Origin of the sequence: Serratia sp. CY43202, assembly GCF_052168755.1 — a bacterium.
GTDB classification, from domain to species: Bacteria; Pseudomonadota; Gammaproteobacteria; order Enterobacterales; family Enterobacteriaceae; genus Serratia; species Serratia bockelmannii.
Genome location: NZ_JBJNMB010000011.1, coordinates 168,211 through 222,789, shown reverse-complemented (window position 1 = coordinate 222,789; position 54,579 = coordinate 168,211). Strand labels below are relative to the sequence as shown.

The 54,579-nt window shown below is 60.6% G+C and carries 58 protein-coding genes and 1 tRNA gene (1 of these 59 only partly in view); 37 read left to right on the top strand and 22 right to left on the bottom strand.

The window, feature by feature from the left end; translation table 11 throughout:
• Nucleotides 1-135: the final stretch of a siderophore-interacting protein gene (locus ACJ8J5_RS22175; protein WP_043135506.1), read on the top strand. 744 nt of this gene lie to the left of the window's left edge; only the last 135 of its 879 coding nucleotides appear in the window; the start codon falls outside the window, past its left edge; its stop codon occupies nt 133-135.
• Nucleotides 136-223: 88 nt separating this feature from the next.
• Here ACJ8J5_RS22175 and ACJ8J5_RS22170 read toward each other — a convergent pair whose 3' ends face one another.
• Complete coding sequence (locus ACJ8J5_RS22170; RefSeq protein WP_164068119.1) at nt 224-997, bottom strand: amidohydrolase; 774 nt, start codon at nt 995-997, stop codon at nt 224-226.
• Complete coding sequence (locus ACJ8J5_RS22165) at nt 985-2,145, bottom strand: pyridoxal phosphate-dependent aminotransferase (protein ID WP_334274217.1); 1,161 nt, start codon at nt 2,143-2,145, stop codon at nt 985-987. Before ACJ8J5_RS22165 ends, ACJ8J5_RS22170 begins: the two co-directional genes overlap by 13 nt.
• A gap of 164 nt (nt 2,146-2,309) precedes the next feature.
• Here ACJ8J5_RS22165 and ACJ8J5_RS22160 point away from each other — a divergent pair, with 164 nt between their 5' ends.
• From ACJ8J5_RS22160 to ACJ8J5_RS22150, 3 genes are read left to right on the top strand one after another with little or no spacing between them, the layout of a single operon-like run.
• Entirely contained in the window at nt 2,310-2,924 is a 615-nt protein-coding gene (locus ACJ8J5_RS22160) for a methylthioribulose 1-phosphate dehydratase (RefSeq protein WP_025301659.1), read from the top strand.
• Complete coding sequence (gene mtnC / locus ACJ8J5_RS22155; RefSeq protein WP_197758386.1) at nt 2,921-3,610, top strand: acireductone synthase; 690 nt, start codon at nt 2,921-2,923, stop codon at nt 3,608-3,610. Before ACJ8J5_RS22160 ends, mtnC begins: the two co-directional genes overlap by 4 nt.
• The gene (locus ACJ8J5_RS22150) at nt 3,607-4,149 is read left to right on the top strand and encodes a 1,2-dihydroxy-3-keto-5-methylthiopentene dioxygenase (RefSeq protein ID WP_043135518.1); all 543 of its coding nucleotides are present in this window, start codon (nt 3,607-3,609) and stop codon (nt 4,147-4,149) included. Before mtnC ends, ACJ8J5_RS22150 begins: the two co-directional genes overlap by 4 nt.
• Before the next feature lie 17 nt (nt 4,150-4,166).
• On the opposite strand, the gene mtnA is transcribed toward ACJ8J5_RS22150, so the two are convergent.
• Nucleotides 4,167-5,195, bottom strand: a complete 1,029-nt coding sequence (gene mtnA / locus ACJ8J5_RS22145; RefSeq protein WP_060432488.1) for an S-methyl-5-thioribose-1-phosphate isomerase — start codon at nt 5,193-5,195, stop codon at nt 4,167-4,169.
• A 145-nt stretch (nt 5,196-5,340) separates the two neighbouring features.
• Between mtnA and mtnK the strand changes: the two genes are divergently transcribed.
• Nucleotides 5,341-6,540 (top strand): S-methyl-5-thioribose kinase, encoded by a 1,200-nt coding sequence (gene mtnK, locus ACJ8J5_RS22140; protein WP_334274218.1) that lies wholly within the window; start codon nt 5,341-5,343, stop codon nt 6,538-6,540.
• Between the two features lie 73 nt (nt 6,541-6,613).
• Here mtnK and ACJ8J5_RS22135 read toward each other — a convergent pair whose 3' ends face one another.
• Both ACJ8J5_RS22135 and fadE read right to left on the bottom strand, forming a co-directional pair.
• Nucleotides 6,614-6,766, bottom strand: a complete 153-nt coding sequence (locus ACJ8J5_RS22135) for a Hok/Gef family protein (protein WP_004930217.1) — start codon at nt 6,764-6,766, stop codon at nt 6,614-6,616.
• Between the two features lie 289 nt (nt 6,767-7,055).
• Nucleotides 7,056-9,512 carry an acyl-CoA dehydrogenase FadE gene (gene fadE / locus ACJ8J5_RS22130; RefSeq protein WP_334274219.1) on the bottom strand — a complete coding sequence of 819 codons (2,457 nt, stop codon included), beginning with the start codon at nt 9,510-9,512 and terminating at the stop codon, nt 7,056-7,058.
• Between the two features lie 246 nt (nt 9,513-9,758).
• Here fadE and lpcA point away from each other — a divergent pair, with 246 nt between their 5' ends.
• Together lpcA and ACJ8J5_RS22120 are read left to right on the top strand one after the other, a co-directional pair.
• Nucleotides 9,759-10,340, top strand: a complete 582-nt coding sequence (gene lpcA / locus ACJ8J5_RS22125; protein ID WP_004930220.1) for a D-sedoheptulose 7-phosphate isomerase — start codon at nt 9,759-9,761, stop codon at nt 10,338-10,340.
• 97 nt (nt 10,341-10,437) lie between these two features.
• Nucleotides 10,438-11,241 (top strand): class II glutamine amidotransferase, encoded by an 804-nt coding sequence (locus tag ACJ8J5_RS22120; RefSeq protein WP_025301665.1) that lies wholly within the window; start codon nt 10,438-10,440, stop codon nt 11,239-11,241.
• Here ACJ8J5_RS22120 and dpaA read toward each other — a convergent pair.
• On the bottom strand, nt 11,176-11,943 hold the full coding sequence (gene dpaA / locus ACJ8J5_RS22115) for a peptidoglycan meso-diaminopimelic acid protein amidase (protein WP_025301666.1): 768 nt from the start codon (nt 11,941-11,943) through the stop codon (nt 11,176-11,178). The genes ACJ8J5_RS22120 and dpaA overlap by 66 nt on opposite strands.
• 554 nt (nt 11,944-12,497) lie before the next feature.
• Between dpaA and ACJ8J5_RS22110 the strand changes: the two genes are divergently transcribed.
• Genes ACJ8J5_RS22110 through nqrM form a run of 8 tightly spaced genes read left to right on the top strand, consistent with a single transcriptional unit; the run spans nt 12,498 to nt 19,608 of the window.
• A complete protein-coding gene (locus ACJ8J5_RS22110) occupies nt 12,498-13,847 on the top strand; it encodes a Na(+)-translocating NADH-quinone reductase subunit A (RefSeq protein ID WP_265536281.1) in 1,350 nt (449 codons plus the stop codon).
• Nucleotides 13,848-13,851: 4 nt separating this feature from the next.
• A complete protein-coding gene (locus ACJ8J5_RS22105) occupies nt 13,852-15,093 on the top strand; it encodes an NADH:ubiquinone reductase (Na(+)-transporting) subunit B (RefSeq protein ID WP_016928991.1) in 1,242 nt (413 codons plus the stop codon).
• Nucleotides 15,083-15,877, top strand: a complete 795-nt coding sequence (locus tag ACJ8J5_RS22100) for a Na(+)-translocating NADH-quinone reductase subunit C (protein ID WP_334274220.1) — start codon at nt 15,083-15,085, stop codon at nt 15,875-15,877. Before ACJ8J5_RS22105 ends, ACJ8J5_RS22100 begins: the two co-directional genes overlap by 11 nt.
• Nucleotides 15,870-16,499, top strand: a complete 630-nt coding sequence (locus ACJ8J5_RS22095) for an NADH:ubiquinone reductase (Na(+)-transporting) subunit D (protein WP_004930232.1) — start codon at nt 15,870-15,872, stop codon at nt 16,497-16,499. Before ACJ8J5_RS22100 ends, ACJ8J5_RS22095 begins: the two co-directional genes overlap by 8 nt.
• 6 nt (nt 16,500-16,505) lie before the next feature.
• Complete coding sequence (nqrE, locus tag ACJ8J5_RS22090; RefSeq protein WP_004930235.1) at nt 16,506-17,102, top strand: NADH:ubiquinone reductase (Na(+)-transporting) subunit E; 597 nt, start codon at nt 16,506-16,508, stop codon at nt 17,100-17,102.
• Nucleotides 17,103-17,117: 15 nt separating this feature from the next.
• Nucleotides 17,118-18,341 carry an NADH:ubiquinone reductase (Na(+)-transporting) subunit F gene (gene nqrF, locus ACJ8J5_RS22085; RefSeq protein WP_043135532.1) on the top strand — a complete coding sequence of 408 codons (1,224 nt, stop codon included), beginning with the start codon at nt 17,118-17,120 and terminating at the stop codon, nt 18,339-18,341.
• The gene (locus ACJ8J5_RS22080; protein ID WP_197811575.1) at nt 18,342-19,373 is read left to right on the top strand and encodes an FAD:protein FMN transferase; all 1,032 of its coding nucleotides are present in this window, start codon (nt 18,342-18,344) and stop codon (nt 19,371-19,373) included. It begins immediately after the preceding gene.
• 7 nt (nt 19,374-19,380) lie between these two features.
• A complete protein-coding gene (gene nqrM / locus ACJ8J5_RS22075) occupies nt 19,381-19,608 on the top strand; it encodes a (Na+)-NQR maturation NqrM (protein WP_004930244.1) in 228 nt (75 codons plus the stop codon).
• A 32-nt stretch (nt 19,609-19,640) separates the two neighbouring features.
• Here the strand turns inward: nqrM and ACJ8J5_RS22070 are convergent, their stop codons facing one another.
• On the bottom strand, nt 19,641-19,862 hold the full coding sequence (locus ACJ8J5_RS22070; RefSeq protein ID WP_197833134.1) for a hypothetical protein: 222 nt from the start codon (nt 19,860-19,862) through the stop codon (nt 19,641-19,643).
• A 216-nt stretch (nt 19,863-20,078) separates the two neighbouring features.
• Between ACJ8J5_RS22070 and ACJ8J5_RS22065 the strand changes: the two genes are divergently transcribed.
• Both ACJ8J5_RS22065 and ACJ8J5_RS22060 read left to right on the top strand, forming a co-directional pair.
• A complete protein-coding gene (locus tag ACJ8J5_RS22065) occupies nt 20,079-20,612 on the top strand; it encodes a type IV secretion protein Rhs (protein WP_206196042.1) in 534 nt (177 codons plus the stop codon).
• Nucleotides 20,613-20,616: 4 nt separating this feature from the next.
• The gene (locus ACJ8J5_RS22060; protein WP_197833132.1) at nt 20,617-21,036 is read left to right on the top strand and encodes a putative T6SS immunity periplasmic lipoprotein; all 420 of its coding nucleotides are present in this window, start codon (nt 20,617-20,619) and stop codon (nt 21,034-21,036) included.
• A 68-nt stretch (nt 21,037-21,104) separates the two neighbouring features.
• On the opposite strand, the gene ACJ8J5_RS22055 is transcribed toward ACJ8J5_RS22060, so the two are convergent.
• Entirely contained in the window at nt 21,105-22,001 is an 897-nt protein-coding gene (locus tag ACJ8J5_RS22055) for a glycerophosphodiester phosphodiesterase family protein (RefSeq protein WP_414104849.1), read from the bottom strand.
• A gap of 183 nt (nt 22,002-22,184) precedes the next feature.
• Here ACJ8J5_RS22055 and dinB point away from each other — a divergent pair, with 183 nt between their 5' ends.
• Entirely contained in the window at nt 22,185-23,246 is a 1,062-nt protein-coding gene (dinB, locus tag ACJ8J5_RS22050) for a DNA polymerase IV (RefSeq protein ID WP_025301672.1), read from the top strand.
• A 41-nt stretch (nt 23,247-23,287) separates the two neighbouring features.
• On the opposite strand, the gene pepD is transcribed toward dinB, so the two are convergent.
• Nucleotides 23,288-24,748 carry a beta-Ala-His dipeptidase gene (gene pepD / locus ACJ8J5_RS22045; protein ID WP_049206247.1) on the bottom strand — a complete coding sequence of 487 codons (1,461 nt, stop codon included), beginning with the start codon at nt 24,746-24,748 and terminating at the stop codon, nt 23,288-23,290.
• A 337-nt stretch (nt 24,749-25,085) separates the two neighbouring features.
• Between pepD and gpt the strand changes: the two genes are divergently transcribed.
• The 7 genes from gpt (at nt 25,086) to ACJ8J5_RS22010 (ending at nt 30,549) form a co-directional block, all read left to right on the top strand.
• Complete coding sequence (gene gpt, locus ACJ8J5_RS22040; RefSeq protein WP_025301674.1) at nt 25,086-25,544, top strand: xanthine phosphoribosyltransferase; 459 nt, start codon at nt 25,086-25,088, stop codon at nt 25,542-25,544.
• Nucleotides 25,545-25,685: 141 nt separating this feature from the next.
• Nucleotides 25,686-26,933 (top strand): esterase FrsA, encoded by a 1,248-nt coding sequence (gene frsA, locus ACJ8J5_RS22035; RefSeq protein ID WP_021504999.1) that lies wholly within the window; start codon nt 25,686-25,688, stop codon nt 26,931-26,933.
• 60 nt (nt 26,934-26,993) lie between these two features.
• The gene (gene crl / locus ACJ8J5_RS22030; RefSeq protein ID WP_004930258.1) at nt 26,994-27,395 is read left to right on the top strand and encodes a sigma factor-binding protein Crl; all 402 of its coding nucleotides are present in this window, start codon (nt 26,994-26,996) and stop codon (nt 27,393-27,395) included.
• 116 nt (nt 27,396-27,511) lie between these two features.
• Nucleotides 27,512-28,615: a glutamate 5-kinase gene (gene proB / locus ACJ8J5_RS22025; RefSeq protein WP_015376738.1), complete on the top strand. Its 1,104-nt coding sequence runs from the start codon at nt 27,512-27,514 to the stop codon at nt 28,613-28,615.
• A 9-nt stretch (nt 28,616-28,624) separates the two neighbouring features.
• Nucleotides 28,625-29,878 (top strand): glutamate-5-semialdehyde dehydrogenase, encoded by a 1,254-nt coding sequence (gene proA, locus ACJ8J5_RS22020; RefSeq protein ID WP_015376739.1) that lies wholly within the window; start codon nt 28,625-28,627, stop codon nt 29,876-29,878.
• A gap of 182 nt (nt 29,879-30,060) precedes the next feature.
• Nucleotides 30,061-30,136: transfer RNA gene (locus ACJ8J5_RS22015), tRNA-Thr, on the top strand.
• 194 nt (nt 30,137-30,330) lie between these two features.
• Complete coding sequence (locus ACJ8J5_RS22010; RefSeq protein WP_015376761.1) at nt 30,331-30,549, top strand: TM2 domain-containing protein; 219 nt, start codon at nt 30,331-30,333, stop codon at nt 30,547-30,549.
• 51 nt (nt 30,550-30,600) lie between these two features.
• Here the strand turns inward: ACJ8J5_RS22010 and ACJ8J5_RS22005 are convergent, their stop codons facing one another.
• Entirely contained in the window at nt 30,601-31,134 is a 534-nt protein-coding gene (locus ACJ8J5_RS22005; RefSeq protein ID WP_043135545.1) for a hypothetical protein, read from the bottom strand.
• A gap of 486 nt (nt 31,135-31,620) precedes the next feature.
• Here ACJ8J5_RS22005 and ACJ8J5_RS22000 point away from each other — a divergent pair, with 486 nt between their 5' ends.
• Nucleotides 31,621-32,736, top strand: a complete 1,116-nt coding sequence (locus tag ACJ8J5_RS22000; RefSeq protein WP_414104807.1) for a hypothetical protein — start codon at nt 31,621-31,623, stop codon at nt 32,734-32,736.
• A 3-nt stretch (nt 32,737-32,739) separates the two neighbouring features.
• Here ACJ8J5_RS22000 and ACJ8J5_RS21995 read toward each other — a convergent pair whose 3' ends face one another.
• From ACJ8J5_RS21995 to ACJ8J5_RS21975, 5 genes are all read right to left on the bottom strand, one after another.
• A complete protein-coding gene (locus tag ACJ8J5_RS21995; protein ID WP_261425570.1) occupies nt 32,740-33,444 on the bottom strand; it encodes a hypothetical protein in 705 nt (234 codons plus the stop codon).
• Between the two features lie 16 nt (nt 33,445-33,460).
• Nucleotides 33,461-34,636: a hypothetical protein gene (locus tag ACJ8J5_RS21990; RefSeq protein ID WP_261425569.1), complete on the bottom strand. Its 1,176-nt coding sequence runs from the start codon at nt 34,634-34,636 to the stop codon at nt 33,461-33,463.
• Nucleotides 34,633-35,919, bottom strand: a complete 1,287-nt coding sequence (locus tag ACJ8J5_RS21985; protein ID WP_414104806.1) for a hypothetical protein — start codon at nt 35,917-35,919, stop codon at nt 34,633-34,635. The genes ACJ8J5_RS21990 and ACJ8J5_RS21985 overlap by 4 nt, the downstream gene beginning before the upstream one ends.
• A 53-nt stretch (nt 35,920-35,972) precedes the next feature.
• Entirely contained in the window at nt 35,973-36,497 is a 525-nt protein-coding gene (cybB, locus tag ACJ8J5_RS21980; protein ID WP_080271280.1) for a cytochrome b561, read from the bottom strand.
• A 268-nt stretch (nt 36,498-36,765) separates the two neighbouring features.
• Nucleotides 36,766-38,367, bottom strand: a complete 1,602-nt coding sequence (locus ACJ8J5_RS21975) for an ABC transporter substrate-binding protein (protein WP_025301682.1) — start codon at nt 38,365-38,367, stop codon at nt 36,766-36,768.
• Between the two features lie 174 nt (nt 38,368-38,541).
• Between ACJ8J5_RS21975 and ACJ8J5_RS21970 the strand changes: the two genes are divergently transcribed.
• Nucleotides 38,542-39,123 (top strand): flavin reductase family protein, encoded by a 582-nt coding sequence (locus tag ACJ8J5_RS21970; protein WP_043135548.1) that lies wholly within the window; start codon nt 38,542-38,544, stop codon nt 39,121-39,123.
• Here ACJ8J5_RS21970 and ACJ8J5_RS21965 read toward each other — a convergent pair.
• A complete protein-coding gene (locus ACJ8J5_RS21965; protein ID WP_025301684.1) occupies nt 39,120-39,500 on the bottom strand; it encodes a winged helix-turn-helix transcriptional regulator in 381 nt (126 codons plus the stop codon). The genes ACJ8J5_RS21970 and ACJ8J5_RS21965 overlap by 4 nt on opposite strands.
• Before the next feature lie 84 nt (nt 39,501-39,584).
• Here ACJ8J5_RS21965 and ACJ8J5_RS21960 point away from each other — a divergent pair, with 84 nt between their 5' ends.
• Nucleotides 39,585-40,352 carry an NAD(P)H-dependent oxidoreductase gene (locus tag ACJ8J5_RS21960; protein WP_049206240.1) on the top strand — a complete coding sequence of 256 codons (768 nt, stop codon included), beginning with the start codon at nt 39,585-39,587 and terminating at the stop codon, nt 40,350-40,352.
• On the opposite strand, the gene ACJ8J5_RS21955 is transcribed toward ACJ8J5_RS21960, so the two are convergent.
• Complete coding sequence (locus ACJ8J5_RS21955) at nt 40,349-40,597, bottom strand: hypothetical protein (RefSeq protein ID WP_019454278.1); 249 nt, start codon at nt 40,595-40,597, stop codon at nt 40,349-40,351. The genes ACJ8J5_RS21960 and ACJ8J5_RS21955 overlap by 4 nt on opposite strands.
• 193 nt (nt 40,598-40,790) lie before the next feature.
• Between ACJ8J5_RS21955 and ACJ8J5_RS21950 the strand changes: the two genes are divergently transcribed.
• Together ACJ8J5_RS21950 and ACJ8J5_RS21945 are read left to right on the top strand one after the other, a co-directional pair.
• A complete protein-coding gene (locus ACJ8J5_RS21950; RefSeq protein WP_060447666.1) occupies nt 40,791-41,195 on the top strand; it encodes an Exc2 family lipoprotein in 405 nt (134 codons plus the stop codon).
• Between the two features lie 108 nt (nt 41,196-41,303).
• On the top strand, nt 41,304-41,945 hold the full coding sequence (locus ACJ8J5_RS21945) for a DsbA family protein (protein WP_043135553.1): 642 nt from the start codon (nt 41,304-41,306) through the stop codon (nt 41,943-41,945).
• Between the two features lie 35 nt (nt 41,946-41,980).
• On the opposite strand, the gene ACJ8J5_RS21940 is transcribed toward ACJ8J5_RS21945, so the two are convergent.
• Nucleotides 41,981-42,703, bottom strand: coding sequence for an acid phosphatase (locus tag ACJ8J5_RS21940; protein ID WP_060447665.1), 723 nt, complete (start codon nt 42,701-42,703; stop codon nt 41,981-41,983).
• Nucleotides 42,704-42,925: 222 nt separating this feature from the next.
• On the opposite strand from ACJ8J5_RS21940, the gene feaR reads away from it, so the two are divergent.
• Nucleotides 42,926-43,825, top strand: coding sequence for a transcriptional regulator FeaR (feaR, locus tag ACJ8J5_RS21935; protein ID WP_261127942.1), 900 nt, complete (start codon nt 42,926-42,928; stop codon nt 43,823-43,825).
• 33 nt (nt 43,826-43,858) lie between these two features.
• Here the strand turns inward: feaR and ACJ8J5_RS21930 are convergent, their stop codons facing one another.
• Together ACJ8J5_RS21930 and leuE are read right to left on the bottom strand one after the other, a co-directional pair.
• Nucleotides 43,859-45,358 carry an aldehyde dehydrogenase family protein gene (locus ACJ8J5_RS21930; RefSeq protein ID WP_025301690.1) on the bottom strand — a complete coding sequence of 500 codons (1,500 nt, stop codon included), beginning with the start codon at nt 45,356-45,358 and terminating at the stop codon, nt 43,859-43,861.
• A gap of 159 nt (nt 45,359-45,517) precedes the next feature.
• A complete protein-coding gene (gene leuE / locus ACJ8J5_RS21925; RefSeq protein ID WP_004940625.1) occupies nt 45,518-46,156 on the bottom strand; it encodes a leucine efflux protein LeuE in 639 nt (212 codons plus the stop codon).
• Nucleotides 46,157-46,393: 237 nt separating this feature from the next.
• Between leuE and ada the strand changes: the two genes are divergently transcribed.
• Nucleotides 46,394-47,449: a bifunctional DNA-binding transcriptional regulator/O6-methylguanine-DNA methyltransferase Ada gene (gene ada / locus ACJ8J5_RS21920; protein ID WP_099817533.1), complete on the top strand. Its 1,056-nt coding sequence runs from the start codon at nt 46,394-46,396 to the stop codon at nt 47,447-47,449.
• Entirely contained in the window at nt 47,446-48,159 is a 714-nt protein-coding gene (locus ACJ8J5_RS21915) for a 2OG-Fe(II) oxygenase (protein ID WP_147823613.1), read from the top strand. Before ada ends, ACJ8J5_RS21915 begins: the two co-directional genes overlap by 4 nt.
• Here the strand turns inward: ACJ8J5_RS21915 and tehB are convergent.
• Entirely contained in the window at nt 48,154-49,017 is an 864-nt protein-coding gene (gene tehB, locus ACJ8J5_RS21910) for an SAM-dependent methyltransferase TehB (RefSeq protein WP_147823614.1), read from the bottom strand. The genes ACJ8J5_RS21915 and tehB overlap by 6 nt on opposite strands.
• 178 nt (nt 49,018-49,195) lie before the next feature.
• Between tehB and ACJ8J5_RS21905 the strand changes: the two genes are divergently transcribed.
• A complete protein-coding gene (locus ACJ8J5_RS21905; protein WP_197770055.1) occupies nt 49,196-50,299 on the top strand; it encodes a DUF1615 domain-containing protein in 1,104 nt (367 codons plus the stop codon).
• 53 nt (nt 50,300-50,352) lie between these two features.
• On the opposite strand, the gene ACJ8J5_RS21900 is transcribed toward ACJ8J5_RS21905, so the two are convergent.
• The gene (locus ACJ8J5_RS21900; RefSeq protein ID WP_060432528.1) at nt 50,353-52,032 is read right to left on the bottom strand and encodes an alpha-keto acid decarboxylase family protein; all 1,680 of its coding nucleotides are present in this window, start codon (nt 52,030-52,032) and stop codon (nt 50,353-50,355) included.
• Nucleotides 52,033-52,704: 672 nt separating this feature from the next.
• Between ACJ8J5_RS21900 and ACJ8J5_RS21895 the strand changes: the two genes are divergently transcribed.
• The 3 genes from ACJ8J5_RS21895 to ACJ8J5_RS21885 all read left to right on the top strand — a co-directional run bounded on the left by ACJ8J5_RS21895 (nt 52,705) and on the right by ACJ8J5_RS21885 (nt 54,546).
• Nucleotides 52,705-53,133, top strand: coding sequence for a hypothetical protein (locus ACJ8J5_RS21895; RefSeq protein WP_060432529.1), 429 nt, complete (start codon nt 52,705-52,707; stop codon nt 53,131-53,133).
• A 207-nt stretch (nt 53,134-53,340) separates the two neighbouring features.
• The gene (gene pagP, locus ACJ8J5_RS21890; RefSeq protein ID WP_025301698.1) at nt 53,341-53,931 is read left to right on the top strand and encodes a lipid IV(A) palmitoyltransferase PagP; all 591 of its coding nucleotides are present in this window, start codon (nt 53,341-53,343) and stop codon (nt 53,929-53,931) included.
• Between the two features lie 126 nt (nt 53,932-54,057).
• Entirely contained in the window at nt 54,058-54,546 is a 489-nt protein-coding gene (locus ACJ8J5_RS21885) for a DUF2501 domain-containing protein (protein ID WP_015376789.1), read from the top strand.
• The last annotated feature ends 33 nt before the right edge of the window (nt 54,547-54,579 follow it).

Here is a 54,579-nt window from a genome sequence, read left to right as displayed (position 1 = left end):
CGGGCGGCCGGCAGCAACGCTTTTTATGCCTGGGTGGCGGCCGAATCTTCTGCGGTGAAAACGCTGCGGCGTTACCTGATTGGCGAACGCGATCTGGATCGCTCCACCGTCAACTTCATGGCCTATTGGTGCTGAACGAGCCGTCCTTTTCCGGCATCGGCGCGGAGTCTTTATCTCTCTGCCGAAGATCGACGCGCTAATCGCCGGCTGGGATCGCGTTTAATCAGTCGAGACGCAGAAAGCTGTCGGCATCGCGCCAGGCCGGGAAGGCGCTGCGGTAGCTCTGCAGGGTTTCCAGCGACAGCTCGGCGTCCAGGCGCGTGGCCGCGCCGGGTTCCGCATCCGCCAGGATCTCGCCCTGAGGGCTGATGATTAAGCTGTCTCCGCTGTAGCTCAGTCCGTTAGGATCTTCGCCCACCCGGTTGCAGCCCGCCACATACACCTGATTTTCAATCGCCCGCGCCGCCAGCAGCGTTTGCCAATGGCGGCTGCGCGGCGCCGGCCAGTTGGCGACGTACAGCGCCAGATCGTAATCCTGCTGATAGCGCGCCCAGACCGGGAAACGCAGGTCGTAGCAGATCTGCGGCAGGATGCGCCAGCCGCGCCACTCGAAGATTTCACGCCGGTTGCCGGCCTGGTAATGCAGGTGTTCGCCGGCCATGCGGAACAGGTGGCGTTTATCATAGGCATGCACCTGGCCGCCCGGCTCTACCAGCAGGAAGCGGTTGACCGCGCCTTCGGGCGTTTTCAGCGCCACGCTGCCGCCGATTAACGCGTGGCTTTTCACCGCCCAACCGCGCAGCCAGTCGATCACCTGCTGTTCGGGCAGGGCGCTCTCGCCGGCATCCATGGCAAAACCGGTGGTGAACATTTCCGGCAAAACGATGAGATCGCGCCCGGCGATCGGCGCCAGCAACGCGTCGAAGGCGGCCAGGTTAGCGAGGCCGTCGCGCCAGACCAGAGGTTGCTGCAACAGGGTAATTTTTAAAGTCGACATAACCGCTCCGCAGCTGCATCCAGCGTGGCGTCCTGTTTAGCGAAGCACAGCCGGATCAATTTATGGGGGAAAGGATCGGCACAGAAGACCGACAGCGGAATGGCCGCCACGCCCACGTGCTCGGTTAACCAATGGCAGAACGCCACATCGTCCAGATCGGAGATGGCGCTGTAGTCCGCCAGCAAGAAGTATGTACCCGCGCAGGGTAAAATTTCCAGTCGGCTGCGCGCCAGCGCCTGCACAAAGCGATCGCGCTTGGCGCGATAGAACGCCGGCAACTGCCGCCAGTGCTCCGGCTCGGCACGCAGGCTATCCGCTAGCGCCAGCTGCGCCGGGGTGTTGACCGAAAAGGTCAGGTATTGATGCACCTTGCGCACCTCGGCGCTCAGCGCGGCGGGCGCCACGCAGTAACCCACTTTCCAGCCGGTCATGTGGAAGGTTTTACCGAAGGAGGACACCGCGATCGCCCGTTGGCGCAGCTGCGGGTGGGCCAACACGCTGGCGTGGCCGCCTTTGGCGAAGCAGATGTGTTCGTAGACTTCGTCGCTGAGCACGTAGATTTCGCGTTCTGCAATGGCGTGCCACAGCTGCTGCATATCTTCCGCCTCCCAGGCGGTGGCGGACGGGTTGTGCGGCGTGTTGACGATCACCAGGCGGGTGCGCGACGACAGCGCGGCGGCGAACCGTTGCCAATCCACGGCAAACGCGGGCGGCTGCAGGGCGAGGCGTTTGAGTACGCCGCCGGCCAGCGTCACCGCCGGCGCATAGCTATCGTAGCTGGGATCGAAGCAGACCACCTCATCGCCGGGGCGCACCAGCGCGCTGATGGCGGCGAACAGCGCTTCGGTGGCGCCGGCGGTGACGGTCACTTCAGCAGCGGCGTCCGGCTGCCAGCCATACAGCTCGGCGGTTTTGTCGGCGATGGCTTCGCGCAGCGGCGCCACCCCGGTCATCGGCGCATATTGGTTGGCGCCCTGGGCGACGTGCCAGGCCAAGCGTTCTTTCAGGTAGTCCGGCCCGTCGAAATCAGGGAAGCCCTGAGACAGGTTGATCGCCTGATGCTGCTGCGCTAGCGCGCTCATTTGGGTAAAGATGGTGGTGCCCAGGGCAGGCAGTTTACTTTCGGGAATCAATGCGGAAGTGCTCATAGCAGGTGAATACTCCAGGCGCTTATATTGCCGTCAATATAACACGATGCTAGTATTTGGCAATCAAGACGCTTAGATGGCTAAATGCGAAAAAGTGCTTAGCCCGCCACGCGGCAGGCAAAGTTTCCTCTGCCGGCCGCCTTACCGAACGGGAAATGATAATAATGACGGATAATCCGCAATTTACCGCATTGCTGGCGGCCTGCCACTGGATTGGCGACAAAGGCTGGTGCCCGGCGACCGGCGGCAACATGTCGCTGCGCCTCGACGAACGTCAGTGCCTGGTCACCGAGTCCGGCAAAGACAAGGGCAGCCTGAGCGCCGCCGATTTTCTGCGGGTGGATATCGCCGACAATCATGTGCCGAGCGGCCGCACGCCGTCGGCGGAGACCGGGCTGCATACGCTGCTCTACCGCCTGTCTGCGCACATCGGCGCGGTGCTGCATACCCATTCCGTCAACGCTACCGTACTGTCGCGGGTGGAACGCGGCGATGCGCTGGTGCTGCAGGGATACGAAATGCAGAAGTCGCTGGCCGGCCAGCGCAGCCACCTGGACAGTGTGGCGATCCCCATTTTTGATAACGATCAGGATATCCCCCGGTTGGCGGCGCGTGTGGCGGCCTATGCCGAGGCCACGCCACTGCAGTACGGTTTTCTGGTGCGCGGCCACGGTCTCTATTGCTGGGGAAGCCAGGTAGCGGAAGCCCGCCGCCATCTCGAAGGGCTGGAATTCCTGTTCCAGTGTGAACTGCAACGCCGCTTACTGGAGGCGAAATGATCCGCGCTATCGTGACCGATATTGAAGGCACCACCAGCGATATTCGCTTTGTGCATCAGGTACTGTTTCCCTATGCCCGCGAACGGCTGGCGGATTTTGTGCGCCACCATGCCGCTGAGAGCGAAGTCGCCGCGCCGCTGGCGGCGCTGCGCGCTGAAATTGACCAGCCGCAGGCAGATCTCGACGCGCTGATCGCCGCCCTGTACCGCTTTATGGATGAAGATCGCAAATCCACCGCGCTCAAGGCGCTGCAGGGCATCATCTGGCGCAGCGGCTATCGCGAGGGCGACTTCCGCGGGCATCTGTACCCGGAAGTCGCCGGGCAGTTGGCCGCCTGGCAGCGGCAGGGAGTGAAGCTTTACGTCTATTCCTCCGGTTCGGTGGAAGCGCAGAAGCTGCTGTTCGGCCACAGCGACGCGGGCGATCTGCAGCCGCTGTTCAGCGGCTATTTCGATACGCACGTCGGCGCCAAGCGTGAAACCGCGTCGTACCGCAACATCGCGCAGGCTATCGGCATCGCGCCCGACGAACTGCTGTTCCTGTCCGATATTCACCAGGAGCTGGACGCCGCGCAGGCCGCCGGCTGGCATACCTGCCAGCTGATCCGCGATGAGGCGGACGAGCAAAGCCGGCATCCGCAGGTTAACCGTTTTGATCGTATCGATTTAGGGGAGTTCGTCTCATGAGTGGATTGACCATTTTCAGCGATAAAGCGCCGCAGCAGCCGCTGTGGCAGAGCCGCGACGCGCAGGAGATCCAGCGCCAGCTGGCGCAAATCGGCGTGCGCTTTGAGCGCTGGCAGGCGGATCGCGAGCTGGGCGACAACCCGCAGCCGGAGGCAGTGATCGCCGCCTACCAGCATGAGATCGACCGGCTGGTGGCGGAAAAGGGCTACCAGAGTTGGGACGTGATCAGCATGCGGCCGGACCACGAGCAGCGTCAGGCGCTGCGCGAAAAATTCCTGTCCGAACACACGCACGGCGAGGATGAAGTGCGCTTTTTCGTTGAAGGGGCGGGGCTGTTTTGCCTGCATCTGGACGGCAAGATCTTCCAGATCCTGTGCGAAAAGAACGATCTGATCTCGGTGCCGGCCAACACCCGTCACTGGTTCGATATGGGCTCGGCGCCGCACTTTACCGCGATCCGGGTATTTGACAACCCGGAAGGCTGGGTGGCGCATTTCACCGGCGACACGATCGCCGATGCCTATCCGCGTTTGGACTGATCGTCAACCGGCGGGCGTTACCCCAGCGCCCGCTGGAAAATCCCCGCTTCAACCTGTTGCGGCGTGATCACGCCGCTGTCGAACACCCACCCGCTGATAAGCTTCGCCGGCGTGACATCGAACGCCGGATTGTACACCGGTGCCTCGTTCGGCGCCCACTGGCAGGCGCCGAAGCTGCCTGAAACGCCGGTGACTTCGGCCGCCGCGCGTTGCTCGATCGGGATGGCGGCGCCGTCCGGACAGTGCGGATCGTGGGTGGTGTGCGGGGCGGCCACGTAGAACGGGATGCCGTGATAGTGCGCCAGCACCGCCAGGCTGTAGGTGCCAATCTTGTTGGCGACGTCGCCGTTGGCGGCGATGCGATCCGCGCCGACCCACACCGCATCGACCTGGCCCTGCGCCATCAGGCTGGCGGCCATCGAATCGCAGATCAGACGATAGGGAATGCCCAGCTCGCCCAGTTCCCAGGCGGTCAGACGACCGCCCTGCAGCAGCGGCCGGGTTTCATCGACCCACACCTGTTGCACTTTGCCCTGCTGGTGGGCGCGCAGCAGCACCCCGATGGCGGTGCCGACGCCGGCGGTGGCCAACCCGCCGGTATTGCAGTGGGTCAGCAGGCGGCTGCCGGGCTTGACCAGCCCAGCGCCGTGATCGGCGATGCGATCGCACAGCCGGCGATCTTCCTCCACCAGCCGCAGCGCTTCGTTCACCATCGCCGGCGCCCAGTCAGGCTCCGCCAGCGCCAGCTTCATGCGATCCAGATTGTTCATCAGGTTAACCGCCGTCGGGCGCGCGGCGCGCAGCGTGTGCAGCGCCTGTTCCAGCTCGGCGCGCGGCAGACCGCGTTCCGCCAGCAGCGCCAACAGCAGGCTGGCGGACAGCCCGATCAGCGGCGCGCCGCGCACCCGCAGGCTGTGAATGTGCCCGACCAACTCCTCCACGCTGTCGCAGGCGCGCCACCGCTTTTCCTGCGGCAGGGCTTGCTGATCGAGGATCCAAAGGCGGTTGTCCCGCAGGGACAAACTGGTGGTGTTAAGCGCTTGCATCGGCGGTTAATTCCTTGTTGCGAGGTTATTGCATCTGAAACGCTATTCTGCCAACATGACTTCCAGATGTATAGACGTCCAAATGCTTTTACGTCTAAATAATCAGAGTCGCTGGGTCAGTAAGAGAGAACAGAGGGGTTGGGGAATGTCGCTTTATCGTACGTTTACGGCTGCCGATGCCGTTGAATACGCCCGCCAATACGGGCAGGTGGCCGAACCGCAGGCGCTGGTGAGCGCCGACGAGATCGGTGACGGCAACCTGAATCTGGTGTTCAAGATCCGCGATCGCGAAGGCGTGAGCCGGGTGATCGTCAAACAGGCGCTGCCCTACGTGCGCTGTGTGGGCGAATCCTGGCCGCTGACGTTGGATCGGGCGCGCATCGAAGCGGAAACGCTGCTGATCCACGGCGGTTTCTGCCCAAGGCATACGGTAAAAGTCTTGCATCACGATCCCGAATTGGCGGTGATGGTGCAGGAAGATCTCTCCGATCATCGCATCTGGCGCAGTGAACTGGTGCAGGGGAACTATCACCCGCTGGCGGCCGGGCAGCTGGCGGAATACCTGGCGCAGACGCTGTTCCACACCTCCGATTTTTATCAGTCGGCGCAGCAGAAGAAGGCGGAAGTCAGCCGTTTCACCAACCCCGAGCTGTGCCAGATCACCGAAGATCTGTTCTTTACCGACCCCTATATCGACCATGAGCGTAATCAGTTCGAGGCGGCGCTGTTGCCGCAGGTGCGGGCGCTGCGTGAGGATGCGCCGCTGAAGCTGGCGGTCGCCGGCCTGAAACATCGTTTCCTCAGCAAAGCGGAGGCGTTGTTGCACGGGGATATCCACAGCGGTTCAATTTTCGTGGCGGAAGGGCGATTGAAAGCGATCGACGCTGAATTCGGTTTCTACGGCCCGATCGGTTTCGATGTCGGCACTGCGTTAGGCAACCTGCTGCTCAACTATTGTGGTCAGCCGGGGCTGTTCGGGCCGCGCGACGCCGCCGCCGGGCGCGAGCAGCGCCTGCAGGATGTGCGCGAGCTGTGGCTGATTTTCGCCGATCGCTTCCTGGCGCTGTGCCATCAGCAAAGCCGCGATGCGGCGCTGGCGACGCCGGGTTACGCCGAGCAATTCCTGCAGCAGGTCTGGGCTGACGCAGTAGGGTACTGCGGTACCGAACTGATCCGGCGCACCATCGGCCTGGCGCACGTCGCCGATCTGGACAGCATCGCCGACGCCGACATGCGCCTCGACTGTCAGCGTCACGCCCTGGGATTGGGGCGCACGCTGATCGTCAATGCGCCGCAGATCGAGCATATCGATGCGCTGTTGGCGCGCATTCGCCAGCAGGGCTGAAAAGGCGGGTGCTCGTGGATCCTGCCTGACACCATCAGCCAACGGGCGGGGCGAACCCCGCCGTTGGGTTGCCTTACCGTTCGGATTCGTAAGCCAAAGTGGCCGCAACCTCCGAGTCTCCCAGCCTGATGCGCAGTTCGCACAGTGAACCGCGGGTTAGCCAGATGAACGCGATCAGCGTCATACAGACGATCACCAGCTTAAGCACGACCCGTTTTTGCTGCATTTTTGACCTCCCTATCCTTGCCTTGCGGCGGGTAAGAGGCTAACCTGATGTTGCTAGGCATCAGAGTGGCCTCGGGTTGATAATATCGACTCGGGGCCTTTCTCTTTCTCTCCTTTGCCAAGGCTCCGGACAGAAAGATCCAGAGCACCCGCTGCGCAGTCTACTCGAACTTCCTTCCCGTGAAATCTGCCGTTGCGCCAACCTGCGGCGCGGTGCGCAGTTTGTGGTGCAAGAAAAGAAAAAGGGGCGATGATGATCGCCCCTTAGATGCGTGGAGTGGGAATTGGCGTTAAGCCGCTTCGGTCTGCTGTTGGCGCTTAGACTGCGCCGCCGGCTTTTCCGGCTTGGCGGCCGCCAGCGCATCCGGTGCAAAGTCGTCCACGTTGATGGAGCGCAGACGGCTCTCTTCGGCTTTCACCAGGATCTTCGCTTCGTCGGCGCTGATCTTGCCTTCTTCCAGCGCGCGTTCCGCCAAACGATCCAGACGGGTGAACGGCAGGTTTTTGCCGGCTGCCTTGCACAGACGTTCGTGAATCGGCTCGGCGGCCATCACGTCGGCCAGCGCCGCTTCCAGCAGGCCGATTGGGTTATGTTCGCTCGGCGTCAGGTACTGGCCGCGCCCCAGGCGGCTGCGGGTGGCGGAAGGCACCTGCAGGATCTTGGCCAACTGGTGATCCAGACGATCGGACGGTGCGGTATGCACACGGCCGAGCGGGAAGACCACGAAGCGCATCGCGCCGGCGATAAAGCGGTTCGGGAAGTTGCGCAGCAGGTCATCCAGCGCCTGTTCGGCCTTATGCAGGCTGTCTTGCACGCCCCAATGCACCAGCGGCAGATCTTCTTTCTGACGGCCTTCGTCGTCAAAGCGTTTCAGCACGGCGGAAGCCAAATACATCTGGCTGAGGATATCCCCCAGGCGAGCAGAGATACGCTCACGGCGCTTCAGGCTACCGCCCAGCACGCCCATGGAAACGTCCGACAGCAGCGCCAGGTTGGCGCTCAGGCGGTTCAGCTGCTGATAGTAGCGACGGGTCGCGTCCTTGGTCGGCGTGGCGCTGGTGCGGCCGTTGGTCAGGCCCAGCCAGAAGCTGCGTACCTTGTTGCTGCCGACGTGGCCCAGGTGGCCGAACAGCGATTTATCGAAGGCGTTCAGATCGTTGCTCTGCGCCGCCGCCATTTCATCCAGCACATAAGGATGGCAGCGGATCGCGCCTTGACCGAAGATCATCATGGTACGGGTCAGAATGTTCGCGCCTTCCACCGTGATGGCAATCGGTGCGCCCTGATAGGCGCGAGCCAGGAAGTTGGATTCACCGAGCATGATGCCTTTACCGCCGGCGATGTCCATGGCGTCAACGATCGACTGCTGACCGCGGTGCGTGCAGTGGTATTTGACGATGGCCGACAGTACGGCCGGCTTCTCGCCCTGTACCAGCGCATAGGTGATCAGCGAAGCGGCGGCGTCCATCACATAGGTGTTGCCGGCGATGCGTGCCAACGGCTCTTCGATCCCCTCCATCTTGCCGATGGAGATCTTGAACTGACGGCGAATGTGCGCGTAGGCGCCGGTCGCCAGGGCGATGGATTTCAGGCTGCCGGTAGAGTTGGACGGCAGGGTGATGCCGCGGCCGACCGACAGGCACTCAACCAGCATGCGCCAGCCCTGGCCGGCCATTTTCGGCCCGCCGATGATGTAATCGATCGGCACGAACACGTCGGTGCCGCGGGTTGGGCCGTTCTGGAACGGCACGTTCAGCGGGAAGTGACGGTTGCCGATTTCCACGCCCGGCGTGCTGGTTGGGATCAGCGCACAGGTGATGCCCGGGGATTCGTTGTCGCTCAGCAGGCGATTCGGGTCATGCAGTTTGAATGCCAAACCCAGCACGGTGGCGACCGGCGCCAGCGTGATGTAGCGCTTGTTCCAGGTCAGGCGCATGCCCAGCACCTGCTTGCCTTGCCATTCGCCCATGCACACGGTGCCCACGTCCGGGATCGCGCCGGCATCGGAACCCGCTTCCGGGCTGGTCAGCGCGAAGCAAGGAATTTCGTCACCGCGCGCCAGGCCCGGCAGATAGTGGTTTTTCTGTTCTTCGGTACCGTAGTGCTGCAGCAGTTCGCCCGGGCCGAGGGAGTTTGGCACGCCGACGGTGATCGCCAGGATGCCGGAAACGCCGGCCAGTTTTTGCAGCACCATCGCCTGAGCGTAAGGTGAGAATTCCAGACCGCCGTACTCTTTCTTGATGATCATCGCGAAGAAACGGTGTTCTTTCAGGTACGCCCAGAGTTCAGGCGGCAGATCGGCCAGTTCGTGGGTGATCTGGAAGTCGTTGGCCATGCGGCAGGCTTCTTCCACCGGGCCGTCGATAAACGCCTGCTCTTCTTCCGTTAGGCGCGGTTTCGGGTAGCTGTGCAGCTTGTTCCAGTCCGGCGCGCCGCGGAACAGATCGCCTTCCCACCAGGTGGTACCGGCGTCGATCGCTTCCTTCTCGGTGGTGGACATCGGCGGCATCACCTTGCGGAAGGCGCGCAGCGCCGGCGCGGAGAGCAGGGAACGGCGTACAGAGGAAAGGTTCAGCGGCAGCAGCACGATCGCCAGCGGCAGCAACAGCCAGAAGCTCCACAGGCCGATAGCACCCATGGCGGCAGTGTACGCCACCAGGATCAGGCTGCTGAGGGTAAGGTTCACTCGGTGGTAGAACACCACGCCGAGGAGAGCCAGGAAAACGACGATACTAAGAACCATCATAAGAAGCTCCGAAGTAGTAAGAGGTCTGACCTGTTGTGTGTATGTAATAGGTTTTAGTACAAGGCAGAATTTTTATCAATGCGTTTACAGTTTAATTACAACTCAGGTCACAAACTGACAGCACCAATCATCAAAAACCTCTCCGCTTCCTTAACTGGCGCGCTGTTTGGCTGAGAATGCTTCTCGCTGTTTCCGCGATCCGGTACACTGCGAAGCGGAAGATTTGACGATAACAAGAGGTTCCTCATGTACCACGACCTTATTCGCAGTGAACTGAACGAAGCAGCTGATACCCTGGCGAAATTTATCAATGATGACGCCAACATCGACGCCATCCAACGTGCGGCGGTGCTGCTGGCGGATTCCTTCAAAGCCGGCGGTAAAGTGATTTCCTGCGGCAACGGCGGTTCCCATTGCGACGCGATGCACTTCGCCGAAGAGCTGACCGGCCGCTACCGTGAAAACCGCCCGGGCTACCCGGCAATTGCCATCTCGGACGTGAGCCACCTGTCCTGCGTCAGCAACGACTTCGGCTATGAGTATGTGTTCTCGCGCTATGTGGAAGCGGTGGGCCGCGAAGGCGACGTGCTGCTGGGCATTTCTACTTCCGGCAACTCCGGCAACATCATCAAGGCCATCGACGCGGCGCGTGCCAAGGGGATGAAAGTGATCACCCTGACCGGCAAGGACGGCGGCAAGATGGCGGGTTCCGCCGATGTGGAAATTCGCGTGCCGCACTTCGGCTACGCCGACCGCATTCAGGAAATCCACATCAAAGCGATTCACATCTTGATTCAGCTGATCGAAAAAGAGATGGTTAAGGCTTGATAGCCTTCGGGGAGCTGCGGCTCCCCATGAATAAGACGGCGGACGCCGCATGGTGCGTCCGCACAGCCTGTGTCAGTGTGGTTAAGGAGTGCTGGCGATGTGTGAACTGCTCGGGATGAGCGCAAACGTACCGACCGATATCTGCTTCAGCTTTACCGGCCTGGTACAGCGCGGCGGCCGCACCGGGCCGCATAAGGATGGCTGGGGCATTACCTTCTATGAAGGGAACGGCTGCCGCACATTCAAGGATCCGCAGCCGAGCTTCAACTCGCCGATCGCCCGCCTGGTGCAGGACTATCCGATCAAGTCCTGCGCGGTGGTGTCCCATATTCGCCAGGCCAACCGCGGCGAAGTGGCGCTGGAAAACACCCATCCGTTCACCCGTGAACTGTGGGGCCGCAACTGGACCTACGCGCACAACGGCCAATTAAAAGGCTATCGTCAGCTGGATACCGGCACGTTCCGCCCGGTCGGCCAGACCGACAGCGAATACGCGTTCTGCTGGCTGCTGCATCAGCTGGCGCTGAAATACCCGCGCACCCCGAGCCAATGGCCGGCGGTCTTCCGCTATATCGGCCTGTTGGCGAACCAGCTGCGCAAGAAAGGGGTGTTCAACATGCTGTTGTCGGACGGGCGCTTCGTGATGGCCTATTGCTCCACCAACCTGTATTGGATCACGCGCCGCGCGCCGTTCGGTAAGGCGACGTTACTGGATCAGGATGTGGAGATCGATTTTCAGCAGCAGACCACACCGAACGATGTGGTCACGGTGATCGCCACCCAACCGCTGACCGCCAACGAAACCTGGCACAAGATTGAGCCAGGCGAGTTCGCGTTATTTCACTTCGGTGAGCGGCTTGTTCTGAGCGAAGGGATTGGTGTTGGGCGTCGGGCTGGCTGACGCGTACTGCGTCATCTGGCCGCTGCTCATCAACGGTTGACCCAGCACATACTGGCCGTTGTCTACGGTCATCATCGGCGGCTGGTGGTTCTTCGCGAAGTAATCGTAACCCGGCTTCAGCTGGCGCCAGAAGGCGATATAGCTGGATGACGCATGGCGCTTGAGGTTTTGCTCGGTCATGCGGAACGGATAAATGCTGATATCGACGCGGCTTTGGCCATAGGCAAAAGCAGCTTCGACGTAGCGATAGATCTCATCCATATAGGTGTTGGTCATCGCGTAACAGCCGATCGATTTACATTCGCCGTGGATCATCAGATAAGCGCCGGAATAGCCCTGCGATTTATCGTAATCGTTAGGGAAACCGATATTGATCGCCCGATAATACTTGCTGTCGGGTTTCAGATGGCGTGCGTCAACGCTATAAAAGCCTTCCGGACTTTTAAAGTCGCCTTCACGACGTTTAGGACCCAGCCCGCCGGAGAAATTACAGATCGGGAACGTGTTGACCAGGCGGAATTCATTGCCCATTTTGGCATACAATTCCAGCTTGCGTTCCTCTTTGAAGATCTGAATATAGACCGGCGAACCCAATAATTGCTGTTTAACTACCGGCGCTTCGGGTACCTGCTCGCTGGCGCTGCAGGCCGTGATCATCGGCATAGAAACAAGCATCGCAAACAACAGCGCGATTTTGCTCATTATTATTCCTGCTTATATTTATCTGCCGGCGCAATTGAGGTTGGCCAGCATGCCACTGATTATTGTTTTTACTGCTGCAAAACACCGCCAGATTACCAGCGCGTTTATTTTTAGCAATACGTGATATGTATAAAAAAACGACAAAGCTCGATAAAAGTGAAATGACCGGCAGATTTTAACGATAAGTAGTGAAAAACAGGCGAAATTTAATTGCGTTTGCTTGACCCAAGTCACGACGGAACGCAGAACAATGTTGCGAACAATGTTAATATTCTCTCTTCAATTTAACGCACTGTGGCGATTGAAGCGGCAAGAGTTATTGCATATAACCCGGCCGTTTTGATGGTTATTTGGCTACAGGCCGTTAACACATCGACTGTCGCGCAAACAACGGAAAAGGGGAATCAAGGGAATGCGCGTTACCCCGTATTTTCACTGCGAGAAAGTTCATGTTGGGCGTGCCGCCGTGCGCACTGCCCGGCAATCCTGGCATCGTCAGCACCCGCCTCTGGGGCCGGGCAGACGTGTAAACCCAACTACATCGTATAAATCCTATGATTAAGATCAGAAAAGGGTTAGATCTGCCGATAGCCGGGGCTCCGGTTCAGGCGATCCAAGATGGCCCGAATATTCAGCATGTCGCCCTGCTTGGGGAAGAGTATGTCGGAATGCGTCCCTCCATGCTGGTGCAGGAAGGCGATACCGTTAAGAAAGGCCAGGCGTTGTTCGAAGATAAGAAAAACCCCGGGGTTTTCTTCACGGCTCCCGCCAGCGGCCGCATCGCTGCGATTAACCGCGGCGAGCGGCGCGTATTGCAATCGGTGGTGATTGCGCTGGAAAACGGCGGCGACGATCAGCTCGAGTTCGCGCACTACCCGCTGGGGGAATTGGCCCAGTTGCCGCGCGAACAGGTCGAGAGCGAACTGATCGCCAGCGGCCTGTGGACCGCGCTGCGCACCCGCCCATTCAGCAAAACGCCGAGCCCCGGCAGCGAACCGCGCGCCATTTTCGTCACCGCGATGGATACCCAGCCGTTGGCCGCCGATCCGCAGGTGATCATCGCCGAGCAGCAGGCGGCGTTCAACGCCGGGCTGGTGGTCTTGGCGCGTCTGACGGCGGGCAAGGTACACGTATGCCACGCCGCCGGCGCCTCCGTTGGCCAGCAGAGCGGCCCGCAGATCGCCTACAGCGAATTTGCCGGCCCGCATCCCGCCGGGCTGGTGGGCACCCACATTCACTTCCTTGAACCGGTCAGCCTGAAGAAAATCGTTTGGCACATCGGCTACCAGGACGTCATCGCCATCGGCACGCTGTTCACCACCGGTAAGCTCGATACCCGCCGGGTCGTGGCGCTGGCCGGGCCGCAGGTGGCGCAGCCGGCGCTGCTGCGCACCCGCCTGGGGGCCAGCCTCGAGGAACTGACCGCCGGCCGCCTGAAAGACGGCGAGAACCGGGTGATCTCCGGTTCGGTGCTGAACGGCATGCACGCCGCCGGGCCGAACGCCTGGCTCGGTCGTTTCCACTCGCAGGTGTCGGTGCTGGAAGAAGGGCGCGACAAAGAGCTGTTCGGCTGGATCGTGCCTTCGCCGAACAAGTTCTCCATTACCCGCACCACGCTGGGCCACTTCCTGAAGAACAAACTGTTCGCCTTCTCGACCACCACTAACGGCGGCGAGCGCGCCATGGTACCGATCGGTAACTACGAGCGGGTGATGCCGCTGGATATTTTGCCGACGCTGCTGCTGCGCGATCTGCTGGCGGGCGACAGCGACAGCGCGCAGGCGCTGGGCTGCCTGGAGTTGGACGAGGAAGATCTGGCGCTGTGCACCTTCGTTTGCCCCGGCAAGTATGAGTACGCGCCGGTGCTGCGCGAGGTGCTGACCAAGATTGAGCAGGAAGGATAACCCGATGGGCCTGAAGAATTATTTTGAGAAGATAGAGCATCACTTCACGCCGGGCGGCAAACTGGAAAAGTGGTATCCGCTGTATGAAGCGACCACCACGGTGTTTTACACCCCCGGCACGGTGACGCGCGGCGCTTCGCACGTGCGTGACGCCATCGATTTGAAACGCATGATGATCCTGGTGTGGCTGGCGGTGTTCCCGGCGATGTTCTGGGGCATGTACAACGTCGGCCAGCAGGCGATCCCGGCGCTGCACCATCTGTACAGCGGCGACGCGCTGCAACAGGTGCTGGCGGGCGACTGGCATTATCGTCTGGCGCAGTGGCTAGGCGCCTCGCTGGCGGCCGACGCCGGCTGGGTCAGTAAGATGGTGCTGGGCGCCTGTTACTTCCTGCCGATATACGCCGTGGTGTTTGTCGTCGGCGGCTTCTGGGAAGTGCTGTTCGCCATTATCCGTAAGCATGAGGTTAACGAAGGCTTCTTCGTCACTTCAATCCTGTTTGCGCTGATCGTGCCGCCGACCCTGCCGCTGTGGCAGGCCGCGCTGGGCATCACCTTCGGCGTGGTGGTGGCCAAAGAGATCTTCGGCGGCACCGGGCGCAACTTCCTCAACCCGGCGTTGGCCGGCCGCGCCTTCCTGTTCTTCGCCTATCCGGCGCAGATCTCCGGCGATCTGGTGTGGACCTCTGCGGACGGTTTCTCCGGTGCGACGCCGTTGGCGCAGTGGAGCGCTGGCGGGGCGCACAGCCTGAGCAACGTGGCCACCGGCCAGTCCATCAGCTGGCTGGACGCCTTCCTCGGCAACATTCCCGGCTCCATCGGTGAAGTCTCCACGCTGATGATCCTGATCGGCGGGGCGATAATCCTGTTCGGCCGCGTGGCCTCCTGGCGCATCGTCGCCGGCGTAATGCTCGGCATGGTGGCTTCCGCCCTGTTGTTCAACGCCATCGGTTCGGACACCAACCCGATGTTCGCCATGCCGTGGTACTGGCATCTGGTGCTGGGCGGCTTCGCCTTCGGCATGATCTTTATGGCGACCGACCCGGTTTCCGCCTCCTTCACCAACAAGGGGAAATGGTGGTACGGCATTCTGATCGGCGTGATGTGCGTGCTGATCCGGGTGGTCAACCCCGCCTATCCGGAAGGCATGATGCTGGCGATCCTGTTCGCCAACCTGTTCGCACCGCTGTTCGATTACCTGGTGGTGCAGGCCAACATCAAGCGGAGAAAAGCCCGTGGCGAATGAAGCGAAAAACGACGGCATCGGTAAAACGCTGCTGGTAGTGCTGCTGCTGTGTCTGGTGTGTTCAGTGGTGGTGGCGGGCTCCGCCGTCGGCCTGAAGTCCAAACAGCAGGAGCAAAAGCTGCTCGATAAGCAGCGCAATATTCTCGACGTAGCCGGCCTGTTGCAGCCGAAAATGGAGAGCGAGCAGGTCAAGCGTCTGTACAGCGAGCGCATCGAACCGCGCCTGGTGGATCTGAACAGCGGCGAGTTTGTCGCCGGCAAGGCGGCGGCGTTCGATCTGGGCGCCGCGCTGCGCGACGACGCCAAAAGCGTGGCGTTGCCCGCGGGCGACGATCCGGCCGGCATCAAGCGCCGCAGCAACCAGGCGGAAATCTACCTGGTGCGCGACGAAAGCGGCCAGGTGAACAAGCTTGTGCTGCCGGTATACGGCACCGGCCTGTGGTCGATGATGTACGCCTTCGTGGCGCTGGATAACGACGGCAATACGGTCAAGGGCATCACCTACTACGACCAGGGGGAAACCCCAGGGCTGGGCGGTGAGGTCGAGAATCCGTCCTGGCGCCAGCAGTGGGTCGGTAAGCAGCTGTTCGACGACAACGGCCAGCCGGCGATCCGCGTGGTGAAAGGCGGCGCACGTCAGGGGGATGTGCACGGAGTGGACGGCCTATCCGGCGCCACGCTGACCTCCAACGGCGTGCAGCATACGTTTGATTTCTGGTTGGGCGAGCACGGCTTCGGCCCGTTCCTGAAAAAAGTTCATGAAGGAGCGCTGAAAAATGGCTGATTCCAAAGAGATAAAGCGGGTCCTGCTGGGGCCGCTGTTCGACAATAACCCGATCGCCCTGCAGGTGTTGGGCGTCTGTTCTGCGTTGGCGGTGACCACCAAGCTGGAGACGGCGGTGGTGATGACCATTGCGGTGACGCTGGTGACCGCGTTCTCCAGCTTCTTCATCTCGCTGATCCGTCACCATATTCCCAACAGCGTGCGCATCATCGTGCAGATGGCGATCATCGCCTCGCTGGTGATCGTGGTCGATCAGCTGCTGCGTGCTTATGCGTTCGAGATCTCCAAACAGCTGTCGGTGTTCGTCGGCCTTATCATCACCAACTGCATCGTGATGGGGCGCGCCGAGGCTTACGCCATGAAGTCGCCGCCGATCGAGAGCTTTATGGACGGCATCGGCAACGGGCTGGGCTACGGGGTGATCCTGGTGCTGGTCGGTTTCCTGCGCGAGCTGATCGGCTCCGGCAAGCTGTTCGGCGTCCCGGTGCTGGAAACGGTGCAGAACGGCGGTTGGTACCAGCCGAACGGCCTGTTCCTGCTGGCGCCGAGCGCGTTCTTCATCATCGGCCTGCTGATCTGGGTGCTGCGCACCCTGAAGCCGGCGCAGATCGAAAAGGAGTAAAGGCCGATGGAACACTATATCAGCCTGTTTGTGCGCGCGGTGTTCGTCGAGAACATGGCGCTGGCGTTCTTCCTCGGGATGTGTACCTTCCTGGCGGTGTCGAAGAAGGTCTCGACCGCCTTTGGCCTGGGCATCGCGGTGACCATCGTGCTCGGCATTTCGGTGCCGGTGAACAACCTGGTCTACAACCTGATCCTGCGCGACGGCGCGCTGGTGGAAGGCGTCGATCTGAGCTTCCTCAACTTCATCACCTTCATCGGCGTGATCGCGGCGCTGGTACAGATTTTGGAGATGATCCTCGATCGCTTCTTCCCGTCGCTGTATAACGCGCTCGGCATCTTCCTGCCGCTCATCACCGTGAACTGCGCCATCTTCGGCGGCGTGTCCTTCATGGTGCAGCGCGACTATAACTTCGCAGAATCGGTGGTGTACGGCTTTGGTTCCGGCACCGGCTGGATGCTGGCGATCGTCGCCATGGCGGGGATCCGCGAAAAACTCAAGTATGCCAACGTGCCGGCAGGGCTGCGCGGCCTGGGCATTACCTTTATCACCACCGGACTGATGGCGCTGGGCTTCATGTCCTTCTCCGGTGTTCAGTTGTAAAGGCGGGAAGAATTTATGGAAATTATTTTAGGCGTAGCCATGTTCACCACCATCGTGATGGTGCTGGTGTTGCTGATCCTGTTCGCCAAATCGAAGCTGGTGAATACCGGCGACATCGCGGTGGAGATCAACGGCGATCTGGATAAGAGCTTCCATGCGCCGGCGGGCGACAAGCTGCTCAACGTGCTCTCCAGCCAGGGGATCTTCGTCTCCTCGGCCTGCGGCGGCGGCGGTTCCTGCGGCCAGTGCCGGGTGGTGATCAAAGAGGGCGGCGGCGATATCCTGCCGACCGAGCTTTCGCACATCAACAAGCGCGAAGCGAAAGAAGGGTGCCGCCTGGCGTGCCAGGTGAACGTGAAGCAGAACCTGAAGATCGAGCTGCCGGAAGAGATCTTCGGCGTGAAGAAATGGGAGTGCGAGGTTATCTCCAACGATAACAAAGCCACCTTTATCAAAGAGCTGAAGCTGAAGATCCCCGATGGCGAGGACGTGCCGTTCCGCGCGGGCGGCTTTATCCAGATCGAAGCACCGGCGCACGACATCAGCTACGCCGACTTCGACGTGCCGCAGGAGTATCGCGGCGACTGGGACAAGTTCAACCTGTTCCGCTACCGCTCGACGGTGAACGACACCACGGTGCGCGCCTACTCGATGGCCAACTACCCGGAAGAGAAGGGCATCATCATGCTCAACGTGCGTATCGCCACGCCGCCGCCGAACAATCCGGACGTGCCGCCGGGCATCATGTCTTCCTATATCTGGTCGCTGAAAGCCGGTGATAAGGTGACCATCTCCGGGCCGTTCGGCGAGTTCTTCGCCAAGGACACCGACGCCGAAATGATCTTCATCGGCGGCGGCGCGGGCATGGCGCCGATGCGTTCGCACATCTTCGACCAGCTCAAGCGCCTGAACTCGAAGCGCAAGATCACCTTCTGGTACGGCGCGCGTTCGCTGCGCGAGATGTTCTATGAAGACGACTTCAACCAGCTGCAGGCGGAGAACGAAAACTTCACCTGGCACGTGGCGCTGTCGGATCCGCAGCCGGAAGATAACTGGACCGGTTACACCGGCTTTATCCATAATGTTCTGCTGGAGAACTACCTGAGGAACCACCCGGCGCCGGAGGACTGCGAGTTTTACATGTGCGGGCCGCCGATGATGAACGCCGCGGTGATCAAGATGCTCAAAGATCTGGGCGTCGAAGACGAAAACATCATGCTGGATGACTTTGGTGGCTAAATGCGCGCATTGGCGATGAAAAACTGGCTGACGGGCGTGGCGCTGAGCGCCACCCTGCTGCTGACCGGCTGTGGGCCGGAACAGGTGGACCTGACGGGTAAAACCATGGGCACCTCGTATTCGATCCGTTACGTGACCGGTGACGATACGCCGTCGGCGCGCGAGATGCAGGCGGAGATCGACAAACGGCTGGAGCAGGTGAACGACCAGATGTCCACCTACCGGCCGGACTCCGAGCTGAGCCGCTTCAACGCCAGCCGCGACATTGACCGGCCGTTCCCGGTTTCGCCGGCCACCGCCGAGGTGGTGCGCGAAGCGCTTCGCATCAACCGCGTCACCGACGGTGCGCTGGACGTGACCGTCGGGCCGCTGGTCAACCTGTGGGGCTTCGGCCCGGAAGGGCGGCCGGATAAAGTGCCGAGCGAGGCGGAGCTGGCGCACCGTCGCGCCTGGACCGGGGCCGATAAGCTGTCGGTGCAGGGCAACGCGCTGGTGAAAAACATCCCCGAGCTGTATGTCGATCTGTCGTCGATCGCCAAAGGGTATGGCGTGGACGTGGTGGCGGAATATCTGCAGTCCCGGCATGTGAAGAACTACATGGTGGATATCGGCGGCGAGGTGCGCACGCGCGGGCATAACGGCGAGCAAAAGCCGTGGCGCATCGCCATCGAGCGCCCGACCGCCGGTACGCAACAGCAGGCGCAGCTGGTGATCCAGCCGGGGGAGATGTCGATCGCTACCTCGGGTGACTATCGCAACTACTTCGAGCAGGACGGGGTGCGCTATTCGCACACCATCGATCCGGTCACCGGCCGACCCATTCACCACCGTTTGGTGTCGATCACCGTGCTGAGCCCGACCTGCATGACCGCCGACGGCCTGTCCACCGGCCTGAACGTGATGGGGCCGGAGCGCGGCCTGGCGCTGGCCAACCTGCTCGGTATCCCGGTGTTCATGATTGTGAAAACCGCCGACGGGTTTGAGGAGCGTTACTCAGACGCGTTCAAGCCCTATCTGAAAAAGCGTTCGTGAGGTTGCTATGTTGACGGTATTCGCCGCTACTTTCGTGTTGTTTCTGCTGATCGTCGGCGGGATGTCGCTGGGCTATGTGTTCAAACGCAAAAGCCTGCAGGGCAGCTGCGGCGGCATCACCGCGCTGGGCATGGAGAAAGTCTGCGACTGCCCGGAGCCGTGCGATGCGCGCAAAAAGCGCGAAGCCAAAGCGGCGCAGCGGCGCGAGCAGTTGGACAAGCACCGCATTCTTTAGCTGTAGCGCAAACCCGGCCTTGGCCGGGTTTTTTATTTGGGGGAGTTATTTGATTTTGAATAGGCCAGATTACCGAGTGCACCGCCCATGAAACAGCACAACATCAGGCCAATCGCCAGCAACTTGAAGTTAGCCGACATCTGATCCTCGCCCTCAACGTGGCCAATAATCCAGTCTGAGAGAAAGGGAAAAGCCATGAGCATGAGGCCAATACCTATTATCGCACCGACAATAATTGCTGCTATCCGTTTCATATCACCTGCCAGAACCAGACTTCTTTTGATTTAAAGAAATCGCTAAAACGCCCATCGTAATCTTTAATTTTGCTCAGGATTAAATCGTAAGGTTGATACATCTCTCATTTTAGAATCATTCGGATCTTCCTGATAGTTCTCAGCAGGTTAGTCTGTTGACTCGATTGGTTAAAATATCGTCTCATTAGGTTTATTTTGGATTTAGGGAGTTCCAGGATGGGACAACAACAAGAAGGGATAAAACGGGTGTTAACGGTGGGTGAAATTAATTTGGCCCGTTCCGTGTTTGGCAGGTCAGTTTTCTATGAGAAAGTGTTTGTTCACTGCGATAGCTATCTGCCGTTTGGGCTGCAAGCCAGCAGAACGGCGATGGCACCCAACGGAGAAGTCTGGTTTAGACAAGCCTTATATAAGGCTGATTTTTCCACGGCCGCTGCAGGTTTCCAGCATGTATTTATCCACGAAATGAGCCATGTCTGGCAGCACCAAAAAGGTATGTGGGTGAGAACCCGAGGGTTATTGAGTTGGGCTGCTGAATACAAATATCGACTCGATGGTAAACAGCTGTTGCATAACTACTCCATGGAACAGCAAGCTTCTATCATCGCTGATTATTGGTTCCTGAAGAAGTATGGTTACACTATCTGGCTGGGTGCGATTAACAATGGCGTGAATTTTCAGGGCGTAACGGATAAAACGATCGCCAGAAAATACGAATATGCGCTTTCTCAGTTTCTTAAGCAGAGGTAACAGGATGAACCGCATTATTTTGGTTGGAACGCTAACTTTGTTGCTCGCCGGCTGCATGCACATGAACGATCCGAGGCCAAAAAACTACGCGGCCAACGTCACTGTCGTTGATAACCACGTTTGTGTGCGGGTTCAACCAGAAGGGGACGAGCGCTTGGCTGGCGTCATTATCGAAGAAATCGGCAACGCCAATGCTGTCTTCGGCAAGCACTTCGCGGATAACGAGATGCCTGCGCTCACCGCGGCTACGTGCATTCCCGACGATAACTATAAATTCGAAGGCGGGAAGTCTTACGGGGTATCGGTGACGCTGTTGTCGCGGGATAAACGAAGTAATGGTCTTGAGCCTGCCGCCCGGCTATTCGGCGCTGGGTTTAGTGTTCGCAATGAAAATAGCACCATCCAGGTGGTTCCTGCTCGCTAACGGATGTTGAAAGCCATACGGGCATAAGGCGGGTTTGTCGAACCGCCTTATGCCGTTAGCCGGGTTTTTTATTTCGCCTTGCGGAAGCTTTTCGCCTCGGCCGGTGAGTTGACCATCACGCCGTCAGCGCCCAGCGCCAGCGCCTGCTGATATTCCTGCGGCGAGTTGACGCCGAACAGGATAATGTGCGCCGGGCCCTGCGAGCGGAAACAGTCCATCGACTCTTTATCCCAGGTCAGAAACGCCTTCGAACGCCCTTCGCCGAGGGTATATTTCTCCACCACTTCCACCTCGCGCTTCAGCTCCAGCCCGTACCAGCGCGGCTGCCGGTTGTCCGGTTTGACGTCGCACTGGTGCGCCATGGTGACGTTGGCCAGCAGCGTGCGGGTTTCGTCGCGGCTTTCAAAGCGCGGGATGGCCGGCGGCAGCGCCTGCAGGTATTTGGCGTCGGTAGAGTAGACGCGGATGCGGTTCAGGCTGTCGGTGCTTTGCAACGTCGCCAGCAGCGTTTGGCCAAACTGCGCCGGATCGGCGTCCGGGGATTTGATGTCCAGATAAAAAGTGACGTGCGGAAACGCTTTAAGCACGTCGTCGAGCCGTGGAATGCCGATACCCTGGCCGCGGAACGGGTGTGCGTCACCCTTGGCGAAGGCCCAACCGGCGTCGGTCTCGGCCAGCTGCGCGGTGGTATAGGCAGAAACAGGACCCTGCCGGTTGGTCAGCGCTTTCAGGTCCGAGGGGCGATACAGCACGATGATGCCGTCTTTGGATTCTTGCAGGGTGATCCAGATGGCGTCGGCGCCGTTTTTCAGCGCGGTTTCGATGGCGATGCGAGTGTTTTCTGGCGCATCGGCGGTGCCGCCGCGATGGGCGACGATCGCCGGCGCATGACCGGCGGTGGCGCTGGCCGCCAGCGCGCTCAGCGACAGCGCGGAAGCCAGCAGCAAAGAAGAAAATCTGATCATGTAGGGTACCTTGTCGTTATCGTTGTGGTGAGCCGCACGGGATGGCGGAAATCATACTATTGAAAAATTAAGCTTTTTTAACAACGCGGAAATATCTGTCAGAAACGCCGCTTTCCTCGAGCTCTGCGGCCTTGAGCTTTCGGTATCTGACTGTATACTTATACAGTGTTACTGGAGGGTGCGATGCGTAAAATCATTCATGTCGATATGGACTGCTTCTTCGCAGCGGTGGAAATGCGCGACGATCCCAGCCTGCGCGATATCCCGCTGGCGATTGGCGGCAGCGCCGATCGCCGCGGGGTGATCAGCACCGCCAACTATCCGGCGCGGCGCTACGGCGTGCACAGCGCCATGTCCACGGCGATGGCGCTCAAGCTGTGCCCGCATCTCACCCTGCTGCCGGGGCGCATGGCGGCCTACAAAGAGGCCTCGCTGCACATCCGCGAAATCTTCGCCCGCTATACCCCGCTGATCGAGCCGCTGTCGCTCGATGAAGCCTATCTCGACGTGACCGACAGCCCGCAATGCAACGGTTCGGCGACGCTGATCGCCCAGGAGATCCGCCAAGCGATCGCCGACGAACTGAACCTCACCGCGTCGGCCGGCATCGCGCCAATCAAGTTTCTCGCCAAAATCGCCTCCGAGATGAACAAGCCGAACGGGCAATACGTGATCACGCCGGCGCAGGTGCCGGCGTTTTTGCAGCAGCTGCCGCTCAGCAAGATCCCCGGCGTTGGCAAGGTGACCGCCAAGCGGCTGGAGGAAGTGGGGCTTATCACCTGCGCCGACGTGCAGCAATACGATTTGGCGCAGCTGCTCAAGCGCTTCGGCAAGTTCGGCCGGGTGCTGTGGGAGCGCTGTCAGGGCATCGATCGGCGCGAAATCTCTCCTGAGCGGCTGCGCAAATCGGTGGGGGTGGAGCGCACGCTGGCGGAGGATATTCACGACTGGGAAGACTGCGAAACGCTGATTATCGACAAACTCTATCCTGAGCTGGAGATGCGGCTGCGCAAGGTGAAGCCGGATCTGCACATCGCCCGGCAGGGCGTGAAGCTGAAGTTTCAGGATTTTCAGCAAACCACCCAGGAGCACGTGTTCCCGGTGCTGAACCGGCAGGATTTGCTGGAGGTGGCGCGGCAGGCGTGGCGCGAGCGGCGCGAAGGGCGCGGCGTGCGGCTGGTGGGGTTGCATGTGACGCTGCTCGATCCGCAGCTGGAGCGGCAGCTGGCGCTGTCGTGGGAATAAAAAAGCCGGCGGTCGCCGGCTTTTTGCGTTAAGCGTGCAGATTACGCGCGCTCAGGGATTGCTTTCAGCAACGAGGTCAGCAGCTTCCAGTACAGGCCGACGCTTTCGATATGCACCTGCTCATCCGGCGAATGCGGGCCGGTGATGGTTGGCCCGATCGATACCATGTCCATGTTTGGATATGGCTTTTTGAACAGACCGCATTCCAGACCGGCGTGGATCACCATGATGTTCGGCGTCTTGTCGAACAGATCCTGATACAGCTCGCGCACCAGGTGCATCACCGGCGAGTCGGCGTCCGGCTGCCAGCCCGGGTAGCCGCCCTTCGGCGCCACTTTAGCGCCGGCCAGCTGGCCCAACGCGGTCAGCATCTCGACCACGTAGTCTTTGCCACTGTCGATCAGGGAGCGGATCAGGCAGATGATTTCCGCTTCGTTTTCGCTGGTGGTGACCACGCCGACGTTCAGCGAGGTTTCCACCACGCCTTTCACCGCGTCGCTCATGCGGATCACGCCGTTCGGCGTGCCGTTCAGCAGCGCCAGGAAGCGCTGCTGGCTGTCGGCGCTCAGCGCCAGCGAAGCGCTGGTGGTCGGCTCCAACAGCACGGTGATGTTCTTCTCTTTGGCGGAGAGTTCGTTCTGCAGCACGGCCAGGAACTCCTGGCTCAGCGCTTTCAGTGCGTCGGCCTTGTCCGCCGGCACCGCTACCACCGCGGAGGCTTCACGCGGGATGGCGTTGCGCAGGGTGCCGCCGTTCAGGTCCAGCACGCGCAGGTTCAGCGCCGCCGCATGGGCGAACAGGAAGCGCGCCAGCAGTTTGTTGGCGTTGCCCAGCCCGACGTGGATCTCGGCGCCGGAATGGCCGCCTTTCAGGCCCTTGAGGGTCAGCTTCAGGGTTTGGTAACCGGCCGGCACCGCTTCGCGCTGCAGCGGCAGGGTGGTGATGAAGTCGATACCGCCGGCGCAACCCATGTAGATTTCGCCTTCTTCTTCGGAATCGGTATTGATCAGGATATCCGCCTGCAGCCAGTTCGGCTGCAGCCCGAAGGCGCCGTCCATCCCCGCTTCTTCGGTCATGGTCAGCAGGACTTCCAGCGGGCCGTGCTCAACGCTGTCGTCGGCCAGCACCGCCAGGGCGGAGGCCATGCCGATGCCGTTGTCGGCGCCCAGCGTGGTGCCGCGCGCTTTCACCCACTCGCCGGCGATATAAGGCTGGATCGGATCCTTGGCGAAGTCGTGCACGGTGTCGTTATTCTTTTGCGGCACCATGTCCAGGTGCGCTTGCAGCGCCACCGGCTTGCGGTTTTCCATGCCTTTGGTGGCTGGTTTGCGCAGCAGGATATTGCCGACCTGATCACGCTCGGCGTGCAGGTTCTTTTCTTTGGCCCAGGTGAGGATGTGCTGCGCCAGCGCTTCTTCATGATAAGAAGGGTGCGGGATAGAACAGATCTTGGCGAAAATATCCCACAGCGGCTGTGGCGAAAGCTGAGACAATTCAGACACTATAAGTCTCCTGTGACGGCAGGCTCCGACAGGACGGGCATGCCGCGCGGTTAAGGTGAGCGGGTATCTGTGCGTCGTGGCACGATCGTCAGAGAATATCACTTTATTTCCGGCGGTGCGCCCCCCGTATTGTGCGGTTTAAGCGCTTGATCACATGGCTTCGCTGCGGGAACGCTCGCTTTTTCAGCATCAATCACCGAAAAGCCGCCCGGCGGAAATCGCGAGGTTTTCCTCGGTACAGCTGGAATTCAACGCGGCCAGTCTCTATAATCTCGCGCAACCTTTTTTCCCCTGAACTACAAATAAGCCGCTTCACCGCCGGCTGGGACACGATTCTATGAGCGAAAAATACGTTGTTACCTGGGATATGCTGCAAATGCACGCACGCAAGCTGGCGCACCGCCTGCTGCCTGCCGACAAATGGACAGGCATCATTGCCGTAAGCCGCGGCGGTCTGGTACCGGCGGGCCTGCTGGCGCGCGAACTGGGCATCCGCTATGTGGATACCGTCTGCATTTCCAGCTATGACCATGACAACCAACGCGAAATGAAAGTGCTCAAGCGCGCCGAAGGCGACGGTGAAGGCTTCATCGTGGTGGACGATCTGGTGGATACCGGCGGCACCGCGAAAGCGATCCGCGACATGTACCCGAAAGCGCATTTCGTCACCATCTTCGCCAAGCCGGCGGGCCGTCCGCTGGTGGACGACTACGAAGTCGACATCCCGCAGGATACCTGGATCGAACAGCCGTGGGACATGGGCGTCAGCTTCGTTCCCCCGATCGGCGGCCGCTAAGCCCAGCCAGTTCCAGCCCAACGCCCGGTTATGCCGGGCGTTTGCGTTATCTTGGTTTATCCCGCCAGAGTTAGGTACACTACCTCCAGTTAAGTAGGCCTTTTGCGGCCTATCGCCAGATTTACGGAGGCTGTTGTTACCATGGCACAGGCCAACCTTTCTGAAATTCTTTTCAAGCCCAAATTCAAACACCCTGAAACCTCGACGCTGGTGCTGCGCGCGCGCAACAAAGTGAGCGCCGCCATGCATTCCGCATTAGAAGGCGACACCACCGGCAGCTGGTATCGCATGCTGAATCCGTTGCTGTGGGCCTGGCGCGGCGTCAGCCCGATCGAAATCCACGAAGTGTTGGCGCGCATCGCCGCCTCTGACGCCGAACGCAGCAATCCGCAGCGGCTGGATACCGTGGTGGGCTACCGCAACGGCAACTGGATCTACGAGTGGATCCATCAGGGCATGCAGTGGCAGCAGCGGGCGACGGAACAGCAGGATCCGCTGCTCGGCGGCGAGTACTGGCTGAAGGCCGCGAGCCTGTACAGCATCGCCGGTTACCCGCACCTGAAGGGCGACGAGCTGGCCGAACAGGCGGAGATGCTCGCCAACCGCGCTTACGAAGAGGCGGCGCTGTTGCTGCCGTATCAGCTGAAAGAGCTGGAGTTCCGCATCGAAGGCGGCGGCAGCGTCACCGGTTTCCTGCACATGCCGGAGAAGGGCGAGGCGCCGTTCCCGACGGTGCTGATGTGCGGCAGCCTCGATACGCTGCAGACCGACTATCATCGCCTGTTCCGCGACTACCTGGCGCCGCACGGCATCGCCATGCTGACGCTCGATATGCCGTCGATCGGTTCTTCGTGCAAATGGAAGCTGACGCAGGACTCCAGCTACCTGCACCAACAGGTGCTGATCCAGCTGGCCTCGGTGCCGTGGGTGGATCATCAGCGGGTGAGCGCCTTCGGCTTCCGCTTCGGCGCCAACGTGGCGGTGCGGCTGGCCTATCTGGAGCCGCAGCGGCTGCGCGGCGTAGCCTGCCTGGGGCCGGTGGTGCATCGCCTGCTGTGCGACAGCAGCACCCAGTTGAACGTGCCGGACATGTATATGGACGTGCTGGCCAGCCGCATGGGCATGGCTAACGCCTCGGACAACGTGCTGAAGGTGGAGCTGAACAGCTACTCGCTGAAAATGCAGGGGCTGCTGGGGCGCCGTTGCCCGACGCCGATGATCTCCGGCTACTGGGAGCGCGATACGCTCAGCCCGAAAGAGGAGTCGCAGCTGATCGTCACCTCCTCGGTGAGCGGCAAGCTGGTCGCCATCCCGCGCACCCCGGTGTACGACAGCTTCCACCGGGCGTTGCTGCAGATGTCCGGTTGGCTGAGGGACAAAATGCGTTAATTAGTTGCTAAATTTTAACAGTTTGTTAAAAAGAGTGGTCTACATTGAGGAGGTTAGAGAATGACGTTACCGAGTGGTCACCCTAAAAGCCGACTAATGAAACGTTTTGCCAGCTTGGGGCCGTACCTGCGTGAAGGGCAATGTGAAAACGACCGTTTTTTCTTTGATTGTTTGGCCGTCTGCGTCAATGTAAAGCCCGCTCCGGAGAAGCGTGAGTTCTGGGGCTGGTGGATGGAGCTTCAGGCGGAAGAGGCGCGCTTCACCTATTCGTACCAATTCGGCCTGTTCGACAAGGAAGGCGACTGGACGGCGCAAAACATTAAGGATGATGAAGTAAACGCCAAGCTGGAAGACACCCTGCGCGACTTCCATCGCCGCCTGGGCGAGCTGCTGGCGACCATGGAACTGGGGCTGGAACCCGCCGACGATTTCAAAGAAAAACTGATCAAACTCTCCGCCTGACCCCGTTTGACCACGTATTGTGCTGATTTCGCGTTGTGCCTGTTGGCATAACGCGTCTCTCCTGTTACAAAGACCTTTGCACTCTTCTTCTCATCATTACACACGGCAGAAATACTATGAACGGCAGCCAGACATTGGTTGTGAAATTGGGCACCAGCGTGTTGACCGGCGGATCGCTGCGTCTGAACCGCGCCCACATTGTCGAATTGGTGCGCCAATGTGCGCAGCAACACGCCGCGGGCCACCGCATTGTCATCGTCACTTCCGGCGCCATCGCCGCCGGGCGCGAACACCTGGGCTACCCCGAGCTGCCCGCCACCATCGCCTCCAAGCAGCTGCTGGCAGCGGTAGGGCAGAGCCGGCTGATCCAGCTGTGGGAACAGCTGTTCTCCATTTACGGCATTCACGTCGGGCAGATGCTGCTGACGCGTGCCGATCTGGAGGACCGCGAGCGCTTCCTCAACGCGCGCGACACCATGACGGCGCTGCTGGATAACCGCATCGTGCCGGTAATCAATGAGAACGACGCCGTCGCCACCGCCGAAATCAAGGTGGGCGACAACGATAACCTGTCGGCGCTGGCGGCCATTCTGGCCGGGGCCGACAAACTGCTGCTGCTGACCGATCAGCAGGGCCTCTACACCGCCGATCCGCGCAACAATCCGCAGGCCGAACTGATCCGTGAAGTGCACGGCATCGACGACGCGCTGCGCGCCATCGCCGGCGACAGCGTCTCCGGTCTGGGCACCGGCGGCATGGGCACCAAACTGCAGGCGGCCGACGTGGCCTGCCGCGCCGGCATCGACGTAGTGATCGCCGCCGGCAGCAAGCCGGGCGTGGTGGCGGACGTGATCGAAGGCAAGCCGGTGGGCACCCGTTTCCACGCGTTGGAAACCCCGCTGGAAAACCGCAAGCGCTGGATCTTCGGCGCGCCGCCGGCCGGCGAGATCACCGTCGACGACGGCGCGGTGGAAGCGATGATGGCGCGCGGCAGCTCGCTGTTGCCGAAGGGCATCCGCGAAGTGAAGGGCGACTTCTCGCGCGGCGAAGTGATCCGCATCCGTAACCTGGCGGGGCGCGATCTGGCGCACGGCGTCAGCCGCTACAACAGCGACGCGATGCGCATGATCGCCGGGCACCACTCGCAGGAAATCAGCGAGATCCTCGGTTATGAATACGGTCCGGTGGCAGTGCACCGCGACGATATGATTGTCAGTTAAGGAGTGAGCATGCTGGAGCAGATGGGGAAGGCCGCCAAGCAGGCCTCCTGGCAGCTGGCGGTGCTGAGCACGGCGAAGAAAAATCAGGTGCTGTCGGTGATGGCCGACAGGCTGGAAGCCAACAGTGAAGCGATCCTGCTGGCGAATGAACAAGACATGGCGCAGGCGCGCGCCACCGGCATGAGCGAAGCGCTGCTCGACCGCCTGCTGTTGACCCCGGCGCGGCTGGCGGCGATCGCCAACGACGTGCGCCAGGTATGCCGCCTGAACGATCCGGTCGGCCATGTGCTGGACGGCAACCTGCTGGACAGCGGGCTGAAGCTGGAGCGCCGCCGGGTGCCGCTCGGCGTGATCGGCGTGATTTACGAGGCGCGGCCGAACGTCACCATCGACGTCGCCAGCCTGTGCCTGAAAACCGGCAACGCGGTGATCCTGCGCGGCGGGAAAGAGACGCACAACACCAACCAGGCGACGGTGAAAGTGATCCAGCAGGCGCTAGAACAGTGCGGCCTGCCGGCGGCGGCGGTGCAGGCGATCGACAGCCCGGATCGCGCGCTGGTGAACGAACTGCTGCGCCTGGATCGCTATGTCGACATGCTGATCCCGCGCGGCGGCGCCGGCCTGCACAAGCTGTGCCGCGAGCAATCGACCATCCCGGTGATCACCGGCGGCATCGGCGTGTGCCACACCTACGTGGACGCCGACGTCGATTTCGACAAGGCGCTGACGGTGATTGAAAACGCCAAGATCCAGCGCCCGAGCGCCTGTAACTCGCTGGAGACGCTGCTGGTGAACCGCAGCATCGCCGCCGAGTTCCTGCCGGCGCTGAGCGCCAAAATGGCGGCGGCGGGCGTGACGCTGCACGCGGCGGAAAACGCGCTGCCGCTGCTGCAGGGCGGCCCGGCGACGGTGGTGCCGGTGAACGCGGAAGATTACGACGATGAATGGCTGTCGCTGGATCTGAACGTGCTGCTGGTGGACGATATCGATCAGGCCATCGACCACATCCGCACTCACGGCACCAACCACTCCGACGCGATCCTCACCCGTTCGCTCAGCAGCGCCGAGCATTTCGTGCGCGCGGTGGACTCCTCGGCGGTGTACGTCAACGCCAGCACCCGCTTCACCGACGGCGGCCAGTTCGGCCTGGGCGCGGAAGTGGCGGTGAGCACCCAGAAACTGCACGCCCGCGGCCCGATGGGCCTGGATGCGCTGACCACCTACAAGTGGATTGGCTACGGCGACGATCTGGTGCGCAGCTAAGGCCGCATTGCGGTAGTAAAGACGTCAGGGCGCAGCGGGCTGCGCCCTGATTTTTTTTGCAGCGTAGCTGCAGTTCGGCTGTTTGCAAAACAACCAAACGCCCCGGCGGCTATTGACTCATTTCACGCACAGGTCTACCTTGTTCAACGCACTTCCGGCTTGCCCCGCAGGCCCGGCTCGATGCCGATATAGCTCAGTTGGTAGAGCAGCGCATTCGTAATGCGAAGGTCGTAGGTTCGACTCCTATTATCGGCACCATCTCTCCTTCAGATTCCCTTTGCTTACCTTTTCGTCGGTTAAACAACCGTTTAATTAATCACTGTTATAATTACCCCTGTTGAGTCTTGATGGGTGAATGTTTTCTCCTCAAGCATTGCGATGCGGCGCTCTGTGGAGCGGCATCCGTTTTTAGGCATGCCGGTGGTTCGGTGAGAAGTAAGGAGAAGTGCACTATGAGCAGAAAAGACAAGCTCGCGGCGGCCCTGCTGGCCATCTTCCTGGGTGGGCTGGGCATTCACAAGTTTTACTTAGGGATGAAATGGTGGGGGCTGTTCTACCTGCTGTTCTGCTGGACGGGGATCCCGGCGATTGTCGGCTTTATCGAAGGCATTATTTATCTGTTCCAATCGGAAGAGAAGTTCAACCAGAAATACAATCCGGGTCTGATTTAACGCGTTTTCTGGCGGCGCCTCCTGTTAAGGGAAGCGCCGTTTTTCATTCCGTTACTGTTTCTTCATCATCATCTTGCCGCGCATCTCTTTACTCATCATTTTATTCGAGCTGGAGATCACGCAGTTATATTGCTTGCCTTGGTTGATGATCATAAAGGTGCTGACCGGATTTTTAAAATCTTTGTCGATGGTGAAATAAATATAGGCCTGCGGCAACGCGGCCGGTTTAAAGGCGCCGAAGGCATACACATCCGCCAGGCCCAGCGCGGAGAGATCGACCGTCAGTTCCATAGGCTGTTTGTCATTTGGCGATGGGAACATCGATTTGGCCGACATCATCATGGTGCTGCTGTTGATGCTGTAATCGGTTTTAACCTTCATGCCGATATATTTCGATTCCGGCATGGAAAGTTCTTTTTGGCAGGCGGCGTCGTGCTGTGGCGCCGGGCTGCCGTTTTCCATCACGGCGTGCACGTGTTCCAGCGTCACTTCCGCGCTGCCTGTGGTAGGCTGCGCATCGGCCGCGTAAGCCGCGCCGCTGAAGGCGGCCACAGAGGTAAGGATAATGCCCGTAACGATTTTCATTGTCGGTCTCCGGAATGCTAATAATGGTATTAATTGCGGTGTGTAGCCTATTGGCCCGATAAAATGCAAAGTGACCCGTTCCGCGGAGATAAAATACCCTCGGAATTTTTATAATTAATAGCGTTTCACCCACGCGGTATGCGAGGTTTGTTTAATTATATTGGGAGCCTTTCTCTTTTGTTTTTCAGTCTGTTTACCTGCATATAAAGAGTATGTATAAACATAGTCAATGTTTAGAATATGCACAAATTACTGCAGTTTTTTTTCCCTTTTATCTTTTGGTTTTTAATAGGGTTGCGAATATTGCATTGAGATACAGGGAGTTGTCTTTTCTACGTTCAAATCACTCTTTGAAGCGTTATTTATGTGATCTTTGTAGTCACAGAAATAACGCTGAAATTATTATCTTTCTATTTAACGGCTAATTATTCATGGCATAGGCTTCAACCCTTTGCGTTTCCTGCGCTAGAATCAGGCGGTTTTCTCGTGGAAAAGGATATCGCCATGGCCGCCTGGGCCTTTTTGATCGTCGGTTGGGGGTTGATTTGGCAGGATCACCCGATTTTCGGCGTGCTGTGCATCGCGCTGTTTGCCGTGCTGCAATGGGCGAAGCACGCCGCTAAAGGCGTGCAAGACCCCGAAGAGGCCGCAGAGTGGCGCAAGACCGACTGGCGTTCGCAGCCGATTGAGATGGCGCACGCCGGCGACAGCGATCGGCAGATTGGCGGCGTGGGGGAACTGGGCATGGGCGGCCCCAATTTTTGGACGCTGCTGCTGCGCGACGGGGCGATTGTGCATGGCGCCTGTGCCGCGCCGCAGGACGTGGACGACGGCAAGCTGCGCCTGATCCCGACCCGCGGCCGCGAGGGTGAGGGGCTGACGGTGTACGAGCCTGCTGCCCGGATGATGTACGCGCTGCCGGCATTGACCGATCGCGAGCAGGACGCGCTGGCCGTCGGTACCGCCGAGGCGCTGGCGCGGCTGCGGGCGAGGTGTCGGCAGGCGGAGGCTACGCCGTTGCACCTTGTGCGCGGTCTGTGGGTGCCGCCGTGGACAGAGGATCCGGCCGATCGTCTGGAGATCGCCTTGCCCAACGGCCGGGTGCTGGCGGCGCGCTTGATGTTGCCGGCGAATCTGCGCCTGGCGGACGATCCTGCCGCGCTGCTGCACGCGCCGCCTTATGAGCTGTTGCTGGATAACCGGCCGACCGATCGCTTCGTGCGCGATCTCGAACGCGTGGCGGGATCCCCAGCGGGCTGCGGCTTGAGCGTCGGCGGCTGCCAGTTCCACGGCGAGCATATCGTCGATGGCCTTTACCATCTGTACTTCGCCGGCGAGTGGTTCAGCCTGCTCTCTTATGCACATAAACCGGCGGGCGGGCGCGGTTCGGACACCACCTTTTTCGTCGAGCGGGTCGAGCCGCAAGACGGCGGGGTGTTTGTGATTGAATGGGATGCCTACAGCGTGGGGCCCGACGGGCGTGAGCCGCGCGTGCCGGCCCCGCCGGTATTGGTTATCGCGGTGAGCTGGCAGGAAACGCCGCTGCAGCTGCCCACGGCCAATAACCGCGTGACCGTGCGTTTGCCCAACGCCACGGCGTAAGGCTTAGGGCAGCACCCTGACTTCGCCGTTGTGCAAGGTCAGCACCGCGATCGGACTGCCGGAGAAGCACTCCCTAAAGATCCAGTCGCTGGGCCGAAACGCCGCCGCAGGCAGCCCGGCCTGCCACTCCTCCCACTGCGGGGTCGGCTTATCCGGCGGTAAAGAGAAAGAGACCAGCCAACCCGCTTCGCAGTGCACCCTTTGGCCGCTCGGGCGGGTAAAGGTATGCGCACCTGCCAGCTCCATCACCGGCGGTAAAACCTCGAAGGCGATGATCGGCACGCCGGCCACGCTCTGCGGCTGAGGAAAACGCACAGCGGTCACGCCGTTCATCGTGATAGGGCTGTCTTCGGTGCCGGGCAGGCGTGGATCCTGGCGGTTTACCCAACTGCCTTTCGGCAGCGTCGTTTCACCGAACGGCTTTGCCTCGTCGAGCGTCAGGTAGCTGCGTTGATTCCAACGATCTTCCGCCCGCTGGCTCTTGATGTCCTGGATGGCCATGCCGATCAGCATCAGCGCGCACGCCACCGGGTAGACCGCCAGCGCCGAGGCCAGCAGATAGCCGCCCCAGGAGAGCGGCGGTCGCGGTCGGCCGCAACGGGCGGCGATGTAGCGCCGGCCCCACCAGACGATCAGGATGCCGGCGAGCAGCAGGGCCAACAACAGCGCCAGCAATCCTGCGGCGCCGGCGCCATAACCTAACAGCATGGCAAGTTCCTTATGTTCACGGCGTGGTGGAGCGATAGCGAACGAAGTAGGGCAGCGCCGGGATCTCCCCGTCATCGTCATAGTGGCTTTCTGGTTCGATCACGGTTTGGCGCGCGTCGTCGCGCCCGTTGTACCGGTACTCCAACGGCTGTCGGTAGTGCACGTCGGATGAGCGCAGATCGAAAATCAGCGAAAGACGCGCATCGCCGTTATCCGTTTGGGCGACCAGCTTATCGTTGCCCGCCCAGAGCTGATACAGCGATTTATCGCCGGTCTCCAGCAGCACCTTCAACTGCCCGTCGGATTGATAACGCAGAAGCTGATACAGCCCTCTGTCCAGCGTTTGTGCGATCAGGTAGATGCCGCCGTCCGGGGCTTGCGCGCTTTCCTCCACGCGCACCAACAGCCAATGCATTTCAATCACCTCGCCGGTTTTACCGTTAACGGCGATGTGTAACGCGCCAGATCCGAGCACCGGGTTCATCCAGAAATGCACGCGGTCGCCATCAATGGCGGTGAATATCTCGGGTACGGATTTGCGCTTACCGGAGGCGTAAGCCGTCGGTGACTCCTCCTCGCCGCGCTCAAAGCCCAGCAGTTGCCGCGCGTCCAGCAGCGCCGGCAGATCCAGCGTCTGCCGCCAATGGGCGCCGAAGTCCGGGCTGTAGAATACGCCTTCGGTGCTGATGAGATACAGCGCGCGTTTTCCCGGTTGCGCCACCAGTTTGCCGCCGACAAAGGAAGGTCGGTTGTCGTCGCCCTCCGGCCAGGGGATCAGCGCCCCGATGGTACCCCGTTGCACATCAACCAGTCTGCGGCCCTCAGAGAGAAAAAGCACGCACTCCTGCTCGCCGCAAACCGCATCGTGGATCAAGTCGTCGAGTTCCCCCAGCATCTTTAACCCTTTTGGGCCGGCAAACAGCACCTGGCTGAGGTAGTTGGCCGCCCAACCGTAAAAGCTGTTGTACGCGCGGTCTTCACTTCTTTTGCTGGTGAGCAGCAGGGCGCCGTCCGGCGCCGGGTAGCTGTGGATGAGATCGTACCGGGCTATCGTCGGCAACGCCTGGTCGCCCCGAGTCCATTGCCACTGCGCATAGCGTTGCTCAGGGGCGAGCAAATAGACGCCCAGCGCGCTGGCCAAAAACAGCGTCAGGATAATAAGGGGTCTTTTATAAAGCGCTAACGTCATCATTTCAGCTCCGTCACCTGCTCCTGCCGCCATAGCCTGCGGCGCAGATTGCGCAGGTATTTAAACGTTTTAAACGTGCGGTGCTGGTCAAAAGAGTACAGGCGACAGATCTGGGCGAAACCCTCGATCAGCAGCGCCAGGCCGCTGACCATCAGCATCAGCAGCAGAATAATCGGCGGCAATTCACTGCCGAGGCGCTTCAGGGTCCAGGCATCCAGGTAAAAGCCCGCCGGGGTATCGGCGTTATCCACCACCGTCATGCCGAGCACAAAACACGCCACGATTGCCCCAAAAATGAAGACAACGCGCGCGCACAGGTTAAGGCCGGCTTCGGTGAAGTAGCGGCTGCCGCCGATGAGATAGGTTTGGCGATCGCGATGATTGATGATCCCACGCACCGTCGGCAACTCGGGGACGGTGTCGTTTTCGCAATACAGCACCTGCAGCGGATCGCCTTTGGCGATGAAAAGCGGATGTTGCCGACGAAATACCGGGTGCAGTTTGGTATTGGGGACGTTGAGCGCGCGGGTCGTCAACGCGAAGTGCGTCTCCTTCTGGCGCCACGCATAGGTGTCCAAATACTGCACCTGCCGCGGGATCTCATAGTGGCAGAGTTCGTAGCTCAGGGCGTTGACCGTCTCTATGCCGGAGGCCTCGACGCCCTCGGGGAGGGGGAACTCGGTTTGTGGCGTTGCGGGCACTGGCGCGGCGTCTGCGCGGACGGCCCGGTATCTGATGCCGGGGATTTTCAGGCTGAGCGAGCCGGGCGGCGTGACGTCTTGCCCCTGCAGCACGCGATCCAGCGCTCTGAGCAGGCGCCTGCGGCCGCGGTGCGCAATCAACAGGAGCTCCGAACCGACGAACAGCACCATGCCGATGCCGATAAGGCCGGCGATGATGGCGATAAAGAACAGGACGATGGTCAGCCAGGAATCTTCCCGGTCCATGATGAAAAAGGCCGCCGGGAAACCGCCGGCCAGCGCCGCGCCCAGCAGCAGCAGGGCGAAGTATTTCAGCTTATATTTCAGCGTTCTGTCAGGCTCCAGCCGGCCTTTCGTGCCGTGCAGCAGCCAGTGCAGCCAGTAGCTGCCGTCCCGCAGGCGGTGGGCGCCGATCTTCACCCGATCGCCGGCGGCGAGCCTGGCCAGCAGATTTTCGCTGTCGCTGAAGTCATCGCGATAAAAAAAGAACGTCTGGCCGGAGGCGATGATCCTCACCAGATTGTCGGGCGCCGTCTGTTGGCAAGCGCATTGCTCGACGGTCACATGAAAAAATTGGGTTTGCATATCATTCCCTGTCAGCAGGCGTGGCCCGAAAATTCATCCCTGGCGCCGGATGGTCAGCGCTTTTTCATCAGTGGCAGCATGCGCACCAGCGCATTGTCCTTGACGATATAGTGGTGGAACAGCGCGGCGGCGGTATGCAGGCCGATCAGCCAGTAGCCGAATGACGCCAGCGTTTTGTGCCAGCCGATAATCGCCCGCGCCTGCGGCCGATCGGCCACGTCGGCGAACGGCATCGGCAGGCCGAATAGATACCACTCTTTGCCCCCCAGATAGCGCGAATAGACCCCCAGCACCGGCAGCGTCAGCAGCAGCAGGTAGATCAGGGTGTGCGTCAGGTGCGCCAGGCCGGTTTGCCACTTCGGCGGTTTGGGCGCGATGGCGGGCGAGGGGTGGCGCCAGCGCAGGAACAGGCGGGCGATCATCAGCGCAAATACCGTTACGCCGCAGCTGAAGTGGGTGACAACCAGCACGTACCAAGGGGCGCTGCCCGGTTCGGCAAAGCCCCGCAGCTCGATGGTGACACAGGTGATGACCAGCAGGATCGCCACCAGCCAGTGCAGGCGAATTTGCCACGGCATGTAGGTGTTCTGCACCGGGTTACCTTTTGATGTTAAAGGGTCTGTGCGTCGATGGTAACGAAATGTTACACCGGAGGAAAGCGCGTGCGCGCAATTTAGGCAAAACGCCAGGTTCAGCTCGCTTATTAAGCTATTGGTTTAGTGGGATATGCGTCTGGTGATAGGTGAGCGCCGTAAGTTATGAAGCTAATAATGATAGGTTCAGAGGCTGGCAGCTTATTAAGCGATGAAGCGGGTTGCGCCGCAGTCCGCGCTGCGGCGCCTAAGATCAGTTCAATTTGGCCTTGGCGAAATCGCTGCCGTTCACGTCCACCACATAGCCGCTCAGGTTGCTGCGGGTGGCGTAGAACACTTTGCCGGTGGCCAGCGGCAGCCACGGCGCCTGTTTGGCGAAGATCACCTGCGCCTGTTGATACAGCTTGGCGCGCGCCTGCGGCTGGTTCTCCTGGATCGCCTGCTGGATCAGCCGGTCATAATCCTTATCGCACCAGCGTGCCACGTTGGCGCCGCTCTGCACGCCGGCGCAGCCGAGCAGGGTGGCGAAGTTGTCCGGATCGCCATTGTCCGACACCCAGCCGTACAGCGCGCTCTGTTGCTCGCCTTTGCGCAGCCCGGCCAGATACTGCCCCCACTCCCAGGTGACGATCTTGGCCTTCACGCCCACCTTCGCCCAGTCGCTCTGGATCATCTCGGCGATGCGCTTGGAGTTCGGGTTGTAAGGGCGCTGTACCGGCATCGACCAGATGTCGGTTTCAAAGCCCTGTTCCAGCCCGGCCTGCTTCAGCAGCTCGCGCGCCTTCTGCGGATCGTAGGCGTACTCCGGCAGTTTGTCGTTGTAGCCCAGCATGCCCGGCGGCAGCAGTGAATTGGCCGGCGTGCCGCTGTCTTTGAACACCGCGGCGACGATCGCTTTCTTGTCTACCGCGTAGCTCAACGCTTGGCGCACCAGCAGGTTGTCGAACGGTTTTTTCTGGGTGTTGAACGCCAGATAGCCGACGTTCAGCCCGGTAATGTCGTGCAGCTGCAGGTTGCCGTCGGCCTTGATGGCGGCGAACTGTTCCGGCAGCGGCGCGGGGATGATCTGGCATTCGTTGGTTTTCAGCTTGGCCAGCCGGGTTTGCGGATCCGGCGTGATGGAGAAGATGAGGTGCTTGCTGGCCACTTCGCCCTGCCAGTAGTGCGGATTGGCGATGTAGCGGATCAGCGAATCCTGTTTGTACTGCTGCAGCGCAAACGGCCCGGTGCCGATCGGCCAGTTGTCGACGTATTCCGGCGTGCCCTTTTTCAGCATGGCGTCGGCGTATTCGGCGGACAGGATCGAGGCGAAATCCATCGCCCAGTCAGCGACGAAGGCGGCGTTGGGCTGGCTCAGCGTGAAGCGCACGTGATGCTCGTCCACCGCTTCCACCTTGGTGATCAGCTTATCCAGGCCCATGTCGGTGAAGTATTCATAGTTGCCGCCGGAGACCTTGTGATAAGGGTTAGCGGGATCCTTCTGCCGCATCACGGTGAACACCACGTCTTCGGCGTTGAAGTCGCGTGTCGGGGTGAAGTATTTGTTGCTGTTGAATTTCACGCCCTGGCGCAGGGTAAAGGTATAGGTCTTGCCGTCCGGGCTGACGCTCCACTCGGTGGCCAGCGACGGGGCCGGGGTTTTATCGCTTTCACGCAGCGTCACCAAGCGGTTGTACAGCACCTGCGAGGTGGCGATAAAGGTCGGCCCGGAGCTGGAGAGCTGCGGGTTGAACGATTCCGGCGAGGCGACGGTGCAGTACACCAGCGCATCGGAAGCGGCCAGCGCGCCGCCCGCCGACAGCAGGCCGCAGCCGGCCAGCACCAATCCGGCGATAGGGTGTTTTAAAAACGTCAAGGCAAGATCCTCAGGTGGAGTGGGCCGTTACCGGCGAATTGATCTAACTATAGATAACGGATGGCGAGACGGGGAACAAGCGTCTCACCTGCGCATTCTGTGCGCCCCGCGTTGCCTGCCGCCGCAGCGCAGATCTACACTGCGGGACAATCAGTCACTCGCAAGGATTTCCCGATGAGCCACTTTCGTCCTGTCGCCCTCGAACACGCCAGCCGCCTGCTGAACCACGGCCCGACGGTATTGATCACCAGCCGCAGCCACGACGGCGCCAAACGCAACGTGATGGCCGCCGCCTGGTCGATGCCGGTGGAGTTCAGCCCGCCGCGCATCGCCATTGTGGTGGACAAAGGGGCGCACAGCCGGCAAATGATCGAGGAGAGCGGCGCATTCGGCATTTGCGTGCCGGCGGCCATGTTCATCGACGCCACCTACGCGGTTGGCAGCGTGTCCGGGCTGGATGAAGACAAGTTTGCCCGCTTTCACATCGCCGCAGCGCCGAGCGCCACGCTGCAGGTGCCGCTGATCGAACAGGGTTGCGTGGCGTGGCTGGAGTGCCGCTTATTGCCGGAAAGCGGCGCACAGGAAAAATACGACACCTGCTTCGGCGAGGTGTTGAGCGCGGCAGCGGACGAGCGGGTGTTCCAGCAAGGGCGCTGGAACTTCACCGCCGCCAATGCGGATCTGCACACCATTCATCATCTGGGGGCCGGCAACTTCGTGCGCAGCGGCGAGACGCTGCGGGCCAAACCGCTTTAATCGGCCTCGCGCCCGCGGTCGGCATCATAGCGCTCGCGGGCGGCGTCCAGCTCGGGGAAATGGTATTCCGCCCATCGGTCCAGCGCCGCCAGCGTCTCGACCAGCGAGCAGGCGACGGCGCTGAGCCGGTATTCCACATGCGCCTGATTCTTTTCACTTAAATCTAGCCGTTCGAGCAGCCCGTTGCGTTCCAGCTGGCGCAGCGTTTGCGTCAGCACCTTCTGCGAAATGCCGTCGATGCGGCGCAGCAGCTCGCCGTTGCGCATCGGGCGCTGCGCCAGCGCAGGCAGGATCAGCATCACCCACTTGCCGGAAATCAGCGCCAGCGCATCGCGTGCGGAACACTTGCTCGAATAGACGTCGCCGGGATAAGCCATTGGGGGTTACCTTCAGGTGCGTAATTGCCAAGGGGACGATAAAGCCACAGCATAACAGCACCACCTTACAACGGGAGACACAGGATGAACGTGCTGATTGTGCTGGCTCACCCCGAGCCGCATTCTTTCAATGCCCATTTGGCCGAACAGGCGCGGCAGGCCTGGCTGGCGCAGGGGCATCAGGTGAAAACGGTCGATCTGTATCAGGAGGGGTTTGATCCGTGCGAGGGCGCCGGCCATTACCCCAGCAGAAAGCAGGTGGACCGGTTCGATGCGATGCAGGAGCAGCGCCATCACTGGACGATCCAGGCGCTGCCGGCGGAGATCCGGCGGCATATCGAGCTGTTGCGCTGGGCGGATACGCTGGTGCTGCAGTTCCCTTTCTGGTGGTTCGGCGCGCCGGCCATCATCAAGGGCTGGATGGATCGGGTGTTCGTTTACGGCGGGATCTACGACAGCCGCCACCGCCATGAGAACGGCGTGATGTGCGGTAAGCGGGCGCTGCTGACCGTGACCGCCGGCGCTTCCGCACAGGCCTGCGCGCCGAACGGGCGCGACGGCGATATGCGGCTGATGCTGTGGCCAATCATGCATGCGCTGCACTATATCGGCTTTAGCGTGCTGGAGCCGTTCCTGGTCTATGGCGTGCGCGGCGGGTTGGCGGGCGAAGCTCTGCAGGCGCAAAATGCCGCTTTGGCACAGGTGACACAGACGTACCGGGACGGTTTGAACGCGTTTTCCACCTGGCCGGCGGTGCCGTTCAATCGCAATGAAGATTTTGACGCCGATCTGGCGTTGAAGCCCGGCGCGCCGGTCTACAGTCCGTTCGTGCGGCACCGCGATCCGGATTAGAACCCAGCCTTCAGCAGTTCCTCGCGCAAATCGTCGATAATCGCCGGTTCGATGTCGGGGAACTGTTGCTGAATATCGGCGATGGCTTCGGCCACGCTGGGGCCGGCGAAAGTGCCGGAGAAGGGCAGCAGCGGCAGATTGGCGTCGCTGTCCGGCAGTTCGCCGCGGATGGTGCCGGTGATCATGCCCGCTTTTTTTTCCGCCGTGAGGTCGTACTCCCCCACGTTTTTGTCGATCGGTTTCATTGGCCGCCTCGCTGTCGGTGAGTGTTTACCCTGTTCTGTTAAAGCATAGTGTTTCAGGCAATGAATACCAATCAGTGTATATAATATTAATATAAAACAATGTGATGCGTTTTTTGTCGTTTGACGTTTGCCGGGTGGCGGCGCTATGCTCGTGGCGCTAAAGGAACCTTCCTCACTGACAGGGACAGACGACATGAAAAGACTGAAAAGCGCGGCGCTGTTGTTGCCGCTGTTGGCGCTCAGCGCCTGCACCCATCACCTCAGCAGTGCCGAGCAGCATGCCAAACACTACGTTTATCAAACTCGCGACGATTTTGATCCGCAATTCCGCACCGATGTGAACGGCAGTATTAAGAACGCCGTGCCGATGTTCGAACAGTTCTACCAACTGGGGAAAAAGGATCGCGCGGCAGGCGTGGCGCGCAGCGAGGCGCAGAAAAAGGCCGATTACCTGGCCAGCGCGGAGTTCCAGCAGAACATGGAACACAAAACCATTTTCATTAATCGCGCCTACAGCAGTGCCGACAATCCTAAGCGCCGCCAGGTGCTCTCACAGGAAGCGGTAGGTGCGTACTGGGACGGTTACGAAGGTCGCTGAACATAATCCCTCACAAATAGAAGGTAATAAAAACTGGTCTTCTGGCGGTTATTTGATTATAAAAACCGCCGCTAAGGACGATGTTCATAGATGAAACCAGGAGTGTTTATGTTGGCAAAAGTTAAGCGTTCGTTCGCCGCCGCCGTCGTATTGATGTTGGCGCTGCCTGCGGTTCAGGCCGCGGATTACCGTGCGGGCGAGCAATACACCCGGCTGGATAAGCCGGTGGCCGCCGCGCCGGCGGTGGTGGAGTTCTTCTCCTTCTACTGCGGCCCTTGCTATCAGTTCGCCGATACCTATCGCGTAGGCAGTACCGTGGCGCAGGCGCTGCCCGCCGGTGAGAAAGTCACCAAATATCACGTCAGCCTGATGGGCAAACTGGGCAATGAGCTGACCGAAGCCTGGGCGGTGGCGACGGTGCTGGGCGTGGAAGACAAGATTGAAGGGGCGATGTTCGACGCGGTGCAGAAACAGCGCGCCGTCAACGGCGCCGACGATATTCAGCGGGTGTTTACGGCGGCCGGCATCGATGCCGCTACCTATGAAAACGCGCGCCACAGCCTGCTGGTCAAAGGATTGATCGCCAAGCAGAACGAAGCGGTGAAAGCATTCGAGGTGCGCGGCACCCCGTCGTTCTACGTGGCCGGCAAATACAAGATAGACAATGCCGGCATGGCCAGCACCAGCGTTGAAGGCTACGCCAAAGAGTACGCGGCGGTGGTGCGTTACCTGTTGGACAAACAGCCGTAAACCGGGTCGTCAGGGCCCGGTGCTAGCCGCCGGGTCTATTTCGCCGCGGGTAAATCCAGCGCCTGGCGCAGCTCGTCGCGTGCTTGCCGGTACTGCTGCTGGAAATCCTGCTGCTGTGAAAGCTGCTGGCTGATCACGCTGCCGGCGATGCGGCCCATCTCGATATCGGAAGGGTAGTGGATCCCCGCCACCACCCGGTTGTCGCCGTATTGCCAGGCGCGCGTCATGATGGCGGCACGCTTCTCCGGCACCATATTGGCCAGGGTGATGCCCATCAGCGTGCCCAGCGTGGTGTGGCCGGAAGGCCAGGAGCCGGAGCTGGAGCGCTTGACGATCGGCTCGATGCGGCTGTCCAGCATATGCGGGCGCGGGCGCTTCCAGAAATCTTTCGCCGGATCGACCACCGCCGCTTCGGTTGCGACGATGCGATCGAAGAAGGCGCTCACGGCCGGCAACGCTTCGGCGTTGAACTTCGGCCCCATCACGTTGCTGTATACCCAGACGTTCTCTTCCGCATCCGCCTTAGCCTGGCTGGCCATTTCCGGCGTGCGTTTCTGCTGCATGTCGAGCACTTCCCGCAGTTCGCGCTGGGTCTGCGCCGAGTCGTTGGCCGGCGGCGGCGGCAGGATGTGGGTCAGATCCACCTGCTGCGCGGTGGTGAACGGTTGGGCTTCCTCTGCCGCCTGCGCATGGAACGCGGCCAGGGCGCTGGTGGTAAACAAACACAGCGCTAAAATGGATTTCTGCAACGATTTCATCGGGTCATGTCCAGGGAGTCAACGTGAAGGGGGAACAGCCTGTATTTTTGGCGAGGCCTGTGACGATGAGATGACGGTTTCGTGGCGGATTGATGACGTGCGCCCGATGATCTGTGATCGCGGCGCCAAATCCCCCGCTCGCCATTGATTGTGTGTTAACGGATTGTTATGGTGTTTTTCTGTTCAACGGCGCAGCACCGCTGCTGTTTGAAGGGAGAGATCATGACGGCATTGGCAACGCTCCGGGACGTCGGCTTCGAAGAGTGGCTGGGGAAAATCAACACCGCCTGCGGCCGATTCTGCGCGAAAACGTTGGGGCCCGGCTTCAGCGGGGCGATGCAGGAGTTTCGTGCCCATGCCCTGCGCCTGAGCGTGGTCGATGTGTCCCAGGCCCGGCTGTACCGTACGCCGCGTGAAATTGCCCGCAGCGACGGTGCGCACTTTTTCACCGTCATCCAGCTGCGCGGCAGCGCATTGATGGAGCAGGGCGATCGCCAAACGGTGCTCTCTCCCGGCGACATGACGCTGATCGATGCCTCACAGCCCAGCAGTTTCACTTTCCAGCGCGATTCGCGCCAAATCTCCCTGTTGTTGCCGCGCGGCTGCCTGCCGCTGCCGCCGCCTTGCGCTCAGCGTCTGGGAGCCGAGCTCAGCGCGGTGCGCCTCAGCCGCCAGCTGGTGCTGAGCAGCATGCAGGATCCTCAGCTTGCCGCGGCGGAAAGCGAGGCGGTGCTGAATGCGCTGGCGGCGCTGCTGCGTCCGGCGTTGGCGCTCGAGCAGGCGCGGCCGGAGGGGCAGCAACCGGTCTTTGACAAGGCGCTGGCATTGATCGACAGGCATATTCAGTCGGCGCAGCTGCGCCCTGAGTGGGTGGCGGCCGAGTTGGGGGTGTCGTTACGCAGCCTGTATCGGATGTTCGCCCGTCAGGGGCTGGTGGTGGCGCAGTACATCAGGAACCGCAGGCTGGATCTGTGCGCGCAGGCGCTGCGCAGCGCCGCCGGGCAGGAAAAACTGGCCGGCGTCGGCCTCGACTGGGGTTTCACCGATCACAGCCATTTCTCGACCGCTTTCAAGCAGCGTTTCGGCATGTCGCCGAGCGAATACCGTCGTCAGTATCAGTAAATCAGGGCGCGGGCCAGGCCCGCGCCGCTTCACTCAATAGCGGATGCAGACCGATTTCGATTCGGTGTAAGCGTCCAGCCAATCCGGGCCGAAATCACGGCCGCTGCCCGACTGTTTGAACCCGCCGAACGGCATGTTCGGGTCGATCAGCGTATGGGTGTTGACCCACACGGTGCCGGCCTGAATGCGCGGCGTCAGCGCCATCGCCTGCTGCAGGCTGGTGGTCCACAGGCTGGCGGTCAGCCCGAAGTCGGTGTCGTTGGCCTTGCTCAAGGCCTCTTCGGCGCTCGCCACCCGAATCAGGTTGACCACCGGGCCGAACACTTCCTCGCGCGTCAGGTTCAGCCGATCGTCCGGGTTGATCACCAGGGTCGGCGGAATGTAGAAGCCGTTGGCGTCCGGCCCGGCCGCGCCGCCGATAAGCTCAGCGTTTTTCGCCCGGGCGTCGTCCAGGTAGGCCGCCACCTTGTTGCGGTGCGCGAGCGACACCAGCGGGTTGATTTGCGCGCCGGTATCCATCCCCGGCCCGACCGACAGCGATTTCACCGCCTGTTCGAATCCGGCCACCAACCGATCATAAATCGGCGCTTCAATATAAATTCGCGAGCTGGCGGCGCATACCTGCCCCTGATTGAGGAAGCTGCCAAGCATCAGGCCTTCGATCACCTGCTGCGGATCGGCATCTTTCAGCACGATGGCCGGGTTTTTGCCGCCCAGCTCCAGCGTCACGCGGGTCAGGCGATCCGCCGCCGAGCGCGCGATGCTTTTGCCCACCGGGGTGGAGCCGGTAAAGCTGACTTTGGCGATCAGTGGATGTTCGGTCAGCGCTTTGCCGCACACGGTGCCGCGGCCGGTGACCACGTTGAACACGCCCGGCGGCACGCCGGCTTCGCTCGCCAGCTCGGCGATGCGCAGCAGGGTGAGCGGGGTGGTTTCCGACGGCTTGATGACGATGGAGCAGCCCGCGGCCAGCGCCGGCATCACTTTCCACATGCCGATCATCAGCGGGAAGTTCCAGGGCACGATGCCGGCGACCACGCCGATCGGCTCTTTACGGGTATAAACCTGATATTTGGCGCCCGGCGGCATCGGAATAGAGACGTCCAGCGTTTGACCGGTGATTTTTGTCGCCAGCCCGGCGGTGTAACGCATCCAGTTCAGGGTGCTGCCGACTTCGAAAGCGCGGGCGATGTTGATGGATTTGCCCTGCTCCAGGGTTTCGAGCTGCGCCAGCTCTTCGGCGTGCTGCTCCACCAGATCGGCGAAGCGCAGCAGGATACGCTCGCGCTCGACCGGCAGACGCTGCGCCCAGACGCCTTCACTGAAGGCTTTGTGGGCGGACTGCACCGCCAGTGCGACGTCGTGTTCATTGGCGTCGGCGGTGGTGGCGATCTGCTGCCCATTGGCGGGGTTATACACCGCCAGGCGGCCTTCCGCGGCGGACGCGCGCCACTGGCCGTCGATATACAGCCCATGCTGACGATCGAGAAAACGCGATACGCTATCCAGCACGGCTACGGTATTGTCAGACATACATCCTCCGATCAGGCTCATCAGGTTATCGTTAACCCTGCAAGTCTAGATCAGCGGGAAAGCGGCGGCTTTGGTCTGCCTGACATTCGGTTTGTCCTGCGTGTCATTTTGCCGTGACGGAAGGGTAAACCGCGGCCGGCGGGCGCCGGCCGGGAGGGATCACGAGCTCAGGGTCGCCAGACGGGTGGCGAAGCCGAGGAACAGCAGGCCGATGAGGCCGTTGCCGAGCTTCGCCAGGCCTTTCTTGTGATTGAAGAAATGCGCCAGCATCGCGCCGGAGAAGATCAGCGTGCTCATGTAGATAAAGCTGACGGCTTCGAGGATCAGCGCCAAAATGGTGAACGACAGCCCGGTGTGCGCATAGTTGAAATCGATGAACTGCACGAAGAACGACACGTAAAACAGGATCGCCTTCGGGTTGGTCAGGCTCAGCGTCAGCGATTTTCGCAGAATGCTGTGGCCGCCCTCAATCTGCTGCTGTTGCGCCTGCGCCTTCTGCACGAAGGTGGCGTAGAGGATTTTTGCGCCGAGGAACAGCAGGTAAATTGCGCCGAGAAAACGCACCAGGGTAAACAGGAACGGCGTGGTGCGGATCAGCGACGCCACGCCGATATAGGCGCAGAAGATCAGGATCGCATCGCCGATAAACACGCCCAGCGCGGCGGTATAGCCGGCGCGCACGCCGCGCGATATGCCGGTTTTCAGCACGTACAGCGTATTCGGCCCCGGCAGAATGATAATGAAGACCACCCCGGCCAAATAGGTCCATAAATTCAGGACGCCAAAACTCTCTAACACAATAACCTCTCCATGCGCGCAACTAACAGGCAAAAACACTGGCCACGCCCGTGGCCGGCCGCGATCCTAACGCTGTGCAACCGGGTTGGCAACGTAATAAACTTCATGTTGTTGGTTAAAAATTGTCGAAACATTGCTGAAAACGTCGGCGCCGAATTAAAAAGCAAGAGTCGGCGTGTTTCGCCAACGGCCCGTCACTATGCTGGTTAACATCGAAACCGCAGTGAGGAACGGATGATGAAAAACGTAATCGACAGCGCCGATCCGCGCTGGCTGGCGATCGTCAGCCGCGACAAGCACGCCGACGGCCGCTTTATCTACGCGGTGAAAACCACCGGCGTGTATTGCTCGCCTTCTTGCCCGTCACGTCAGCCGAATCGGCAAAACGTGGAGCTGTTCGACGATGCCGAACAGGCGGAAGCGGCGGGTTATCGGCCCTGCAAACGCTGCCGCCAGGGGCTGACGCCGTTGACGGAACAGCATGCGCGGCAGATAGCCGAGGCCTGCCGCTATATCGAACGGGCGGAGAAAGCGCCGTCGCTGCAGACGCTGGCGCGCCACGTCGGGTTGAGCCAATACCATTTCCACCGGCTGTTCAAAGCGATCACCGGCCTGACGCCGAAAGGCTACGCCGACGCGCAGCGCAGCCAACGCTTGCGCACCGGCCTTACGCAGCAGGAAACGGTGACCGACGCGATCTTCGACGCCGGCTATGGCGCCAACGGCCGCTTCTACCAACAAGCCAACGCCGCGCTGGGCATGACGCCGAAGGCCTACCGAGCCGGCGGCAAAGGCATGCGCATTCATTTCGCCGTCGGGCGCTGTTCGCTGGGCGAGATCCTGGCGGCGCAGAGCGAGGTGGGCATCTGCGCCATTCTGCTGGGGGACGATGCGCAGCAGCTGGTGCAGGATCTGCAGGACAAATTCCCCAACGCCGAGCTGATCGGCGGCGACGCGCAGTATGAAGCGCTGATGGCGCAGGTGGTGGGCCTGATTGAAGCGCCGGAGAACGGGTTGGCGCTGCCGCTGGATATTCGCGGCACCGCGTTTCAACAGCGGGTCTGGCGGGCGCTGCAGGCGATACCGGTCGGCGAAACCGTCAGCTATGCCGATATCGCTCGGCGCATCGGGGCGCCCAAAGCGGTGCGCGCGGTGGCCGGTGCCTGCGCCGCCAACGTGCTGGCGGTGGCGATCCCCTGTCACCGGGTGGTGCGCAACGACGGCGCCTTGTCCGGCTATCGCTGGGGCGTCGAGCGCAAGAAAGCCTTGCTGGAAAAAGAGGCGCAGCGATGAGCGGCGCGCTGGCGGCGCGGCTGGCCGACTTGGACTGGGCGGCCATCGAGCGCGAACTCGATGCGCAGGGTTGCGCGCGGTTGCCCAGCGTGCTCAGCCAAGAGCTGTGCCGCGAGCTGGCGGCGCTCTACCCGCAGGATGCGCACTTCCGCAGCCGCGTCGTGATGGAGAAGCACGGTTTTGGCCGCGGCGAGTACCGCTATTTCACCTATCCGCTGCCGTCGCCGGTGGCCGAAGCGCGCAGCCTGATGTATGCGCGGCTGGCGCCGGTGGCCAACCGTTGGAACGCCTTATTGGGCCTGGCGGTGCGTTATCCCGCCGACCATGAGGTTTACCTGGCCGAATGCCACCGGGCCGGCCAACGGCGGCCGACGCCGCTGCTGTTGCGTTACGAAGCGGGAGATTACAACTGCCTGCATCAGGATCTGTACGGCGAGCGGGTGTTTCCGCTGCAGGTGGCATTTTTGCTCTCCGCCCCCGAGCGGGATTTCACCGGCGGCGAATTCGTGCTGACTGAACAGCGGCCGCGGATGCAGAGCCGGCCGGAGGTGGTGCCGCTGCAGCAGGGCGACGCCGTGGTGTTCGCCGTGCATCATCGGCCGGTGGCGGGAGTGAAAGGCTACTATCGGGTCAATCTGCGCCACGGCGTCAGCCGGATACGCGCCGGCCAACGCCACACGCTGGGGGTGATCTTTCACGACGCGCTATAGCTTGCGCGCTAGCAGGGTGGCGAAGCGCAGCGAGATGCGGTTGCCGTTGGCGTCGGTCTTGTGCAGTTGGCCGACGTCCTCGTTGTATTTGAGGATCTCCCAGTCGCGATAATAATGCTTCAGCTCACCCGGGCTGAAGGTGAACGGGAACGGCAGCGGGCAGGGATAATCCTCGGTATCCATCGCCGCCACGATCAGGTTATGGCCGCCGCGCACGGTGCTGTCCTGCATGTTTTGCACGATAGGCGGGATCTGCTGCCGCTCGAGGAACATCATTACCACGGTGGACAGGATGAAGTCGTAGTCGCCGCTGAAGCGATGGGTATTGAGATCCTGCACCCCGGCACTCAGGCGGGTCAGCTGCTCGGCGTCGACGATCTGGTGGAGGCGGGCTATCGACGGCGCATGCTTGTCCCAGGCGGTGACGTCGAAACCTTTCAGATTGAGATAGAGCGAATTGCGCCCGCCGCCGCAGCCCAGATCCAGCGCCTTGCCCGGCGCGATGCGCGCCGCCGCTTCGATCACTTCGGAGTGGGTGCGCGTCAGTTCGTATTTCTTGTGGTAGTAATCTTCCGGCGTGCAGTAAAACGCCAGCCGGCAGGTCATGTCGTCCGAAAAGGAAACGATGCGATGCCACTGCTGCGGTGCGATAAACGGCGGCTGGCTTTCGGGGCTGAACTGCCAGGTCTCGGTGGTGGCGCCGTCTTCGGTCATCATGGCGAACGTCAGGTTCCCGCTCAGTACGGTGAGCTTCGCCCAGGTGCCGCTCTGGGTGTTGTGGCGCTGGCGGAAGGCCGCCGGCAGCGTGTCGCTGTTCCATTCTGGCAGGGTTTTATAGCAAAGCAGCTGCTGCTCCATAGGGGCCTCCTCTGGCTGGGCAAGCAAAGTGATTTATATGATGTATATAAAATACATCTTTATCGATCGTTTGAACATAGTGGCCTGACGGAAAGGCGCGGCGGTATCTTTATACTGGATTGTGCGCGGCGGCTGGGCTAATTTCAGTGCTGTTCATGTCATCACGTTCAGGGAAAAGATGCCGATACTTCGTTTATTCCACCCGACGCCCTTCCGTTGGCTAAGCCTGGCCGCGCTGCTGGCGCTGGCGGGCTGTACCAGCAAAACCACCACCACGGCACCGGCGGCGCGCCCCGCCGACGTCAAAGCCCGGCTGATGATGCTGATCCCGGCCAACGCCGGCGATCGGCAGGGCTGGGCTACCGATATTACCGCTGCCTTCGCCGCGCAGGGCATCGAGCCGAGCGATGAGAACCTGTGTTCGGTGCTGGCGGTGACCGAACAGGAGTCGACGTTCCAGGCTAACCCGCAGGTGCCGGGGCTGCCGAAGATCGCTTGGAAGGAGATCGACCGCCGCGCCGATCAGATGCACATCCCGAACTTTTTGGTGCACACCGCATTGAAGATTTCGTCGTCGAACGGCCAGAGCTACAGCGAGCGGCTGGATAAGGTGCGCACCGAGAAGGATCTGAGCGATATCTTCGATGACATGATCGACCGCGTGCCGATGGGGCAGAAGCTGTTCGGCCATTTAAATCCGGTACATACCGGCGGCCCGATGCAGGTGAGCATCGCCTTCGCCGAGGCGCACGCCAAAGGGTACCCTTATCCGGTCGACGGCTCGATTCGCCGCGAAGTTTTCAGCCGGCGCGGCGGTATGTACTTCGGCATTATGCATTTGCTGGGGTACCCGGCCGATTACAGCCGGCCGATTTACCGCTTCGCCGACTTCAACGCCGGCTGGTACGCCAGCCGCAACGCGGCGTTCCAAAACGCGGTCAGCCGGGCGAGCGCCATTCCGCTGGCGCTGGACGGCGATCTTATCGATTTCGGCAGCGACAAGCCCGGTTCGACCGAGCTGGCGGTGCGCACGCTCGGCAAGCGCCTGAACATGAGCGACAGCGCCATTCGCCGGGCGCTGGAGAAAGGCGACACGGCCGGCTTTGCCGACACCGAGCTGTATAAGAAGGTCTATGCGCTGGCGGGCGGCAAGCTGCCGCGTGAGATGCTGCCGGGTATCCAGTTGGAGAGCCCGAAAATCACCCGCAAGCTGACCACCGCCTGGTTCGCCAAGCGGGTGGACGAACGCCGCCAGCGCTGCATGGCGCGCGCCGGCGGGTAACGGCATAAAAAAACGCCGCCGGTTTCCTGAACCACCGGCGGCGCGATCGCGCATCAGGCGCTGCGACGCGGGTTGGTCAGGCCAAAGTTAAAGCTGTTGCAGCGGTTACAGAACTCTTTCATCACCGGCGGCGTGTCCATCATCGGCACTTTCACCTCGATAAACGCCAGCCGATCCTGCCGCGAGGCGTGTTCCAGGGCCATTTCCAGCTGTTGCGTGGTTTCCACCGCCACGCTGAACGGCTGCGCCTGGGTATTCAATACCGCCGGCAGTTTGGCGTAGTCCCACGGGCTGATGTCGTTGTAAGACGAGTTTTCGCCGAGGATATAGCGTTCAATGGTGTAGCCGTCGTTGTTGATCAGGAAGATGATCGGCTTTTGCTCGCAGCGCAGCAGGGTAGACACTTCCTGCGCGGTGAGCTGGAAGGAGCCGTCGCCGATGAACAGCAGGTGGCGGCGCTCCGGCGCCGCCATCAGGGTGCCGAGCAGCGCCGGCAGGGTATAACCGATCGAGCCCCAAATCGGTTGGTTGACCACCTTGACGCCCCCTGGCATGCGCATGCCGCCGATGGCCGCGCCTGAGGTGCCGTTTTCCACCACTACCACGTCATCCGCCTGGATGAAGCGTTGGATGCGTCGCCACAGATAGGCCTGGTCGATAGGCGCGTCGCTCGGCGTCGCCAGCTTCTCACGGGGATCGGCCAGCGGTGATAAACGCTGCGCCGGCGCGTCTTCGCTCAGATCCAGCAGTGCCTGCAGCAGATCCGCCGTCGCTACCGCTGGGTAGGAGGTGTTGTCCAGTTTCATCGAAAACGGCTGAATATCCACCTGAGCGGCGGCGGGAATTTGCTGCGAGAAATAGCCGGTGGTGGAGTCTACCAGACGTACGCCGAAGCTCAGCACGCAGTCCGAGTGGGCCATGTGTTCATACAGTTCGGGGCGCGACAGATTGCCGCTGTAGCCGCCCATCCAACCGGCGGTGTTTTCCGGGATAATGCATTTGGCGGTGGGCATATTGGTCAACGGAATGGCAAAACGATGAGCGACGGCGATAACCCGCTGCTGCAGCTGATAGCGATCCACCATTTGGTCGACCAACATGATTGGGCGCTGTGCGCGTTTGATTTTGGTTAACAGCGCCATCGCTGCTAATTGCACATTGTATTTATCGCTGGCCGGCAACTGCGGCGCCGCTGCGGCTGCGGTGATTTCAATTTCGACGTCGCAAATATCGGAAGGCAGCTGTAAATAGACCGGTTTCTTCTCTATCCAGGCGCGGGAAATAACGCGCGGAATTTCCTGCGCGGCATTTTCCGGCGTAATCAAGGCTTGAGCAACGGTGAATTGTTTAAAACAGTTCATGACGTTGTCGAAATTGCCGTCGCCCAGGGTATGGTGCAATAGCTGATGATTCTTCATCGCGTGCAGCGGCGGCGTGCCGGCAATGCAGATCACCGGCGAGGATTCGGCATAGGCACCGGCGATGCCGGACAGCGCGGCCAGATCGCCAACGCCGTAGGTGACGATCAGCGCGCCGGCGCCTTTCATTCGGGCGTAGCCGTCGGCGGCGTAGGAGGCGTTCAATTCATTGCAGTTGCCGATAAACGCCAATCGGTCGTCGCTTTCCAGCAGCTCCAGCAGGCTGAGGTTATAGTCGCCGGGCACGCCGTAAATACGATCGACGTTCAGGGCGTGAAGCTGTTGCAGAATGAATGACCCGATAGTTATTTTCATTGATTGCTCCGGATTATTTATCTTTATTTTGTCAGGCGAAAATCAGCAAAAATAAATTGCTGGCGATGTTGTGTCGTTAGCATTAACAGTTATTTAAAGCGTCGACTTGTTCAAGATAGGGTTGGCAGCCGAAAAATGGGCGGTTTGTATTCGGCGCTTTACGCGATTGAGTAATACATAAAAAGTAGGGGTATTGCGTATTGGCGTGCGGCGGTATTTTTCCTTGATGGTATATCGACAGAAAAGCGGCGGCGCATTGGCATTTATCGTGATGCATGGCGAATCATCCGGTACTTTTGACGCCGCGTTAAATCCCATTGAGCGGCGTAACGCTTTTTGCCTGGGAAAGAAAAGCAGAACCTGGCGTAAAGGGGGATTTTGGTGATCCGACGCACGCTTATTTCATGAAATCACCTTGTAACCAATCAAAAACAAAAAATTAACAACGATCGTTTTTTGTCCGCCTTTTTTCGTCAGCTTTGCTTTACGGGCCTGCAGTGCGCGCCACGCCGGGCCGGCATTAAAATGTGCCGTCACGGCGTTAATATAACGTGGTGGTCATCACATTCCGTGGGAAGTGATACGTAAACTTTTCTCTACGTGCGCGCAGATGGCGTATACCTACCAGAGGGGCTGATGTCCCAACGGTGCTGGCCTGTGGGGGAAACTGCGATGAAAAACTATCGACATATTCTGGTACTGATTCATGATGAGCGCGATGGGCTGCCACTGCTGCGTCAAACGGCAGCGATGGTGCGCGGGCTGCCGATCGCCCTCACCGTTGGCCACCTTAACGCCGACTACGCCGAGCTGGAGTACGGCAGCGATGCGCGGGTCAAAGACCGCCAGGCGCAGGAGGTGATCGCCGCCAAGGCGATGCTGAGCCGGCTGGTGAGCGCCGTCGATGCGCCGGTCGCGGTCAAGGAGATCGTCACCATTCGGCGCTTTAAGGACGTGAGCGATTTCATTCACCGGGCCGGCATCGATCTGGTGGTGGTCGGGCACCAAAATCGCCTGTTCGGCCTCTATTCCTCATATTCCCTGGAGTTTGTGAACCGTCTCGATGTCGATGTGTTGGTCAAGCACCTTGCCCGCGAGTAGCATGCGACAAAGCGGACTTTTCCCACGGCTTTGCCGCCCTAAAGGCGATACCATGCGGATATCGGTACAGTTTGTTATGAATTATTGGCAATTTTCCGGTGCTAAGCTTAACCAAAGCACAACGGACGTTGGATAAATTAGATACAGCTTGATCTTGCCTGGGCTATCGGTAAAAATCTGCGGCCGTATTTTTACAGGAGCTTTACGATGTTTCTCAAACGGACTCTTTTGGCATGTTCTCTGGCGTTGATATTTCCTGCACTGCCTTCTTACGCTGAGGTTGGTACAGAAAGTGGCAATACCGCGCAGGCTGAAAAACCGGGTCTATGGCAGCGTTTTACCGATAACGTGGCGGAGACCTGGAACAACTCGCCTAACCACGATCTCTATATTCCGGCCATCACCTGGCACAACCGTTGGACTTACGATGATGAACATATCGATAAGTACAACGAGCGCCCGTGGGGGGCCGGTTACGGTATCTCCCGCTACGACAGCGACGGTGACTGGCACGGCATCTACATCATGGCGTTCAAGGATTCCTTCAACAAGTGGGAGCCGATCGGCGGCTACGCCTACGAGAAGATCTGGCGCCCGCTGGATGACAAGGATTTCCGCCTGGGGCTGGGCTTCACCGCCAGCGTCACCGCGCGTGACAACTGGAAATACATTCCTATCCCGGCACCGCTGCCGCTGGCCTCTATCGGCTATCAGCGGCTGACGTTCCAGGCGACCTACATTCCCGGCACCTATAACAACGGCAACGTGTTCTTCGCCTGGCTGCGCTGGCAGTTCTAAATTTCCTGAATTCCGAAAAACGGCGCGGCGGCGAGATAAAAGGAACTTGTCGCCGCCGGCGGCGTCGGAAGGGTATCCCGGCGCGCTGCGCCGATCGCATGCCGTTATTACAGGAGTTTTACCACTATGATCACCAAACATCGTTTACTGCTGGCCTTGGCGCTGTCCGCTACCCTGGCTAGCGGCGCCACTCAGGCTGCCGGGCTGATGGATTCCCTCAGCAGCGCGGCGGGCGAACTGAGCAAGTCGGGCGGCGACAGCAGCGGCGGCATGTCGCTCTCCTCGCTGACCGGCCTGTTGAACGGTGGCGACAAGGCGTTGAGCTCCAGCAGCATGACCAATGCCGCCGGTATCCTGCAGTACTGTGTGAAAAACAACGTGCTGTCGGCTAACGGTGCCGAAGGGGTGAAAGATCAGCTGCTCAGCAAGCTGGGCATCACCAGCACCGAAAACGCCAAGAGCCAGGATTATCAGCAGGGCCTGGGCGGCTTGCTGCAGACCGGCGAAGGCAAGAGCCTGGATCTGAACAGCCTGGGTACCTCGCAGATCACCGAGAAGGTGAAGCAAAAAGCTTGCGATCTGGTGCTGAAACAGGGCAAATCCTTTATTTCATGATGAACGAACGGCGGAGCGCTCCGCCGTTCTTTT

Coding starts and splice junctions, on each gene's coding strand:
- ACJ8J5_RS22170 (WP_164068119.1), bottom strand. CDS start 997: ATGTCGACTTTAAAAATTACCCTGTTGCAGCAACCTCTGGTCTGGCGC.
- ACJ8J5_RS22165 (WP_334274217.1), bottom strand. CDS start 2,145: ATGAGCACTTCCGCATTGATTCCCGAAAGTAAACTGCCTGCCCTGGGC.
- ACJ8J5_RS22160 (WP_025301659.1), top strand. CDS start 2,310: ATGACGGATAATCCGCAATTTACCGCATTGCTGGCGGCCTGCCACTGG.
- mtnC (WP_197758386.1), top strand. CDS start 2,921: ATGATCCGCGCTATCGTGACCGATATTGAAGGCACCACCAGCGATATT.
- ACJ8J5_RS22150 (WP_043135518.1), top strand. CDS start 3,607: ATGAGTGGATTGACCATTTTCAGCGATAAAGCGCCGCAGCAGCCGCTG.
- mtnA (WP_060432488.1), bottom strand. CDS start 5,195: ATGCAAGCGCTTAACACCACCAGTTTGTCCCTGCGGGACAACCGCCTT.
- mtnK (WP_334274218.1), top strand. CDS start 5,341: ATGTCGCTTTATCGTACGTTTACGGCTGCCGATGCCGTTGAATACGCC.
- ACJ8J5_RS22135 (WP_004930217.1), bottom strand. CDS start 6,766: ATGCAGCAAAAACGGGTCGTGCTTAAGCTGGTGATCGTCTGTATGACG.
- fadE (WP_334274219.1), bottom strand. CDS start 9,512: ATGATGGTTCTTAGTATCGTCGTTTTCCTGGCTCTCCTCGGCGTGGTG.
- lpcA (WP_004930220.1), top strand. CDS start 9,759: ATGTACCACGACCTTATTCGCAGTGAACTGAACGAAGCAGCTGATACC.
- ACJ8J5_RS22120 (WP_025301665.1), top strand. CDS start 10,438: ATGTGTGAACTGCTCGGGATGAGCGCAAACGTACCGACCGATATCTGC.
- dpaA (WP_025301666.1), bottom strand. CDS start 11,943: ATGAGCAAAATCGCGCTGTTGTTTGCGATGCTTGTTTCTATGCCGATG.
- ACJ8J5_RS22110 (WP_265536281.1), top strand. CDS start 12,498: ATGATTAAGATCAGAAAAGGGTTAGATCTGCCGATAGCCGGGGCTCCG.
- ACJ8J5_RS22105 (WP_016928991.1), top strand. CDS start 13,852: ATGGGCCTGAAGAATTATTTTGAGAAGATAGAGCATCACTTCACGCCG.
- ACJ8J5_RS22095 (WP_004930232.1), top strand. CDS start 15,870: ATGGCTGATTCCAAAGAGATAAAGCGGGTCCTGCTGGGGCCGCTGTTC.
- nqrE (WP_004930235.1), top strand. CDS start 16,506: ATGGAACACTATATCAGCCTGTTTGTGCGCGCGGTGTTCGTCGAGAAC.
- nqrF (WP_043135532.1), top strand. CDS start 17,118: ATGGAAATTATTTTAGGCGTAGCCATGTTCACCACCATCGTGATGGTG.
- ACJ8J5_RS22080 (WP_197811575.1), top strand. CDS start 18,342: ATGCGCGCATTGGCGATGAAAAACTGGCTGACGGGCGTGGCGCTGAGC.
- nqrM (WP_004930244.1), top strand. CDS start 19,381: ATGTTGACGGTATTCGCCGCTACTTTCGTGTTGTTTCTGCTGATCGTC.
- ACJ8J5_RS22070 (WP_197833134.1), bottom strand. CDS start 19,862: ATGAAACGGATAGCAGCAATTATTGTCGGTGCGATAATAGGTATTGGC.
- ACJ8J5_RS22065 (WP_206196042.1), top strand. CDS start 20,079: ATGGGACAACAACAAGAAGGGATAAAACGGGTGTTAACGGTGGGTGAA.
- ACJ8J5_RS22060 (WP_197833132.1), top strand. CDS start 20,617: ATGAACCGCATTATTTTGGTTGGAACGCTAACTTTGTTGCTCGCCGGC.
- ACJ8J5_RS22055 (WP_414104849.1), bottom strand. CDS start 22,001: ATGATCAGATTTTCTTCTTTGCTGCTGGCTTCCGCGCTGTCGCTGAGC.
- dinB (WP_025301672.1), top strand. CDS start 22,185: ATGCGTAAAATCATTCATGTCGATATGGACTGCTTCTTCGCAGCGGTG.
- gpt (WP_025301674.1), top strand. CDS start 25,086: ATGAGCGAAAAATACGTTGTTACCTGGGATATGCTGCAAATGCACGCA.
- frsA (WP_021504999.1), top strand. CDS start 25,686: ATGGCACAGGCCAACCTTTCTGAAATTCTTTTCAAGCCCAAATTCAAA.
- crl (WP_004930258.1), top strand. CDS start 26,994: ATGACGTTACCGAGTGGTCACCCTAAAAGCCGACTAATGAAACGTTTT.
- proB (WP_015376738.1), top strand. CDS start 27,512: ATGAACGGCAGCCAGACATTGGTTGTGAAATTGGGCACCAGCGTGTTG.
- proA (WP_015376739.1), top strand. CDS start 28,625: ATGCTGGAGCAGATGGGGAAGGCCGCCAAGCAGGCCTCCTGGCAGCTG.
- ACJ8J5_RS22010 (WP_015376761.1), top strand. CDS start 30,331: ATGAGCAGAAAAGACAAGCTCGCGGCGGCCCTGCTGGCCATCTTCCTG.
- ACJ8J5_RS22005 (WP_043135545.1), bottom strand. CDS start 31,134: ATGAAAATCGTTACGGGCATTATCCTTACCTCTGTGGCCGCCTTCAGC.
- ACJ8J5_RS21995 (WP_261425570.1), bottom strand. CDS start 33,444: ATGCTGTTAGGTTATGGCGCCGGCGCCGCAGGATTGCTGGCGCTGTTG.
- ACJ8J5_RS21990 (WP_261425569.1), bottom strand. CDS start 34,636: ATGATGACGTTAGCGCTTTATAAAAGACCCCTTATTATCCTGACGCTG.
- ACJ8J5_RS21985 (WP_414104806.1), bottom strand. CDS start 35,919: ATGCAAACCCAATTTTTTCATGTGACCGTCGAGCAATGCGCTTGCCAA.
- cybB (WP_080271280.1), bottom strand. CDS start 36,497: ATGCCGTGGCAAATTCGCCTGCACTGGCTGGTGGCGATCCTGCTGGTC.
- ACJ8J5_RS21970 (WP_043135548.1), top strand. CDS start 38,542: ATGAGCCACTTTCGTCCTGTCGCCCTCGAACACGCCAGCCGCCTGCTG.
- ACJ8J5_RS21965 (WP_025301684.1), bottom strand. CDS start 39,500: ATGGCTTATCCCGGCGACGTCTATTCGAGCAAGTGTTCCGCACGCGAT.
- ACJ8J5_RS21960 (WP_049206240.1), top strand. CDS start 39,585: ATGAACGTGCTGATTGTGCTGGCTCACCCCGAGCCGCATTCTTTCAAT.
- ACJ8J5_RS21955 (WP_019454278.1), bottom strand. CDS start 40,597: ATGAAACCGATCGACAAAAACGTGGGGGAGTACGACCTCACGGCGGAA.
- ACJ8J5_RS21950 (WP_060447666.1), top strand. CDS start 40,791: ATGAAAAGACTGAAAAGCGCGGCGCTGTTGTTGCCGCTGTTGGCGCTC.
- ACJ8J5_RS21945 (WP_043135553.1), top strand. CDS start 41,304: ATGTTGGCAAAAGTTAAGCGTTCGTTCGCCGCCGCCGTCGTATTGATG.
- ACJ8J5_RS21940 (WP_060447665.1), bottom strand. CDS start 42,703: ATGAAATCGTTGCAGAAATCCATTTTAGCGCTGTGTTTGTTTACCACC.
- feaR (WP_261127942.1), top strand. CDS start 42,926: ATGACGGCATTGGCAACGCTCCGGGACGTCGGCTTCGAAGAGTGGCTG.
- ACJ8J5_RS21930 (WP_025301690.1), bottom strand. CDS start 45,358: ATGTCTGACAATACCGTAGCCGTGCTGGATAGCGTATCGCGTTTTCTC.
- ada (WP_099817533.1), top strand. CDS start 46,394: ATGAAAAACGTAATCGACAGCGCCGATCCGCGCTGGCTGGCGATCGTC.
- ACJ8J5_RS21915 (WP_147823613.1), top strand. CDS start 47,446: ATGAGCGGCGCGCTGGCGGCGCGGCTGGCCGACTTGGACTGGGCGGCC.
- tehB (WP_147823614.1), bottom strand. CDS start 49,017: ATGGAGCAGCAGCTGCTTTGCTATAAAACCCTGCCAGAATGGAACAGC.
- ACJ8J5_RS21905 (WP_197770055.1), top strand. CDS start 49,196: ATGCCGATACTTCGTTTATTCCACCCGACGCCCTTCCGTTGGCTAAGC.
- ACJ8J5_RS21900 (WP_060432528.1), bottom strand. CDS start 52,032: ATGAAAATAACTATCGGGTCATTCATTCTGCAACAGCTTCACGCCCTG.
- ACJ8J5_RS21895 (WP_060432529.1), top strand. CDS start 52,705: ATGAAAAACTATCGACATATTCTGGTACTGATTCATGATGAGCGCGAT.
- pagP (WP_025301698.1), top strand. CDS start 53,341: ATGTTTCTCAAACGGACTCTTTTGGCATGTTCTCTGGCGTTGATATTT.
- ACJ8J5_RS21885 (WP_015376789.1), top strand. CDS start 54,058: ATGATCACCAAACATCGTTTACTGCTGGCCTTGGCGCTGTCCGCTACC.